The organism is Kineosporia sp. NBRC 101731, assembly GCF_030269305.1.
Taxonomy (GTDB): Bacteria; Actinomycetota; Actinomycetes; order Actinomycetales; family Kineosporiaceae; genus Kineosporia.
The window spans coordinates 661800-717079 of record NZ_BSTC01000001.1; the positions used below are offsets into that span (position 1 = coordinate 661800).

Here is a 55280-nt window from a genome sequence, read left to right on the forward strand (position 1 = left end):
CTGGGCCAGTGACGGCTTGAGCGTTCCGACCTGCAACACGGTCATTCTGAAACTCCTGATCGGGTCAACGGTCCAGCGCCGGTCGCTTCGGATCGAACGACCAGCCCGGGATCAGATACTGCATCGCCATCGTGTCGTCGCGCGCGCCGAGGCAGCCCCGCCGGTACAGCTCGTGGGCCTCCGCCAGCCGGTCCTCGTCCAGCTCCAGACCCAGTCCGGGTGCGGCGGGGACCTTGATCAGGCCGTTCTCGATCACCGGCGGCTGCCGGGTGAGACGCTGACCGTCCTGCCAGATCCAGTGCGTGTCGAGTGCAGTGATCTCACCGGGTGCCGCCGCCCCGACCTGGGTGAACATGGCCAGCGAGATGTCGAAGTGGTTGTTCGAGTGGGAGCCCCAGGTCAGCCCCCAGGCCTCGCACAGCTGGGCCACCCGCACCGAGCCGGCCATGGTCCAGAAGTGTGGATCGGCCAGCGGGATGTCGACGGCACCAGCGCTGATCGCGTGGCCGAGCTGGCGCCAGTCGGTGGCGATCATGTTCGTGGCGGTGGGAAGACCCGTGGCCCGGCGGAACTCGGCCATCACTTCGCGTCCGGAGTACTCCGCCTCGGCCCCGCACGGATCCTCGGCGTAGGCGATCACCCCGCGCATCCGGCGGCAGTACTCGATCGCGTCGCGCAGCGGCCAGGCCCCGTTCGGGTCGAGCGTGATGCGGGCGTCGGGAAACCGCTCGTGCAGGGCGATGACGGCGTCGACCTCGTCCGGTCCCGGCAGCACGCCGCCCTTGAGCTTGAAGTCGGTGAAGCCGTAACGCTGCTGGGCGGCCTCGGCCAGGGCCACCACGGCCTCGGGGGTCAGGGCCTCCCGGTCGCGCAGCCGTTCCCAGTCGTCACCCCGGTCCGCCTTCCGGTACGGCAGATCGGTCTTGTCGCTGTCGCCGACGAAGAACAGGTACCCGAGCATGCGCACGGTGTCGCGCTGCTGTCCCTCACCGAGCAGGTCGGCCACCGGCACCCCGAGGTGCTGGCCGAACAGGTCGAGCATCGCCGACTCCAGGGCCGTCAGCACGTGCACGGTGGTGCGCAGGTCGAACGTCTGCAGGCCCCGGCCGCCGGAGTCCCGGTCGGCGAACGCCGCGCGCACCTGCCGCAGCACCGCGTGGTACCGGCTGATCGGTTGCCCGACCACGAACGGGGCGCTGTCGGTGAGCGTGGCCCGGATCGCCTCACCACCCGGTACCTCCCCGAGCCCGGTGTTACCCGCCGAGTCGGTCAGGATCACCACGTTGCGCGTGAAATACGGCCCGTGCGCACCACTCAGGTTCAGCAACATACTGTCCCGCCCGGCCACCGGCACCACCCGAAGCCCGGTGACGACGGGAACCCCGGTGGCGGAACCCTTCCCGGAATGCCGGACGCCCTCGTCCTCACTCATCTCAACCCTTTTCGCCGATGCCAGAATCCGTCGATACGCCGATACCGCGCCCCTGCACTTCGTCCGTGATCATGCAAATCCCCCAGTCTTCGGCCGGGAGGTGCCCCCCGGAGTTCTAGAACTCTCTCGGCCACAGTTCTAGAACGCTGGGGAGGTTTTGCATGATCACGGCAAGGGGGTGTTCTTCAGTCGCGGCCGTACGTGCCGTCCAGCTGGCGGAAGATGCCCAGCTCGTTGGCGTCGTCCAGGCCCGCCGGGCGCAGGGGTTCCGGGAGGTCCTGGTAGGCCACCGGCCGCAGGAACCGCTCGATCGCCAGCGTGCCGACCGAGGTGCTGCGCCCGTCGGACGTGCTCGGGTAGGGGCCGCCGTGCACCATGGCCTGACCCACGTCCACACCCGTCGGCCAGCCGTTGAAGATGATCCGGCCGACCTTGAGCTCGAGCTCGGGCAGCAGTTGCCCGGCCAGGTGCAGGTCGGTCGCGCGCGCATGGATCGTGGCGGTGAGCTGTCCCTCCAGCGCCTCCACGATCAACGGGAGCTCAGATGCGTCCCCCATTCTGACCACCAGGGAAGCCGCCCCGAAAACTTCTTCGTGCAGGGACTTGTCGGCCAGGAAGGCCGAACCCGTGGTGGTGAAGAGATGGGTGACGCCCGCGGCGTCGATGTTCTCGTCGGGGGTGCCGGCGGCGACCTGCCGCACCGCGGGATGGGCGGCGTAGCGCTGCACGCCCTCCGAGAAGGCCGAGCAGATGCCGCGACTCAGCATCGGGGCCGCCGGTGCAGTGCTGACCGCAGCCGCGGCTGACTCCAGAAAGGTCTCCAGGGCCGGGGAATCGAACGCGAACACCAGACCGGGGTTGGTGCACAGCTGCCCGGTGCCGGTGGTCAGCGAGGTGACGAAGGCGGCGCCGAGCGCACCCGGATCGTCGGAGAGGGCACCCGGCAGAAGGAAGACCGGGTTGACGCTCGACATCTCCGCGTAGACGGGAATGGGCACCGGACGTGCCGCGGCGGTGGCGGCGAGGGCGAGGCCCCCGCCGCGGGAACCGGTGAAACCGACCGCCCGGATGCGAGGATCGGCCACCAGCGCGGTGCCCAGTTCCGGTCCGCTCCCGTAGAGGAGGGAGAAGACGCCCTCCGGCAGACCGGACTCGGCGACGGCGGCCCGGATGGCCCGGCCGACGATCTCCGAAGTGCCCGGGTGTGAGCTGTGAGCCTTGACGATGACCGGGCAGCCGGCGGCCAGGGCGGACGCGGTGTCGCCACCGGCCACCGAGAACGCCAGCGGGAAGTTCGAGGCCCCGAAGACGGCGACCGGGCCCAGCGGGATCTTGCGTTGACGCAGATCTGGACGGGGCAGCGGTTTGCGGTCGGGCAGCGGCGGCTCGATCCGGGCTCCGATCCAGCTGCCCTCCCGCAGGACCCGGCCGAACAACCGCAACTGGTTGACGGTGCGCGCCAGCTCGCCCCGCACCCGGGGTTCGGCGATGCCGGTCTCGGTGACCACCCGCGTCACCAGTTCCCCGGCCACGGCCTCGAGATTCGCCGCCATGCGATCGAGGAAGGCGGCCCGGGGCCCGCCGTCGGTCTGGCGGTAGGTACGGAAGGCGTCCCAGGCGAGCCCGGCCGCCTGCTCGACCTGAGCCTGGTCACCGAGACCGTAGACCGGCTTGAGATCTTCACCCGTGCGCGGGTCGCGGCCGGTGAAGGTGCCGGAGCTGCCGAAGACGCTCGAGGCGCCGATCAGCATCTCGCCGGTGAGTTCCACGGGGGACATCTCAGACCACCTTCTTGACCAGGTCGGTGAGGTCGGACAGTTCCTCGGCGGTGAGGTCGACCAACGGCGGACGAACCGAGCCGGCCGGGCGGCCGACGGCCTGCAGACCCGCCTTGACGATGGAAACCGCGTAACCCGCCTGGCGATTGCGGATCTCCAGGTAGGGGAAGACGAACTCGCGCAGTCGGCGGTACACGTCGTCGCGGTCGCGGGCCCGCACGGAGCGGTAGAACTCTCCCGCCCACTGCGGTGCGAAGTTGTAGATGGCCGAGGAGTACGTGGTGGCGCCCAGTTCGAGGTAGGGCAGCGCGTAGGTCTCGGCCGTGGGCAGCCCACCGACGTAGACCAGCCGTTCGCCGTGGGTGGCGTAGAGGTTGGCCATCAGGTCGATGTCGCCGATGCCGTCCTTGAAACCGATGAAGTTGGGGAACTGCGCGACCAGCCGGGTCACCGTGCTCGCGACGAACTTGGCGTTGGCGCGGTGGTAGACCACGACACCGAGGTCGGTCGCCGAGCAGACCCGGGCCACGTGCTGGTACAGCCCCTCCTGCGTCATCTCGGTCAGATAGGGCGGCAGCAGGAAGATGCCGTCGGCGCCGGAGCGGTCGGCCGCCTGCACCATCTCGACGGCGATGCCCGTGCCGTAGCCGGCGGGCCCGACCACCGGCACCTCGGTCACCTCCTCGGTGCTGATCTTCACCACCCGCTCGACCTCGGCCGGGGTGAGCGCGAAGAACTCACCCGTGCCGCCCGCCGCGAACAGACCCGTGGCGTCGTACTCCCGCAGGTAGCGCAGGTGTTCCCGCAGTCCCTTCTCGTCCAGGGCCAGGTCGGCGTCGGTGTGCGTGACCGGGAACGACAGCAGGCCCGACCCGAGGGCATCACGCAGTTCGGTGGGCGAATAACGAGACATCGACGGCTCCAGAAAGTCGTGGGTTCCGTCCACGCTAGGCAGCCTTCTCGATACCTGTCCAAGCCTCGTTCGGCATGGATCGATACCCGAAGGGCATCGCCGCTCAGTGGTTGACGTCACAAAGGAGCGCACCTACGGTACGTCTACGAATCCAGATCGTGTTCACATCCGTGGACGGCTGGGAAGGAACTCAATGTTGAGCCCACCATCTCCCCGAAAGCCCATGCTGATCGCCGCTGTTCTGGGGGCGGCCCTGATCGTCAGTGGCTGCACCGTCGCCAACTCCGAGTACGTCACCGGCGGGGGTGCGGGTGGCCTGCGGATCGTGCTGCCCGAGGAGCCCCCGACGCTGGAGGCCTGTCAGAGCTCGCTGACCTCGACCGGGATCGTGCTCCGGTCGAACATCACCGAGCCGCTCGTCGAGCGGGACGCCGATACCGGTGATCTGGGGCCGAAACTCGCCACCGCATGGGAGCAGACCACCGACGACACCTGGACGTTCACCCTGCGGCAGGGCGTCACGTTCACCGACGGAACTCCTTTCGATGCCGAGGCGGCCGCCTTCACGATCGATCGGGCGGTCAACTCCGACCTCGGATGCGAGGTCGAGGGTTATGTTTTCGGTGACACCGACCTCGATGTGAAGGCGGTGGACGACACCACGCTGACCGTCACCACTCCCGAGCCCGACCCGATCCTCCCGCTGCGTCTCTCGTTCGTCGAAATGGTTTCCACGAAGACCAGTACGACCGAGAAGGTGCGCGTCCCGATCGGGACCGGCCCCTACGAGGTGGCCGACTGGCAGAGCGGGCAGCGGCTTTCGCTGGAGGCCAACCCGAACTACTGGGGCGGCCAGCCGGGGTACCAGAGCGTCAACTACGTCTGGCGGGCCGAGGGCAGCGTGCGGGCGGCCATGGTGGCCAACGGCGAGGCGGACATCGCCACCAGCCTGGCGCCCGAGGACGGCGCCGGGGAACTGGCCGTGGCCTACCGCAACAACGAGACCACGGCGCTGCGCATCCAGGCCGACGAGCCACCGCTCGACGATATCCGGGTGCGCCAGGCGGTCAACTACGTCATCGACCGGAACACTTTGGTCAGGACGCTTTTCGAGAACCTGGCCACTCCGGCCGGGGAACTGATCCCGGAGGGCATCGTCGGGTACAACCCCGACGAGAAGGTCTGGCCGTACGACCCGGCCAGGGCACGACAATTGGTGGACGAGGCGAAGGCGGACGGGGTCCCGGTCGACAACCAGATCCGGCTGATCGCCCGCACCGGGCAGTTCCCGCGCATCGCGGAGACCATCGAGGTGATCCAGAGCGAGCTGGCCAAGGCCGGTCTCAACGTCAAGATCCAGATGATGGACACCAACACCCAGCTGACCTATCAGATCCGGCCCTTCCCCGAGGACACCGGGCCGTACCTGCTGATGATCATGCACGGTAACCAGGCCGGTGACGCGGCTTTCACGCTGGACCAGTACATGCTCCGGGAGGGTTACCAGAGTTCCTGGGGCACGGAGGAGTTCGACGCGTCGATCCGGGACGCCGAGGCGCTGAAGGGTGACGAACGGCAGGCGGCCTTCGAGAAACTCTGGCCGTACGAGCAGGAGAAGGTCGTCCAGTACGCCTACATCGCGCACATGAGCGCGATCCTGGCCAAGTCCGCGAGCGTCTCGTACCAGCCGGACTCGGCGACCGGTGACGAGATGCGGCTCGCAGAGATGAGTCCCGTGTCATGACCGGATTCCTGCGCCGCCGGGCGATCACTAGTCTGCTACCGCTCATCGCCGTTCTGCTCGGCGTGTTCTTCCTGGCCCGGCTGACCGGTGACCCGGCCAACCTCTACCTGCCGGTCTCCGCCACTCCTGAGCAACGTCAGCAGTTCATCGAGCAGAACGGCCTGGACGACTCGGTCTGGGCCCAGATGGGCGACTACCTCTGGGGCATCCTGCATCTGGACTTCGGCGAGTCGCTGCGCACCGGGGAGTCAGCGGCCACCATGGCCCTGCGGGCCTTCCCGGCCACGCTCCAGCTGGCGTTCTCGACCATGCTGATCGCGGTGGTCGGGGCCGTGATCATCGGCAGCTGGGCCGCCTACCGGCCGAACTCGATCGCCGACCGGATCTCCAGCTTCCTGTCCATGACCGCGGCCAGCGTGCCGGACTTCTGGTTCGCCATCATCGGCGTCTGGATCTTCGCCGTCGGGCTGGGCTGGCTGCCCACCTCGGGAGTGACCGGGGGAATGGCCTCGTGGGTGCTGCCGGTGGCGACACTGGTGATCCGTCCGCTGGGCGTGCTCACGCAGGTGGTGCGGGGCGCGATGGTGAGTGCGCTGTCGGCGCCCTACGTGCGATTGGCCCGCTCGAAGGGGGCCGGTGACCTGCGCGTCGTCACTCACCACGCCCTGCGCAACGCCGCGGCACCCGCCCTCACCGTGGCTGGTGACCTGATGGTGGGCCTCGTCAACGGTGCCGTGGTGGTCGAGACCATCTTCGGCTGGCCGGGTATCGGCAAGCTGATGATCGACTCGATCCTCGGTCGCGACTTCGCCGTGTTGCAGGCGTGCGTCCTGCTCACCGCGGTGTCCATCTTCGTTCTCAACATCCTCATCGACATCGGCTACGCACTGCTCGATGCCCGGGTCCGGGAGAAGGTGTCGGCATGACCGCTGTCCTGGAAACAACGTCCGAGCAGAAGGTTTCCCATCAGATCTCGCTCTGGCGGTTGTTGCTGCGGGACTGGGTGGCCACGGGCGCCGCGCTCGTCCTGGCCTTCATCGTGCTGGTGGCCGTCTTCGGCCCGATGCTCGTGGGGGACGAGGCGGCGCAGCAGAACCTGCTCGACGCCAACGCCGAACCGTTCCGCCTCTCCGACGGCTGGCTGAACGTGCTCGGCACCGACGCCCTCGGGCGCAGCGTGCTGGCCCGGTTGATCGTGGCCAGTCGCACCACACTCTCGGTGGCCGTGCCGGCGGTACTGCTGTCGCTGGTGATCGGCTCGCTGATCGGGATGTGGGCCGGGTATCACCGGGGCTGGCGGGAGACCGTGGTGATGCGGATCGCCGACATCATCCTGAGCTTCCCGTCGCTGCTCATGGCCGTCGTGGTGCTGTACATCTTCTCGCCCAGCTCCGCGAACCTGATTCTGGTGCTGGCCATCACCCGGATCCCGATCTATCTGCGCACCGCCCGGGCCGAGTCTGCCGAGCTGCAGAGCCGGCTCTTCGTGGACGCAGCCCGCACGTTCGGCACCCGCAGTTCCGCGATCATCTTCCGGCACGTGCTGCCGATCGTCCTGCCCACGCTGCTGACCGTGGCCACACTCGACTTCTGCTTCGTGATGCTGTCGGAGTCGTCGCTGAGCTTCCTCGGGATCGGCATCCAGCCGCCGTCGGTGAGCTGGGGCCTGATGGTGGCGCAGGGGCGTACCTATCTCCAGACCGCCTGGTGGCTCTCCTTCTTCCCGGGTCTGGCCATCGTGATCACCACCGTCTCGGCAACGATCCTGGCCTCCTGGGCCCGGCTGGCCACCGATCCGGCCCAGCGCTGGCGGCTGACCTTGCCCCGGGGCCGTCGTCATCGCCGGGCTGTCGAGAAGGCCCTCACCCCGGAGGTGCAGTGAGATGTCCACCGCTGTCATGAGCGTCAACGACCTGACCGTCGATATCGAGACTCCCAACGGCCGGCTGCGTGCCGTGGACGGGGTCGGCTTCGACGCCGTCCAGGGAGAGACCCTGGCGTTGCTGGGAGAGTCCGGCTGCGGGAAGTCGATGACGGCCCAGGCCATCGTCGGACTGCTCGATCCGGTCGCGTCGGTGAGCAGTGGCTCGGTGGTGCTCAACGGCACCGACCTGGTCACGGCCTCGCGTCGTCAGCGCCGGGCGATGGCGGGGCCCGAGCTGGCGATCGTGTTCCAGGACGCACTGACCGCCCTCAACCCGGTCTACACCGTGGGTACCCAGCTGGCCGAGCCGTTCCGGATTCATCGCCGGATGTCGTCGAAAGCGGCCCGGGCCGAGGCCATCGAGCTGATGCGCCGGGTCGGCATACCCCACCCCGAATCACGGGTGGACGCGTATCCGCACCAGTTCTCGGGGGGTATGCGGCAACGTCTGCTCATCGCCATGGCCGTGGCGCTCAACCCCACGGTGCTGCTGGCCGACGAACCCACCACCGCACTCGACGTCACCGTTCAGGCACAGATCATGGCTCTGCTCAAGGAACTGCGCAACGAGCGGGAGATGGCCGTGGTGCTCATCACCCACGACCTGGCCCTGGTCGCGGAGGAGGCAGACAAGGTGGTGGTGATGTACGCCGGGCACGTGCTCGAGACCGGCGCCGTCGCGGAAGTTTTCTCCGATCCGAAACATCCTTACACCAAGGGCCTTCTCGAATCGGTGCCGGTCCACGTCGCCCGAGGGTCGGAACTGGCCTCGATCGGGGGTACGCCGCCCGATCTGGCCTCGATCCCCTCCGGCTGTGTCTATCAGGCCCGGTGCCCGTTGGCGCAGGACCGGTGCGTCGCCGAACGGCCGGTGCTGCACCAGGTGGCGGTGGGCCGGGCCGCTGCCTGTCACTACTCCGAGGAGGTGTCCCGATGAGCAACCTGCTCGAGGTCAACGAACTGACCAAGACCTTCGACGTGAAGGACGGTGCCCGCCGGGGCCGGCTGAAGGCCCTGGACGGTATCTCGTTACAGCTCGGCAAGGGCGAGACCCTCGGGCTGGTGGGGGAGTCCGGCTGTGGCAAGTCGACTCTGGCCCGCACGCTGCTCATGCTGGAGAAGCCGGACGGCGGCACCGTGCGGTTCGACGGCACCGACCCATTCGGGCTGCGGGGCAAGGACCTGCTGGCCTGGCGACGCCGGGTGCAGATGGTGTTCCAAGACCCGTACGGCTCACTGAACTCCCGGATGACGGCCGGTCAGATCATCGCCGAGCCGTGGAAGACCCACCGGCACATGTACGCGAACGCCCGCGACCGGGCCGCCCGGGTGCGGGAGTTGCTGCACCTGGTGGGACTTCGCCCGTCCGACGCCGACCGGTACCCGCAGGAGTTCTCCGGCGGCCAGCGGCAGCGGCTCGGCATCGCCCGGGCCCTGGCCCTGCAGCCCGACGTGATCATCTGTGACGAGCCGGTCTCCGCGCTCGACCTGTCGGTGCAGGCCCAGGTGCTGAACCTGCTCAACGACCTGCAACGTCAGCTCGGTGTGGCGTACGTGTTCATCTCGCACGACCTCTCGGTGGTGCGGCACGTCGCCGACCGGGTGGCCGTGATGTACCTCGGGCGCATCGTCGAACAGGGCCCGACCGAGGCGGTGTTCGACCGGCCCCGCCACCCCTACACGGCTGCCCTGATGTCGGCCGCGCCGAAGCTGCACGAGGCCGACCGCGGGGAGCGGATCCTGCTCCAGGGCGAGATCCCCTCACCCCTGAACCCGCCGTCGGGTTGCCGGTTCCGCACCCGCTGCTGGAAGGCGACCGAGATCTGCGCCTCGACGGCTCCGCCCCTGGTCAAGGATCCGGAATCGGCCGATCACGGGGCCGAATGTCATCACCCGATGCAGACACCGCAGCAGTTAGCTCTTGCGTGAGAAGGGTGGACGACGACACTGGCGGTCTCGTTGTCGTCCACCCTTCTCAAGAGGCCTCGCTCCTGAGGCCTGGGTCCTCGACGATCAGGACACCACGGGCACGTCGCCGGTGCGGCAAGCGCTACGCGGTGACGATGTTCCGCAAGGGCTGCCCGGCCGCCAGTGCCTCGACGTTCGCCACCACGTCGAGCACCCGTCCACGGAAGGTCTCCTCGGTGTGCCCGGACTGGTGCGGGGTCAGCACCACGTTGTCGAAGCCGGTGAAATCCAGGTGAGAGGGCGGGGGAGCGTCCGGGTCGCGCGGATTGCGCCACCAGACGTCGATGGCCGCCCCGCCGATCGTGCCCTGGGAGAGTGCGTCGTGCAGGGCCTGCTCGTCCACCACCGCTCCTCGCGCGACATTGACGAGGATGGCGTCGGCCCTCATCTGCTTCAGGGCCTGCGCATCGATCAGACCGAGCGTGGCCTCGCCCAGGGGCACCGTCACCACGACGATGTCGGAAGAACCCAGCAACTCGGGCAACTGACCGGAGGTGCCCATCCAGTCGACGGCTGGTGACGGGCGTCCCGAATGTCGCACTGCCCTCACGTGCATACCCAGAGCCCGCGCGAGAACAGCCACCTGCGAGCCGATCTCGCCGAACCCGACGATACCCATGGTGCGACCGGCCAGAACGCCCCCGAAGGGCACCGCGGGATCGGTCATCACCGTGCGCCACCGGCCCTCGGCGAGTTCCCGGCCGGCCCTGGGCACGTGGCGCAGCAGCATCATCGAGACCATCACCACGTGTTCGGCGATCGAGCGACCGTGATGGAAGGTGTTGGCCAGCAGAACCTGTGGGGGTAGTGCAGCAACCTTGTCGACGCCGGCCCCGGTGACCTGGACCAGTCGCAGGCTCGGACCACAGGCCCGGATCAACTCGGCGGGTGCGGAGACGCCGACGAGTACGTCGGTCCCGGGGGCGGCCTCCAGAGCGTTCGGTAGGCCCTGGACGAACACCCACTCATGGGAACGATTCCGGGTCAGTACCTCACGGAACCGCTGCAGGATCGGCTCGGTCACCAGAACCCTCACCAGAGAGGTGCCTTCCACTGCGGGTTCACGCTGCGCATGTAGCCGGTGTCGTCGCGGTTGCGGATGCCGGAGTCCAGGTACTGCTGATGCATGCGGGCCAGTGCGTCACGGTCGAGTTCGATGCCCAGACCGGGTGTCGTCGGTACTTTCACCGCGCCGTCCGCGAAGCCCAGCACACCGGGGACGATCACGTCGTCCTCGGGGCGCTTCCACGGCCAGTGGGTGTCGCAGGTGTAGTCGAGATTCGGTGTGGCGGAGGCCAGATGCACCATCGCGGCCAGGCTGATGCCCAGGTGCGAGTTCGAGTGCATCGACAGACCGAGGTCGAAAGTGTCGCAGATGGCGGCGAGCGACTGCGACCGCCGCAGCCCGCCCCAGAAGTGGTGGTCCGAGAGCACCACACCCACGGCACCCTGCTGCACAGCCGGTTGCAGGTGGCCGAACGCCACCACGCACATGTTCGTGGCCAAGGGCATCGGCACCTCGCGGGCCACTTCGGCCATCCCGGGGATGCCCGCGGTCGGGTCTTCGAGGTACTCCAGAACACCCTCGAGGTCCTGCCCGACCTTGATCGAGGTGGGAACGGTCCAGACGGCATTCGGGTCCAGGCGCAGCGGAATGTCGGGAAAGGCCTTCCGCAGCTCCCTGATCGCGGCCACCTCCTGGTCCGGGGGGAACACCCCGCCCTTCAGCTTGATCGATGAGAAGCCGTACTCGTCGATCATTTTCCGGGCCTGCCGCACCAACCCGTCGGGGTCGAGTGCGGCTCCCCACGCGTCGTCGTCCTGGCCCGGGTGTCCGGCCCACTTGTAGAACAGATAACCCGTGAAACTCACCCGGTCGCGAACCGCGCCGCCGAGCAGATCGCTCACCGGGCGTCCCGTCATTTTGCCCTGAAGATCGAGTGCCGCGACCTCGAACGGCGACAGTACCCGGTCACTGGTGGACGACGTGGTCACCATGCCGGCCATGCCGTGCCCGCCGACCTGACGGTCGTCGGCCAGGGAAACGATCACGCGGCGCTGTATTTCGTGAAGGTCGAAGATGTCGGTGCCGACCAGCGCGGCGGCGGCCTTTTCGATGCGCCGCAGATGGGGCTCGTCACCGTAGGTCTCACCGAGCCCGTACTGCCCTCCCGCCGTGACCACCTCGACGATCGTGCGCAGGGCGAACGGCTCGTGCACGCCAACGCTGTTGAGCAGCGGAAGGTCCCGGAAGGCCACCGGCGTCACACGGACGGCACAGATCAGCTCGGACATGGCAACCCTTCATCGGGAGACGTCCCGAGCATCCTGGCACGGTTCACATGCGTGGACAAGGGTCACGCTGGTAGACGGTTCAGGGTCGGCCGAAGGGCAGGTTCTGGCTCTTCAGGTAAGCGCGCCAGCCGCCGGCGTCGCTGATGTCCACCACACCCGGCGCATCCAGGGCGGTTTCGCGCATCCGCATGGACAGCGAGCCGGTTCCGTCGGCCAGTTCGATGATGCCGAGCTCCAGCTCTTCCGGTTCCCGCGGCAGGAGGTCCCGGGCGAGCATCAGATAGGGCAGCTCGTAGAGCTCGCCGGGAACCGCCCGGCCACCCTCGGCGACCGGGTGCAGCCCGGGAAACACGTCACGGACCGAGAAGAACCGGTACTGCGGGGCGGTGTCGACCTCGCCCAGGAAGGTGGCGCCGGCAAAGGCGTCGTTGAACTCCCCGCCCTGCATGCCCTGCCCGTTCACGAACATTCTGACCAGGTTCATCGTTATCCCTACGCTCGGCTGAAAAGCCGAGCGTAGAGGTTCACACCCAGGCGTTGTTGACAGAGACCGGGGTGATGACGCGGCTGATCCGGTCACCGGCGTTGCGCAGGGCCTGGATCACCTCGGCCTCGCGCTGCGGGTTCAGCCGGGCGATCGGGACGGAGGCGCTGATGGCGTCCACCGCGGGTTCGGCATAGCGCAGGGGCACGGCGAAACACTTGAGCCCGAGGCTGTTCTCCTGGTTGTCCACGGCATAGCCGCGCTGCCTGGTCTCCTCGAGGTCTTTCTCCAGCGCCGAACGGTCGGTGATGGTGTGCGCCGTCAGGGCTTCCAGTGAGGCCGGAAGGTGCTCGTCCAGCTCGGAACCGGTGCGGGCACTCAGCAGCGACTTGCCCAGCGACGTGCTGTAGGCCGGGAGACGTCGTCCGACCCGGCTGTAGGGGCGCAGGTACTGACTGGATTCGCGGGTGGCCAGGTAGACCACGTCCGGCCCGTCCAGGCGCCCGAAATGAAAGGTCTCGTCGAGCTGTTCGCGCAGTTCGTCGAGCACCGGAAGCACCAGCGGCAGATAGGGATCGGTGTCGAGGTAACTGGTACCGGCCAGCAGCGCCCGGATGCCGATGCCGTACAGCGTCCCGGTCGGGTCCGCGCGGACCCACCCGTGCTTGGCCAGGGTTCGCAGCAGCGCGTGCAAACTGCTGCGCGGCACTCCGAGCGCCTCGCTGAGTTCCCGCAGCCGGGCGGGGCGATTCTGCCGCGCGGCCAGGTGCTCGAGCAGTTCGACGGTGCGCGCGGCCGACTTGACCTCGCGAACACCAGCGGGCTCGGACATCTCTTCAGGGCTTCCCGAGCTCGACAACGCTGTGGACACGGGCGCTCCTCTCGGTGAGAGGCGAAACGATAACAGAGCGCTGTCCACATACGTGGACGCAGATCCATGAGGCTGATGCGGTCAGAGTTCCGTGTAGTAGACCCAGATCCCGAGGTCCTGGGTGTGGTCGCCCTCATGAACGAATCCGGCTTCCGCGAAGAGGCGCTTACTGGCCGCGTTGCGGTGGTCGATGTGCGCCCGGACGAGCAGATGCTGGGCGTCACCCGTCCGGACTTCATCGATGATCACCTGCATGGCGACCTCGATGGCCTCTTTCGCCCAGCTGCGTCCGCGGCCTCGATACCGGGTTGCTATGCCGATCAGCTGGATCAGAGCCCGGCCTCGGTCGGTGTCGCGGGCCCAGGCAACAGCTGCTGCGATGCCTTGTCCGTCGAGGCCGAGCAGCATGTGCTCACCGCGAGCCGGACGAGGCTTGTGACTGCGAATCGCCGATTGGACCGAGTGCTCCCACGGGCGCGGGTGCGTTTTTCGCTGCCCGTCCCAGGTCTTGCTCTCAGGGTCCGTACAGACGAAGCAAGCCAGGGCGGGACGATCGGACTTCTCGAAAGGCCGCCAATGCAGCAGATCGGTCACGCCTCAGTGTTGCGCGACTCCTTGTTGGCGCGTGCCTTCATACGGGCCTCGAGAGCATCCCACTCGGTGCTCGAAGGCATGCGACCAGCGGTACTCATGTAGGCCCGGGCCATGCGTCTGCGTTCGCGGCGGGTCAGGCCGTCATCGCCCGTCGGGCCGCTGAACAGGGCCAAGCGGGGAAACCGAAGGAAGCGCAAGGGATGTGTGCTGGCCATATCGGTTAAAGCCTCCCCTCTCTCGTCTAACTACAGTTAGAAAGGTAGCCGCATCTATCCGTGACCGTCCAATGATCCGGGGTGCAGTACCGGGGCCGGGCGGCCCTTCTGATGCACCTAGGCAAAGGAAACTCCCCCGGCTCGGTCAGCGGGGGGAGTTCCGGCGTGGAGGTCAGGCGGCCCGGGTGGGCTCGTCCTTCATGTCGAACTGGTTCTCCGCGAGGGCGGCGTTACGGGCGTCGCGGCGGTTGGCCATCGTGCTGGTGACCGTGACGATCGCCAGCACGGCGACAATGAAGCCCAGCGACATCCAGGTCGGCACCACCGGTACCGCGTGGATCGGCTCGCCGCCGTTCAGGAACGGCAGGTTGTTGTCGTGGAACGCCTCCATCACGAGCTTCACGCCGATGAACGCCAGGATGATCGAGAGCCCCGTGTCCAGGTGCCGCAGGCGGTCGAGCAGGTCGCGCACCACGAAGAAGAGCTGGCGCAGGCCCATCAGGGCGAAGGCGTTGGCGGTGACGACGAGGAAGGGTTCCTTCGTCAGGCCGAAGATGGCCGGGATCGAGTCGAGGGCGAAGAGCACGTCGGTGACACCGATGGCGACCATCGTGACGAGCATCGGCGTGGCGATCCAGCGGTGGCTCTGCTTCACGAACGGGCGTCCGCCGTGCCAGACCGGTGTGCTGGGGATGACCCGGCCGATGAAACCGACCACCGCGGGCGGGGCTTCTTCCTCCACGTCGGAGTCCTCGCCCCCGTGACCGGAACGCAGCAGGTTCCAGGCGGTGTAGAGCAGGAATGCGGCGAAGATGAAGAAGACCCAGGAGAACTGGTGGATGGCGGCGGCGCCGACGGCGATCAGGCCGGCCCGCAGGACCAGGGCGATCAGGATGCCGATGGTCAGTACCCGCAGCTGCAGGTATTCGGGCACCGAGAACCTGGTCATGAGGACCAGGAAGACGAAGAGATTGTCAGCGCTCAGGCTGTACTCGGTGAGCCAGCCGGCGATGAACTGCCCGCCGTAGCCGGGGCCGAACCCGACGATGATCGCGCCGCCGAACCCGAGGGCTACGACGACGTAGAACAGCACCCACCGAACGGCGTGCTGAATGGTGATGTGCGTCTGACCCCGGTTGAGAAAGAGGTCGATGGCCGTGATCCCGAGGACCAGGGCGATGGTGGCGATCCACCAAGCAGCGCTGACGTGCATTAAAAGGCCTCCGGTCTCTTCCCATGCGAAAGAACCGGAGGTCTCCTCCGCCCGGCAGATCGTGAGTGCACACAGGGGTGTGCGTGATCTGGTAATCCGAGCCGATGACGCCGGGCATGATCGGTCTTCGCTGACCGACCTGGTATCGAGATGCCGTGCTGACGACGTCACCGTTCTAGGGAGTACTCCCCTCCACTGGTGCTCAGTGTGCTCTGCCCTACGGGCCGAGTCCACTTACGGTGAACTACGACACATGCAGTGAGGGAACCTTTACAATTCGCTGACTTCCATGCGTCATTTCTCCCCGTTTGAAGGGTTTTGTGACTGAACCGGCATGAGCACGAGATCCGTGCTCATGCCGGGTTCGATCGATCAACGGGCGGCGAGCGCCAGTTCTTCCGCCCGGGCAGCCGGAACCGGTGCCGGGGACTCGCCGAGCAGATACCCCAGAGCCTGCTGGGCGTCCCAGCCGTCCGGGTGGAGGGCCAGCAGCTGCTTGGCGGCGGTGAGGTCGGAGCCGAGGGTGAGCAGCGGGCCCTCCTCGACGCCGGAGCGCACCTGGGGCATGCCCACGGTGGCCATCAGGCCGTTGCACAGGCACTTACGGCCGACGGTGTTGCTCAGGTCGCCGCCCTTGCGCAGGTAGTCGTCCTCGGGCTCGGACGGGCAGCGGTAGCCCAGCTGGCCGGGCTTCTTCTCGTAGGCCGTACGCAGGTAGGCCAGGTCGCAGATGCGGGTGCGCTCGGCGTAGGCCTCTTCGGTACCCAGTGTGCCGGCCATCGGCACGACCTTGAACGGGAAGCCGGTCGGGGAGGCCAGGGCGTCGGTGCGGACCTCGAGGCGGTCGCCGGCCAGGGCATCGAGCAGCTGGCCGCGGATCTGCGAGGTCGTGCCGGAGTCGCTGCTCAGTGCGAAGATCGTGCCGACCTGGACACCGACGGCGCCGAGGGCCCTGGCCTCCTGCACCAGCTCAGGGGTGGCGTAGGCGCCGGCCAGCCAGAACGGCAGACCGAACTTGGCGATCTTGGCCACGTCGGCCTCGTCGCGGGCACCGTAGACCGGCTCGCCGTTCTCGATCGTCATGCGGCCACGCGGCGGGGCGTTGTGCCCACCGGCGATGTGCCCCTCGACGACGAAACCGTCGGGGGTGGTGGCCTCTTCCTTGGTCAGGTAGGCCGCCAGCGGGTGCGAGGCGATGATGGCGAGGAACTTGGGACGCTTCAGAGGGGGGAAGTCCTCGGGAACCACGTCGCGGGGGTTGAGTTCGGTGGCGTAGGTCTGGGTTCCGCCGTCGACGTGGATCTCCATCGCCGCAAGCTCGTGGCGGGCCAATTTGTCGAGCAGGCGCGGGATCTTCGAGGGGATACCCGCACCGACGAGCACGTAGTCGACGCCGGCCAGCATCGCGCCGTAGGCGGCGGGAACGATCGCCAGCTGGATCTTCTCCAGCAGGTTGATGCCGACGGGGCCGCAGTGGCCCTCCTTGGCCAGCCAGACCTCGACGAAGGCGCTGGCCACCATCAGGTCGCGGCTGCGGCTGACCGGCTTCAGGGTCAGGTTGGGGACCGGCAGGTAGGCCTGGCCCTCCTCGCGGCCCTCGGGCCGGAAGTAACGCTCCAGGATGCGGTCGGCCACGGCCGGCACCGGGAAGTGGGCCAGCGCGCGGCGCATGTGGCCGCCCGGGTCGCCGTCCTGAAGACGGCGGGCCACCACGGTGTCGAGCGCGGTGCCGGACACCACGCCCAGGTTGCCGGTCTGGGCGACCTGGTTGGCCAGGTTCCAGTCGGAGACCGCGGCCCCCATTCCACCCTGGATGACGACGGGCAGAGCCGGCTCACTGCCGGGCTGCGCCCGGTCGAGACCGGGCGCTGACTCTTCGTTCCTCACAGCAGCAGGCCTTCCCGTCGAAGATGATCAACTTACGATTTCGTAAGTTACGCCTACGGAAACGTAAGTTACGCCCTCGAAGGTTCCCGACGCCAGACGCCGTGCAGGTAAAAAACCTGAGGTCACGGCCGGGGCGCGCTCAACGGCCCAGGTCAGGGCGATGCGCGGAGCGGGGCCCCGGTGCCTAAGATTTTGTTGGTGATCATGCAAAACCTCCCCGGCGTTCTAGAACTGTGATGGCCAGAGTTCTAGAACCTCGGGGAGGTTTTGCATGATCACGGAAGGGTTTTCCTAGATGTAGCCCAGCTTGCTCGCCGCGTAGACGGCCTCCGCGCGCCGGGACACGTCGAGCTTGCGCATGAGGTTGCCGACATGGAACTTCACCGTGGTCTCGGAGATGTAGAGACGGTCGCCGATCACCCGGTTGGAACAGCCCTGGGCGAGCAGGCGCAGTACCTCCACCTCGCGCTCGGTCAGCCGGGGACGGCCCTGGTCGGCCCCCGGGCTGAGACTGCGCACCATGGCGGCCGCGCTGCGGGCGTCCAGGGCGCTGTCACCTCGCCCGACGGCCCGGACCGCGCGCATCAGTTCGGTGGTGTCCGCGTCCTTCACCACATAGCCCCGGGCGCCGTGCTGGATGGCGGCCAGCACCATCCGGTCGTCGAGGAGGGTGGTCAGCACGAGCACCCCGATCCCGGGAAAACGACGGGTCAGCGCCGCGCAGACCGCCAGGCCCTCGGTGTCGGAGGAGGCGGAGAGCTTGAGGTCCAGCAGCACCACGTCGGGTCGCGACTGCTCCACCACCGCGAGCACCCCGGCCGCCGAGGCCGACTCACCCACGACGTGGAGATCGTCCTCACGCTCGAGAACCGCACGCAGTCCCTGACGCACGGTCGCGTGGTCGTCGACCAGCACGATGCCGATCCCCCTCGTCCGCGGTGAGGGGGCGGTCATGGGCGCTGACGTCGTTGTCATCGATGTCCCTCCAGATGCTCGATCGGTGCCTTCGCCTGCGAGAGCACGCCGCTGCGACATGCCCTCCCGTGCGACGGTCGTCCTCGGCCCGCATCTCCCCAGGACGGTAAGCGGGCCGGGCCCCTACGTAAAGGGCTCGCCGCAGAGGGTGAGCGCCTGCTCGATCGGCCGGGTCCGGTGCTCTAGGGTCCGACCGTGACCTATTCCCCGGTCCCCGAGCTGAACGCGTTGTGGGACTTCCAGGCCGAGCACGGGTTCGAGTCCTTCGCGCAGGGATTCGGGCTCTACGACACCTTCGGCGCCCGTGACGATCTGGCGCCCGGCTGGTGCCACGACGACGCGTTCCACGCCCGGCTGGCATCGTTCGCCCAGGCCACGGCCGGTGGCTCGATCTACGCCCTCTGGCGGGCCGACGACGGCACGCAGCCGGTGGTGGTGTTCGGCGACGAGGGTGGCATCCAGGTCGTGGCCGCCGACGTGCGGGACTTCCTGAGGGTTCTCAGCTTCGACGGGGAGCCGAGCGTCGACTGGGACCGGGTCTACTACTTCAAGAGCGACGAGGACGAGCCCAGCCCGGCTCATGAGGAGTTCGTAGCCTGGCTGGGCCTGCGTGCCCTCGAGCCCGTGGCCGAGGCCGATCCACTCGTCGAGGTGGCTCAGGAACGGTACGGCCAGGAGTTCAGCACCTGGCTCGGGCAGTTCCAGCTCGGGGACTAGCAGTGACTGGCTCTGACTAGCGGTACAGCACCTTCATCGCCTGACGCCGCACGGCCTTCACCGGCCGGCCCAGACGACCCTCGGCCGCCAGTGCCGAGCGCGCCGCGATCCAGCCGCAGGCCCCGTGCACGCCACCACCGGGATGGGTCGCGGCGCTGGCCAGGTAGAGGCCGTCCACCACGGTCTCGGGGCGGCCCAGGCCGGTGGCCGGGCGGAACACCAGCTGCTGGTGCAGCTGGGCCGTTCCCCCGTTGATCGCACCGTGATGCAGGTTCCCGTCGGCTGCCTCCAGATCGGAGGGACGCTGGAGGGTGCGGTGCCGCACCCGGTCGCGGAACCCCGGCGCGGCGAGTTCCAGGGTGTCCTCCATGGCGTCGGCCACTCGCTCCGCGTGCGCGTTGTCGTGCTGATCACGCGGTAGATGGGTGTAGGCCCAGACGCTTTCGGTGCCGGAGGGGGAGCGCGTGGGGTCGGCGGTGGTCATCTGGCCGAGCAGGGCGAACACCTCGTCCGGCGCCCGGCCCGCCGCCAGGTCGGACGACCAGCGTGACAGTCCGGACATCCCGCTGCCGTAGTGCACGGTCCCGGCCGATCGAGCGGCCTCCGCCTTCCACGGAATGCCGCCTTCCACCAGCCAGTTCATCTTCACCGTGGGCAGGTCCCACTCGAACCGGCGCAGGTCGGCCCGAAGCTTGTCGGGAAGGTGCTCCAGACCGACGATGTCGGTGAAGAGGCGTGGCGCGTCGACGTCTGCGAGCACCGCCTTCCGGACCCGGACCTCCCGCCCGCTCGCGGTACGCACCGCCACCGCGCGTCCGTCATCGACCACGACCTGGGTGACGTTCTCGCCCGTGTCGATGCGCGCACCGGCCGCCCGCGCCCGCCGGGCCATGGCCTGGGAGAGCATGCCGGCGCCGCCCTGGGGCACCGGAAAACCCACGTCCTGGGCCAGCATCACCAGCAGCCAGCCGAAGAGGCCGCTGCCGGTCGCATCCATCGGGACGTCGGCGTGCATGGCATTACCGGCGACCAGCAGCCGGCCGTGCTCACCCCGGAACCATTCCTGGCCCAGGCGGGTCACCGGTGACGCGGCGATCCGGGCCAGCTCGAGCGTGTCGCGGGCTCCGGCTTTCCACAACAATTTTCCACCCGAACGCACCGGGGGGAAGGGCGTGAACAAGGCCTCCAGCAGCGGCTCGCGCAGGCGCTTCCACTGCTCGAACAGTTTCAGCCAGGCCTCGCCGTCACCGGGGGCGTCGCGGTCGAGCGCAGCGGCGGTGTGATCCGGGTCGCGGTGGATGACGGCGCACTCGGCCTCGTCCGGCCCTCCGACGTGGGCGATCACGTTCGGCGCCTGCACCCAGGTCAGGCCGTGTTGCTCCAGGCCCAGTCGCTGGATGACCGGGGAGGCCGCCGCGAGCGGGTAGAAGGCGCTGAACAGGTCGGACGTGGCCTCGGGGGTCTGTGGCCAGAGCGATGCCGAGCGCACGGCCCCACCGACGTCGTCCTGCGCCTCCAGCACCAGCACGTCCCAGCCGGCATCGGCCAGGGCGCAGGCCCCGACCAGCCCGTTCGGTCCTGCGCCGATGACCACGGCGTCGACGGTCTCCACCCTTACCCTCCGTTTCGCGGGCATGCGCCCGTCAGGCCCATCCCAGCAGCCGGGGCCCCGGATCGCCAGCTGGAGGGGCCACCACCGTCACTCATGGTGGACGCGGTCCCGCACGGGGGTGCGGGCGCTGCCGGGCGTCGTGGTTGCCCGGTTCTGACCGATCGCCGACTACGTCTTGCAGTCGGGCGTATCCGCAGGGAAAGCTTGGGGCACCCAACGACGGGCGAGCACGGAGGACCGATGGCCTATCGCCGGAGAGCCGGGCACCGACCCCTGGTCGGCCCAAGAGCCCCCAGAGCCCAGCACCAGTTCCAGCTTTCGCTCGTCCACCCGGGTAGACCGTTCGCCGCCGCCTGACGCGGCCTGACCCGTCCGAGCCGCCGGACGCAGTCGAAGAGTTCCCGACCAGGACCGATACCGTTCCGGATTCCGCGACAGTCGCCTGATCCGCACCGGCCGATCCTCGACCCGGAAGACCCGACCAGCTCTCAGCCGGCGAGGTACCCGCCAATACCCATGTCGTCCGCCACGATTCGTGCAGCCCTCAGAGCCTGCGGGTTCAGGTCCCGGATGGCCTCGTACTGGACCGTGGGAGCGACCAGCGTCTGCACCGGCCGCTTTCCCGGCGGCGTCTCGACCAGGGCCACCACGGCGTCACTGACCTGATCGGCCGGGCCGATGTTTCCGGCGTTCTCGGTGGTGCGCCGGGTCAGGTCACCGATGAAGCTCGTGAGCCTCTCGCCGTAGAGGCTCATCCGGGCCTGGTCCTGGGGCAAGGACGTGTTGGGGCCGATGTTCGTGGGGTAGGCCGCCGCATCGACGACCACGGATTCGATGCCGTAGGGCGCCAGTTCGTGCTGCCAGGCCTCGGTCAGGCTGCGCTGGGCGGCTTTGCTGGCGGCGTACAGGCCGTTGAACGGCGGGGTGAGCCAGCTCGACAGGGAGCCGATCTGGATCAGGGCGCCGTGCCCCTGCTCACGCATGGACGGGATGACGGCGTTGTTGACCCGCAGCGCGCCGAGCGTGTTCACGTCGAACTGCCGGTGGGCCTCCTGCGCGGTGTAGGCCTCGAGAGGTCCGGCGAAGTTCATGCCGGCGTTGTTCACCACCACGTCAATCCGTCCTGCCGTCTGCAGGACGGTGCTGACGGCCTGCTCGACCGAGGTCTCGTCGGTCACGTCGATCTCGACCACGTGCAGGCCGAGGCCTTCGGCGGTGGCGAGGGCGGTCAGTTCGGCGGCGGCCCGGGCGTTGCGGCCGGCCACGTCGCGCAGGCCGGCGAAGACCTGGTGCCCGCGCCGGGCCAGAGCCTCGACGGTCAGTCGGCCGAAGCCGCTGCTGGTGCCCGTGACCAGCACGATCCGGGGCTCGAAGACGGTCGTTGCGCTCATCGGTACTCTCCTCGGCCAATGAAGTGGGGTGAGCCCCCGCTTCTGTGGAGGACAATATGGAGGGCCACCCCACTTGTCAACGGCAAGTGGGGTGACGCCCCGTTTATGGCTCAGTACGATGGTCGGCAGACCAGGACGATGGAGGTGCCGTGCCCGAGGGTGCTACTGCGCAGGCCCGGTCCGGCCGTCCCCGCCGGGCCGATGCGCGCCGCAACTACGACCAGATCCTGCGGGCGGCCGAGGCCGAGATCGCCCGGGCCGGGGCGGATGCCTCGCTGGAAGAGATCGCCCGCCGGGCCGGAGTCGGATCAGCCACACTGCACCGGCACTTCCCGTCCCGGTATGCCTTGCTGGAAGCCGTCTTCCACGACCGGGTGGCGATTTTCTGCGACCAGGCCCGCGAACTCGCGCAGGCGAGCGACCCGGGGCCGGCGCTGATCGACTGGCTGCGCGCCGTCGCGGTCTTCAGTGCCAGTACCCGAGGGCTGGCGGCCTCTCTGCTGGCTGCGGCGCAGGAGCAGGAACAGATGATCGACCGATCCTGTGAGGGCATGCTGCTCGCGGCCGGTGACGATCTGCTGGCGGCAGCCCAGACCGCCGGAACGGTGCGGGCCGGGGTGGCCGCCGCCGACCTGCTCACCCTCGTCAACGCGGTGGCGCTGGCCACCGAGGGGGCCGCAGACCCGGCCGGGCAGGCCGACCGCCTGCTCTCCCTGGCTCTGGAGGGGATCAGGCCCTAGAGCATCCGGGCGACCAGGCGCAGCTGCTCCAGCACCGCCTCGACGGCCGGCACGCCATGACTGCTGGGGGCCAGTACGGCCGACACCGTTCGTGACGGATATCCCTCCAGCGGAAGCACCTTCACCGCCGGATTGAGGCTGGCCCGGAGCGTCATACCGGGCAGGGCAGCCACGGCGATCCCCGCCGCGACCAGCGCCTGCACCACCACGTAGTCGTCTGTGCTGTGCCGGATGTCCGGGGTGAAACCGCTCTTCACCGCCTCGCGCACCAGGTGCTTGCGACAGGAGACGCACCCGGCGATCCAGCGCTGACCGGCCAGATCTTTCAGCGTCACCGACTCGCGGTCGGCCAGGGGATGGTGGTGGCCCATCACCGCGCGCAGTGGATCACGCAGCAGTTTCACGGCCTCCAGCGGACCACGCTCGAAATCCTCACCCGGGTAGTCGAACACGATGGCCAGATCGCACTGACCCTCGGCCAGCAGCACCAGTGCCTCGGGCGGCTCCACCTGGGTCAGACGGACGTCCAGACCCGGATGCTCGGCGCTCAGGTTCATCAGCGCGGTCGCGACCAGGGTGGCGCTCGCCGAGGGGAAGGCCGCGATCCGGACCCGTCCGGTGCGGCGCCGGGCCAGGTCGGCGAGGGCCTCACCGGCGGCCTCGAGCCGGGCGTCGATGGCGTCGGCGTGGCGCAACAGCAACTGACCGGGGTCGGTCAGCGCGATGCCGCGCCCGACCCGGGTGATCAGGGCCAGGCCGAGATCCTTCTCCAGTTTGCGGATGTGCTGGCTGACGGCCGGCTGCGTCCAGCCCAGCGTGCGGGCGGCGGCGGCCATCGAACCGGAATGGGCAACCTCGCGGAACACCAGCAGGCGCCGTGGGTCGAGGCGGGTGGTCGCGGAGCTCTCGGCCAGCACCGGCCGGTCAGGGTCGCTCAGGCTCTCGGAAACGGGAACGTTACGAACGGTTCCGCCGGCGTCCGGGATCCGGCTCGTCACCGAAGGTGAGGTCGTCTCCTGGGCCGCGGCCACGGTGGGCACAGCGTGACCGGTGTGGCGTCGCACCTGGTCCGGCGGGTCGAGGACCTCCTCCGCCTGCAGGTCCGGCACGGCGTGGGTGTGGACTACGGGCTGTTCGTCGTCGCCGATCGGTGCCATGGATCTATTCACCCACACAATCCAGCGAAACCAAAGCAGAGCTTGGGGATCACTCAGACCAAGTCGTTCTTGTGGCACCTTCCAACGTTGCGGGACGGTGAAAGCGGTAGGACGGACAGCTGGAAGAGGGAGACGAACATGCTGACGATCGGTTTGCTCGGCGGAATGAGCTGGCAGTCCACGGCGGAGTACTACCGGATCGCGAACGAGATGGTCGCGATGCGCCTCGGCGGCCTGCACTCGGCGCGGGTCGTGATGGCCTCGGTCGACTTCGCGGAGATCGGCAAACTGCAGCGGGCCGGGCAGTGGGACGAAGCCGGCCGGGTGCTGGCGCGAGAGGCCCGCGGACTCCAGGCCGCCGGTGCCGACATGGTGCTGATCTGTACGAACACCATGCACAAGGTCGCCGACGAGGTCGCGGCCGCGATCACCGTGCCGCTGGTGCATCTGGCCGACACCTCCGCCGAGGCGGTGAAGGCGGCCGGCGTGCGTCGGGTCGCCCTGCTCGGCACCGCCTTCACCATGGAGCAGGACTTCTACCGCGACCGTCTGGCCTCGCACGGCCTGGAGGTGCTCGTGCCGACCGAACCGGAACGTGCTCTCGTGCACCGGGTGATCTTCGAGGAGCTGTGCGTCGGGATCATTCGGGAGGAGTCCCGCCAGGCCTACCGCGACATCATCGCCGGGCTGGTGGCCCGGGGGGCCGAAGGCGTGATCCTCGGCTGCACCGAGATCGAGCTGCTGATTTCCCAGGCGGACAGCACGGTTCCGGTCTTCCCGACCACCCGCCTGCACATCGAGGCCGCGGTGAACCGGGCGATGGGGACCGAACTGGCGGCTGTCTGAGACGCGCACGGTTCGCTGTCGGGCGAACCGTGCCCGCGTTACCGTCGACGACATGCAGATCGCCGATGTGGACGTGGCGGCGGCCGCCCGACTGCTGGCCGACCCGTCGCGCTCGGCGATGCTCACGATGCTGCTCGACGGCCGGGCCCATCCGGCCGGGGCGCTGGCCCAGGCCGCGGCCATCGGGCGCCCGGCGGCCAGCGCGCACCTGAAGCAGCTGGTCGGGGCCGGCTATCTCGACGTGGTGCAGCAGGGACGCCACCGCTACTACCGCATCGCCCGGCCGGAGGTCGCGACCGCGCTGGAGTCGCTGGCCGCGATCGCGCCCTCCCTTCCGGTGCGCAGCTTGCGGCAGAGCTCGGCCGCTCGTCGCCTGGCTGCGGCCCGCACCTGCTACGACCATCTCGCCGGGCAGGCCGGGGTGCTCCTGCACGACGCCCTGCGTGATCATGGGCAGGTGGCCGAGGATGCCGTGACCTATCCCGGTGTTTCGGCTTTCGGCGGTCTGGGCATCGACGTGGAACTGCTGCGCCGGGGTCGTCGTCCACTGCTCAAAACCTGTCTGGACTGGACCGAGCGCCGCCCCCACCTCGCCGGGGCCCTCCCGGCCGCGTTGCTCGTCGCCTTCACCGACCGGGGCTGGATGGTGCGGCGCACGGGACGTCAGGTCGAGATCGCCCCGGCCGGATGGGAGCAACTGCGCGACTGGCTGGGCTGTTCTGCGGGCTGCCACGTGCGATAGGGCCGTCGGCGTCTCTGCTCCAGTCAAAGGTCACGCCACAAATGGGTATTTCGATGTCAAGATCGCTCACCCCCTCGTTCGCCGGACGCTGCCCCGGTATCTTGAGATTCTCGATGTAGAGCGCACGGAAGGCGGCCTCGGTGAGAATCAGCCAGCTGAGCGAAAAAACCGGAGTCAGCGCGCGCTCCTTGCGTTATTACGAGCAGCAGGGCCTGATTTCCGCCGTGCGTCGCCCGAACGGATATCGGGACTACGACGACGAGGCGGTGACGACCGTCCTGATGATCCGCTCGCTGATCGATCGCGGTTGCCCGACCGAACTGATCCGCAGTCTGCTGCCCAGCAATACGATCACCCACCTCGACCAGGCCGTCGGGCAGAGCGTGATCGAGTGCGTCACCAGCGTTCGCGACGAGGTGGCCGAGAAGGTCACGCACCTCTCGCGGACCCGGGACTCCCTGACGCACTTCCTGGAGCAGACACACCGCCTCGAGGCGCGATCACTCGTGGCTCAGTAGAAGTTCCGAGACCAGATCGGCCACCCGGATGTCCCGGTTGGTCTTCCCGAGGATGCCCGGTGCCCGTTTCGGCCCGGGAACGGTGTGCCCGCCACCGTGAATCGTGAAGAGCACTACCGGTGGACGTTCTCCGTCCCGGAAGTCGGTGCGCTCGACGGACGATGTGCTCTCGTTCGCGGGGAGCGTCGTGGTCGTGGGTGGTTGCGTGATGCCGTTGCGTGCCGCGTAGTACCCGGCCGAGCGCGGCATCGACAACGCCTGCCCACCCACCTTGAATACCTTGCGGGCCCACCATTTCAGGCCGCCACCGTGATAGGCCACGATCGGGTCCTGGGTACCGGCGATCAGCACCACCGGCATCGGGACCGGTGCCGGGGCCGGGTCGGGCACCAGGAAGCTCTCCGGTGTGGGCATGGTCGCACCGATCACCACCGCGCCCGAGATCAGGTCAGGGGCTTCGTGGATCAGGCGCATCACCATCTGCCCACCGTTGGAGTAGCCCACCGCGAAGACCTTCTTCGCGCCGAGTCGGCCCGCCACTGCCCGGGCGAAGGCGACGTCGTCGATGTTCTCCGTGCGGGCCGGGAAGAAGCTCTCGCGCCGGGCATCGTTCCAATTGCCCCGATATCCGTCCAGGTAGGCCACTGTGGCGCCCTGGGCCGTCAGGGTGTCGTACTGCCGGCCGGTGAATTCGCGGTGTTTCGGGCCGGTCTGCTTCGATCCGTGAAAGACCAGTACCAGCACGGACGAGGGTTGTTCCGGGAGCACCACCGTGAAGGTACGCGTGCGGCCGTTCACTTCGACGTTGTCCAGCATGAGGCCGACGCTAAACTCTGACATCGTGTCAAGGTCAAGCATGGGCGGTGGCAGACGTGAAGATCAGTGATCTCAGCACGAAGACCGGTGTGAGCGCCCGCTCGCTGCGGTACTACGAGCAGCAAGGCCTGATCACGGCCGTGCGTCGGCCGAACGGCTACCGCGACTACGACGACGAGGCCGTGGCGACGGTGCTGACCATTCGCTCGCTGCTCGACCTGGGTTTCCCCAGTGAGCTGATCCGCACGGTCATGCCCTGCACGAAGGGTGACACCGATCAGGCCGTCTGTGAGGGCGTGGTCGAGCGGGTCACCGCCATCCGCGACGAGATGGCGCAGCGGGTGGTGCAGATGGAACAGACCCGCGACACCCTGACTCGGTACCTGACGGAGCAATCTGCCGGTCTGCCGCCTGTCGTACCCGCAAAATGATGAAGCCGGAGGTCACGGCCTCCGGCTTCTGAGCGGTGTGCGATGTGGGGTCAGTCGTCATGACGGTCCACCCTCCGGCGCGCGGCGCGGCGGCTGTCCTCGGCCCGGCGGTTGCGGCGCGAACCGTCGCCGTTCGTGGCCGAGGCGATCTGGTTGAGCATCAGCCGGTGCTGGAGCTCGGTGGGGCTGAGGGCGCGCCGGGCGACGAGTTGCTCGTCCGTCCAGGTCTTCAGGAGTTTCATGGTTCTACTGAATACGGGTTGGAGGCGCCCGGTGTCACCTGGTTTTCTCAGTCTGCGTGGATCGGGACCTGCCAGGCCATGACCGTGCCGCTCGCGCCGCCGACCCGGGGCTTGAGGGTGCAGGTGCCCTCGTGCCGCTCGGCGCGGGTGCGCATGGTCGTGGTGCCGGTCCCGATCTTGGCATCCGCGGAGATGCCGCTGCCGTTGTCCTCGACCTCGAGCATCACCTGACCGTCGCCGACGCCGAGCCGCACCTCGACGTGGGTGGCGTGGGCGTGGCGGGCGGCGTTGGAGAGGGCCTCGCGGAGCACGGCGAGCAGATCGCTGTAGACCGACGTCGGAACCAGGGTGTCGACCGGCCCGCGGAAGGTGAGGACCGGCTCGAAACCCAATGTGCCGGTGGATTCCGAGACCACGCTGAGGGCTTCTGAGCGCAGGCTGGTGGGCTCGTCGTCGGGTTGCTGCAGGCTGAAGATCGACGTGCGGATGGCGTGGATCGTCGTGTCCAGGTCGTCGATCAGGCCGGACAGCTTGCCGGTCTGGACCTGGTTCCCGATGTTCATGCTGATGCTCTGCAGCCCCAGGCCGACGGCGAAGATCCGCTGGATCACCAGGTCGTGCAGGTCGCGGGCGATGCGGTCACGGTCTTCGAGCACGGCGAGCCGCTGTCGGTCGGAGGCCTGGCGGCTGAACTGCACGGCGAGAGCGGCCTGACCGGCGAAGCTTTCGAGCATGTGCATGTCGGCCTCGGAGTACGGCTCGTCGCCGGGGCCACGAGCGACCGACAGCACCCCGATCACGCTGTCACCCACCACGAGCGGCACGAGCACAGCCGGGCCGCTGTAGCACTCGGAGATACCCGGCCCGGTCACGAATCCCTCGGCCAGGAACGCATGGGGTTCCGAAAGGCGGCTGTCGGAAAGGTTGTAGCGGGTTCCGAGGGTTTCGTCGGTGTTCTCGCCGTAGGCGGCGCGCACGCTGAGGCCACCGTCGGAGTCGTTCAGCAGCAGGAAGCTCGCCCCGCCACCGGCCACGGTGGAGGCCCGCTCCACCACGAGCCGCATGGTCTCCTCGGTCTCGGCGCCGGCCAACAGCGACTTGGTCACGTCGCCGGCCGCGGTCAGCCAGGCTTCCCGGCGGCGGGTGACGTCGAACAGGCGGGAGTTCTCGATCGCGATACCCGCGGCCGCGGCCAGGGCCACGATGAGCTGCTCGTCACGCTCGGTGAAGGCTCCATCACCGCGCTTCTCGGTCAGATAGAGGTTCCCGAAAACCTCACCCCGCACCCGCAGGGGTACCCCGAGGAAGCTGCCCATCGGAGGGTGGTTCGGCGGGAAGCCGGTGGACGCGGGATGGTCGGCCAGGTTGTCCAGGCGCAGTGGCACCGGTAGGTCGATGAGGACACCGAGAATGCCCTTGCCACGAGGCGGTTCGCCGATCTTCAGGCGCTCGTGGGTGGGGATGCCGACCGTGATGAAGTCGATCAGGTCGACGCCGTCGGGGCCGAGCAGACCCAGGGCGGCGTACTTGGCCTCGGCCAGGTCGGCCGCGAGCTCGGTGATACGCCGCAGGGTGTCGGGCAGGCTCAGGTCACTGGCCACGGCGATCACCGCGTCGAGCAGCCGGTGGAGCTGCTGCTCGGTGTCGATGATCTCCTGGGAGCGTCCGATGAGCTCCTGCAGAAGTCGCTCCAGCCCCAATTTGGGCAGGGGTGGGGGTTGCCCGGCGCTCCAGTACCGGTGGGCCTCGATGGCATCCCGGTTGTGGCCGTAGCGTTCGTTGTCGTCGTTCTCGGTGTTCACTTCTGCTGGATCCTCGCCGCCGCCGTTGAGTGCCCGGCGGGAATCATTTCACGACGGGCTCTAGGCAACGTCCTGTCACCCGCTCCAGGGCCACCGCGAGGGTACGGTCATGGCGACCGGGCATCCAGGCCCGGGGCCGGTTCACCTGGCGTCCGGCCAGGGAGTCGCCCTCCTGGAGCTCGAAGGAACGACCCACCACATTGACGCTCCATCCCAGGTGGGTGGCCTCGTCGATCTTGTCGACGTGGAAGGCGACCACGGTGTTGCGGGCGGCGCGCTCGATGATGGAGCCGTTGGCGAAGGGGATCAGAAGCACGTCGTCGGCCAGGGAGACATTGACCGGAAGAACGTCGGGCATGGCTCGGTAGGTGAACACGAGCTGCCCGATCTGTGCGGTGGCCAGGAGTGCCAGGCATTCCGCGCGGTCGAGAACGCGCACGTTCAGCTCCGGGAGCCCCTCGTCGTCACCGGACGTCGAGGGCACGGCGACGTCGGGTTGCTGGTCGGTGCTGGGCACGGGGGGACTGGGCCTTCCAGGTTCCGGCGGACATGCAGATCTCGTGAGTCTGCGACGCCCGGCCAGGTGGTCGGCAGGGTCGAAGGTCCTGAGGCTGGACACCGGTGGGTCCTCCTGGGTGGTCGGTGTGGCGGTGCCCCACCGTCGAGGAGGAGGTGGGCTGTTCTCCCGGGAACAGGCACCGAGGCCAGGGAGGGAGACCCTGGCCTCGGGAGGGTGGAGCGAGATTTCGTGGAGTCAGCCGGCGATGAGGGTTTCCTCCTTCCCGTCGGGGACCGGGGGAATCGTGTCGCCGTGGACGACCAGGACGGGGCAGGAGGCGTACTCGGCGACCTTGGCGCTGATCGAGCCGAGCAGCACTCCGGCGACTCCGCCGTGGCCACGGCTTCCGACGACGACCATGGTGGCGAACCGGGATTCTTCGATCAGGATCTTCGCCGCGTTGCCCTCGCGGACCACCAGCTCGATCTCGACCGGTGCTTGGAAGGTTTCGGCGATGGTCTCGGTGAGCAGGCGGCGCGAGTCCCGCGGCGGGTCCCAGTCGCTGGGCCAGGTGGCCCATCCGTAGGTGGCGGGGAACTCCCAGGCGGTGACGGCGCGGAGGGTGGCTCCGGTGGTCGTCGCGAGCCGGGAGGCCCATCGCAGGGCTTGCCGGGACTGGATCGAGCCGTCCACCCCTACGATGATTCGGTTGGTGGTCATGGCCAGATCTCCTTCCCTTTCAGAATGTTTCGGTCATGGGTGGGGCCGGGTCGCCCGCGGGTGGGGGATGCTGGTGACCCGGCGGCTCTCAGCTGATCAGTGCATCCACTTCTGGTCCTTGACGATCGGGAGCTTCTCCCAGACGTTGCCCAGACCCCAGGTCTTGCCGGCGGCAACAGCGACCAGGGCGAACAGCACCAGTGCGTAGATGATGTGGTAGTCGATCAGGGGGTTGGTGCTACCGGTGGGCTCGCCGGCTCCGTTGGTCTGGGCCAGCGGCCACTCGGCCAGCCACATCATGGCCATGATGATCGCGCCACTGACGGCCGAGATCTTCATCGCCACACCGGCGATCACTGCGACACCGACCGCGAACATGCCCAGGATGAAGAGCACGTCCACCACCACATTGCCGGCCATGTTGTTGAACATCGAGGCGAACGGGCCCTGGTCGATGCTCCCCAGGAATCCTTTGGCGGGGGAACCGCCGTTGACCCAGGCCTTCTCGCTCACGGTCGAATAGTGAAGGCCGAACGTCTTGTCGATTGCCGCCCAGAGGAAGATGAAGCCGGTCACCACCCGAAGGACTGCGAACAGCTTTGCGGCGCCGCTCTTTACGACGATCGGTGAGGCTTCCACGTCGCTGGTGGTGACGTTTTCGGTGAGGCCGCTTGCCGACGAATCGATCGACATGACCAGTTCCTCTCTGGGGTTTCTTTCATCTTCGGTTGATGACGTCAGTCTGCTCCGGCGTATACGTAGCGGGAGCGGCCAAAAGCACGTCGTCATCGCGTCAAAGGTCCCGCCAAAGGTCCTGTGCTCCAGGAATGGCGATCAAGGTCGGCCATCAGGGCTCTGACCTGGCCATTCGCATTTTTGCGCGGCTTGTTGCAAGCTTGCGCGCACCCAAGGGCGGCGAGGCTTCGATCGGCGTCCTTCGAATGCGGATGCTGATCGGTGTGAGGTGCGCTCGTGCTGCACAATTTCGACCTCGTTGCCCTGGCTGTGACACTGCCCGAGTACGACCTGCTCCCGGGTGCCCTGGGAACGGTCCTCGAGGTCTACACAGAGCCGAGAATCACGTACAACGTGGAATTCGGTGCTTCTGACGGCGGCATCATGCCGCTGGTGACGCTGGATCCCGAGCAGGTACAGAAGCTCGGGCGATGACTTCTTGCGGGTCAGGCCGGTAGGGGCCCTGACCAGGGCCCCTACCGGGTACGTCAGAGGATGCTGTCGAGCTTCTTCACCTCGTCGTCGGTCAAGGTGAGATCGACGGCCTGGGCCGAGGCCGTAGCCGTCTCGGGCCGTGAGGATCCCGGGATCGGGATGACGACCGAGGACGTCTGGAGCATCCAGGCCAGGCAGATCTGCTGAGGGCTCACGCCCCGGGCGTCGGCCACCTCCTGGAAGGGCGTGTGTCCCGACCCCAGGCCGCTCGCGTTCTTGATCCCGCCCAGCGGGCTCCAGGGCAGGAAGGCGATGCCCAGCTCGGAGCAGAGGTCGAGTTCGGGCCGGGAGGACAGGTAGGCCGGGGAGTACTGGTTCTGCACGCTGGCCAGTCGTCCGCCGAGCACCTCCTGCGCCTCACGGATCTGGGCCGGGTTCGCGTTCGAGATCCCGGCCATCCGGATCTTGCCCTCGTCGAGCAGTTCGCCCAGCGTGCCCACGGACTCCGCGTAGGGCACGCCGTGGGGGTCGGGGCGGTGCAGTTGGTACAACCCGATGGCGTCGACGCCCAGGCGGCTCAGTGAGCCCTCGACGGCCTCCCGGAGGTGGGCGGGGCTGCTGTCGATGGTCCAGGAACCGTCGCCAGGACGCAGGTGCCCTCCCTTGGTGGCGACGAGGACGTCATCGGTGTTCTGCCCGTAACTGCTGAGGGCCTCCGCGATCAGCGACTCGTTGTGGCCGACCTCGTCGGCGTGCAGGTGATAGGCGTCCGCCGTGTCGATCAGGGTGACGCCCGCGTCCAGGGACGCGTGGATGGTCGCGATCGACCGGGCCCGGTCGGGCCGGCCCTCGATCGACATCGGCATACCGCCGAGGCCGATGGCCGAGACCTGGACGCTGCCGATGGTGCGCTGCTGCATGTGGCTCCTTCGTCTTCGTCGGTGCGGGGAGCTGGCCGATACGGCGATCCTCTCCCCGCTCCCGGCGCAGCGCCCGTCGGTCGGGCTCCTCGTGTGTCATGGGTCTCCTCAAACGCTCATTGAGGACGCTTCCCCACCTGCGCGCCGCGGCCCCGGTTTCCGGGGTGGTTGGCGTCGGTGCAGGTCAGGAGCGGTTTGGCGGGATACTGGGACGCCTGGCGGTAAGTCGCTTTGGAGATTCGGCCGCAACCCCCTAAGCTTCTACATGTCCGCAACGGAGACAAAGAAAGTCCGTCGTGAGTCTTAAGGCCCCCATCGTCTAGTGGCCTAGGACGCTGCCCTTTCAAGGCGGTAGCACGGGTTCGAATCCCGTTGGGGGTACGCTTCACCAGCAGTACGGTAGGTTGGGAAAACAGCAAGGCCCTGTAGCGCAGTTGGTTAGCGCGCCGCCCTGTCAAGGCGGAGGTCGCGGGTTCAAGTCCCGTCAGGGTCGCTCTCCCTGGGTCAGCAAGTCCGACCCAGGTTCGGGCCAGGTAGCTCAGTTGGTACGAGCGTCCGACTGAAAATCGGAAGGTCGACGGTTCGACCCCGTCCCTGGCCACCATCGTAATCGACCTCTAACCTTGGTTGGGGGTCGATTTGCGTATAGCAGGCCGGGCTTCTCGATGCGCTGAGCACCGTGAACTCGACACTTACTGCGCATCTGGGTGTTGAGTGCGCAGGAGAATTTTTGACATGAGCTCTGTGCACGTGGATCACGCGACGGAAACTCTTGCCGTGCTCCGGCGGATCGGTTGTTCATAGTCCGGAAGCGACGTCGCCAATCAGGTTCCTGGGCAATCAAACTGTGCGGGGTTCCATCCCGGAGATGGTTGAGACCGTCTTGTCCGTACTTCGCCGAAACCTCGCGGTCCGGGCGGTCATCAGCGATAGGGGCGCCCGGGTCGACGAGGTGGAGTATCCGCTCGAAGCTGTCCGCGAAGCGGTCGTCAACGCCCTGATGCATCGTGACTACAGCCCGGTGACTCGGGGAGTTCAGGTGCAGATCGAGCTCTACCCCGATGAGTTCAGGTGCAGATCGAGCTCTACCCCGATCAACTCGTTGTCCGTAGTCCTGGCGGCAGGTGGCCGTCCCGTCAGGCCCGGCCAGCGCCATGTTGATCGCCTGCGGGTCGGTGTCGGCCCAGCACGAACTACGCAGCACGGTCTCGGGTCGAAGCGGCTTTCGGCCATGTCCGGGGCCAGGTGCACCAGGTCCATCCAGCTTCGTCGCTCGTGAATCGCGCGCAAGAACGACTACTACCGGCTGCTGCGAGCGGTCACCGCCGAGGAGGCGTGGATCGATTGGATCCTGCACGTGCTCGAGGTGGTCCGGGAGTCGGCGACCTCGACGACGCGGAAGATCGCAGCCATTCGTACGTGCCAGGAGGACATCGCGGAGAGGGCCCGTACGGCCACTCCGGGCGGGTGTGACGCCCATTTCCGGGCCGTGCTTTTCGAGCAGCCTTACTGCCGCATCAGTGCCGTGGCGGAGAGATGTGCCGGCTCGCGCCCAACCGCCTTGTCCTGGCTGCATGCCCTGGTCGCGGCGGGGCTACTCAGTGATGTCAAGGTCGGCCGTGAAGTTCTCTTCGTCAACCATGAGTTCCTCGACGTGCTGATCCGCCCTGAGTGAGCTCCCAGGTGGGGTCACGCCGGTTCCCGAGCCCCGTTGACGCGGTAACGCGTCAACGGGGGGCAGGGATTTACAGCGCTCCGAGTGCCTTACCGGCTTCCCGGGCGGTCTCGAGGGCCTGGGTGTGCATGGCCGTGGCCATGTCCGCGAACCGGTCGAACTCCGGCAGCGTGCCGACGAGGGTGAACTCGCGCTCGATCACGGTCAGGTCGGCGCCCCAGACATCGGCGAGGATCCGCCGCATGAACGGGGTGGCGTGGTCCCAGCCGGCGCGCGGGGTGCCTTCGCCGTAGGCCCCGCCGCGGGCCGTCACCAGCACGGCCTTCTTGCCCTCGAGGAACCGCTGCCCATGGGCGCGCGGGTCGGTCCAGACCAGGTCGCCGTAGGTCTTGAAGTGCTGTGAGACGCCGTAGTTGTACAGCGGCACGGCAAACAGCAGGGCATCGGCGGCGAGCAGTTCGTCGACCAGGGTCGCCGCCAGCGCGCGGGCCTGCCGATGGGCCGGGGTGTGCTCGGACTCCGGCGACAGGTTGGCGTCGACGGCCAGGCCCCAGGCATCGGCCGGGAGCACGTCGACCCCGACGTGACGTCGCTCGATCCGGTCGTCCGGGTGGGCGGCGAGCCACTCCTGCTCGACGATGTCGCCGATCTCCCGGGTGGCCGAACCCTGCGGGCGGATGCTGGCGTCGAGGCGGAACAGAGTCATGATCGTCCTTTCTGGTTTCAAGATTGAAATGAAGCTAGCAGCTATAGTTCAATCTTGAAATGACGGGCCGGTCACGTCACCGGTGGGGCGGACGGATCCCCGCCGTACGCTGAAGGTCATGGGCGAACCGCGGTGGCTGGATCATGACGAGGAAGAGGCCTGGCTGGCTCTGGTCCGGCTGATGTTCAAGTTGCCGGCTGCCCTCGATGCCCAGCTGCTGCGCGACGCCGGGCTGAACCTGTTCGAGTACCTCGTGCTCAGCATGCTGTCGATGGAGGCGAACCGGACGCTGGGGCTCAGCGAGCTCGCCACCCTCGTCAGTGGTTCCCCGTCGCGGCTGTCGAACGTGATCAAGCGGCTCGAGAAGCGTGGCCTGGTCAACCGTGAACCGGACCCGGCCAACGCCCGTTACGCCCACGCAGTGCTGACCGACGCCGGTTACGAACTCGTCGTCGGTGCCGCACCCGGTCATGTTGCTGCCGTGCGGCGGTTCGTGATCGACGGACTGAACGGTGACCAGGTCAGGGCCCTGCGGGAGGTCGGCTACCAGGTGGCGGACAACGTCGACGCCCCCGACCGGAAGGCCTGACAGCGATGCGGTCCTCGAACGGCGGTGCGCCGGGAATGCCCTATCGTCGCGGTCGTGGATGAGGATGACGCCGTCACTCAGTGGACACCCGCGGCTCGGGACCGGTACGTGGCTGCCACGGCAGCGCTCCTGGAGACATTGAACGCGCACACCGGCCTGGTGGCGGCCCGGGTCGGGCGGCAGGCGGAGATGCCGGCGTACATCGACTCGGCGCAGCGGCTTCAGCAGGCCCTGGATGCGTTGACCGAGGCGGAGTTCGATGTCTGCGGTTCGTTCCCGTTCGCCCTCCGGGACGAGGACGATGACGATTTCGAGCCAGAGGACGACGAGGCTCCCGGCGCGCTCCTGAGGGTCGAACACCGGGCCGAGTTCGAGATTCTCGACGAGGCTGCGCTGGTCGAGGCCGGGCGTGCGGCCTACCTGACCTCCTGGCCCGACGATGTGGAGGAGGACGCCCGTCTGGCGGTCAGCGGTGCTGCCCAGGCTGTCGGCCAGCTCATCCACACCCATGGCTGGCAGTTCTTCGAGAACGGCACCGATGCGCTGGCTCCCCGCAGCAGCGAGACCGTGATCGAGCAGGATGCCGCCGAGCCCGAACGCGACGGAACTCGATGACCCGGTAAGACACGCCTTCGGGACCAATCCGCCGGCACCGTTCGCGCCGAACCTCCGCTGATTCCAATCAGCGGCAGGAGGCGACAGACCATGACGGCGATCGGTACGTCGCGAAAGAGCGGTCTGGTGCAGGGTGCGGTGTCCGGTCTGGTGGCGGCCGGGCTCGCACTCGGGGTCGCCGAACTGGTCGCGGGAGTGATCGGCCGGGCCGTAGCACCCGCCATCGTTGTCGGCGGTGCCGCGATCGACCGAACTCCTCGATGGCTCAAGGAGTTCGCCATCGAACAGTTCGGGGAGAACGACAAGAAGGTGCTGCTGACAGGCATCTTCGTCACCGTGGCCCTGCTTGCGGCAGTTGTCGGAGCTCTGGCGACGCGTTTTCGGCGGATCGGTCTAGCGGGTGCCGCCCTGCTCGGGCTCGTCGCGGCGGCGGCTGCTCTCACCCGACCGCAGGCGCGGCCGATCGACGTCGTGCCCTCGCTGGTGGCGGCCCTCGTCGCCGTCGCCGGGCTGGCACTTCTGCTGAAGAACCCGTCGGAGAGACCGGATCGGTCTCGACGGGCCGTTCTGGTCACGGCGGTTCTGGCGGCCGCGGCCGTGGCCTCCGGGGTGGCCGGCCGGTCTCTGCAGAATCTTCGCACCAACGTCGCGGCCTCTCGCAAGGCCCTGAAACTCCCGGTTCCCGGCCGCCCGGCCGAGGCACTCCCGGACGGGGCGATGCTGAAGGTCGAGGGCGTGAGCAGCTTCTACACCGCGCCCGCCGACTTCTACCGGGTCGACACCGCACTGTCGGTGCCGCGGCTGACCACTGATGACTGGCAGCTCAAGATCCACGGAATGGTCGGCCAGGAGATTACTCTCGACTTCGACGACCTGCTCGCGCGGCCGATCGTGGAGCACGACATCACGATGACCTGCGTGTCCAACGAGGTCGGGGGCAGTCTGCTCGGCACCGCTCGCTGGCTCGGCGTCGAACTGGCCCCGCTGCTGCGGGAGGCGGGCGTGGATCCGGCCTCCGACCAGCTGGTGGGCACATCGGTGGACGGGATGACCATCGGGACCCCGGTCTCGGCCGTCATGGACGGCCGGGCGGCCCTGCTGGCCATCGCGATGAACGGTGAGCCGCTGCTGCCGGAACACGGATTTCCGTGCCGGATGGTCGTCCCCGGCCTGTACGGCTACGTCAGCGCCACCAAATGGCTCGTTGATCTTGAGCTCTCGCGGTTCGACGCGTTCGATCCGTACTGGGTCCGGCGGGGCTGGGACCAGCAGGCGCCGATCAAGACCAGTTCGCGCATCGACACGCCGCGTCCGCTGGCCCGGGTCAAGCCCGGCACGGTGGCCGTTGCCGGGGTGGCCTGGGCTCAGCAGCGGGGTATTTCGCAGGTCGAGGTGCGTGTCGACGGCGGTTCCTGGCAGAAGGCCAGGCTTTCCACGGCCGTGAACGACGACCTGTGGCGCCAGTGGGTCTGGGAGTGGGACGCGACGTCCGGCTCACACACGCTTCAGGTGCGGGCCGTGGACGGCGAGGGGGAGATCCAGGTCGAGGACCGGGCCGAGCCCTTCCCCAACGGTTCGTCGGGCTGGCAGTCGATTGTGGTCACCGTCGCCTGATCCGCGAAAAAGACTTTCAGAAAAACCAATCCACCCGCGGTAGGGCCCCGAACCACCAGCAGACAGTTGAACATCCTCCGAGGAAAGGCAACTACCATGAACGTTTCGATGCGCAAGTTCTTCATCGCCGGTATCGCTCTCACCGCCACCGCGGGCCTGGCCGCCTGTGGCAGCGACAGTGACGGCAGCACCGACGCCGCGTCGGGCGGGTCGACCGGCATGAGCACGACGAGCGCCGCGAGCCCGTCGATGACCACCGGTTCGGCCATGGACACCGAGATGGTCGGCTCCGGCTGCGCGGCCTACGCCGAGCAGGTTCCGGACGGTGCCGGTTCCGTGTCCGGGATGGCAGCGGACCCGGTGGCCACGGCCGCCGGAAACAACCCGCTGCTCAAGACTCTGACCGCAGCGGTCTCGGGTCAGCTGAACCCGGATGTCGACCTGGTGGACACCCTCAATGGTGGCGAGTTCACGGTGTTCGCACCGGTTGACGATGCCTTCGCCAAGGTTCCGGCCAAGACGCTGGACTCTTTGAAGACCGACAGCAAGACCCTGACCGACATTCTGACGTACCACGTGGTGGCGGGACAGCTCTCGCCCAGCGACGTGGTGGGTGAGCAGAAGACCGTCGAGGGTAAGAACGTCGACGTCACCGGATCTGGCGACGACCTCAAGGTGAACGGTGCCAGCGTGATCTGCGGCGGTGTGAAGACCGCCAACGCCACCGTCTACCTGATCGACGAGGTGCTCAGCCCGGCCGACGCCAAGTAACACCATCCGACCGGGGCCCCGAGCAGCACGCTGCTCGGGGCCCCGGTCGTGGGCGGACGATCAGGAACAGGTCCAGGTGGCCGGCGCCGGGTCGTAACCGATGTCGTCCACGGAGGACTGGCTGTACCCGATCACCGTGCCGTTCTCGGTCACGTCGCTGACGCTGCTGTAGCCGCCCTCGATGTAGTTCGGCAGCCGGGTGACGGTTCCGGCGCTCCACACCGCGGCCTGCCCGAGGTAACCGCCCGTGGGGGAGCCCGCCACCAGCCCGCTGTCATTGACCACGTGCCCACTGAAGGTGGCCGGCAGAACAGTGCTGGATGCGTCTTTCAGCAGCACCGTGACCTGATCGGTCGCACCCGACGGGGTGCCCCCGGCCAGGATGTACGGGCCGGCGGCGCTCCGGGCGGAGGAGTCCTGGAACGCCTTCATCCCGTCGACCGGTGAAAGGCCCCCCTTGATGGTGCCCTTCACCGCACGGGGGACCCCGTACTCCGGGTCGTCGGTCGTGGTGCCGATGAGTGTGCCCGACTCGGTGATGTCGGTCAGGACCAGGCTGCCGTCACCGGCGCCGAGGTCGTGGTACTTCTTCGGGGAGTCGGCCGACCAGACGATGCCGTGGTTGTACCCGTCGAACTCGGCATAGCCCGCGACGACGCCCTGGTCGTTGATCGACCGCGCGGTGGCGGAGGACGCCCCCTTCGGAAGAGCCAGCTCGACGACCTTGCCCTTCACCACGAGGTACGGACGATTGTCGGTGAGGTCGTTGGCGAGGATCACGCCGTCAGCATTGACATCTACGCTCTGGGAGCGCTTTCCGCTCGGTGAGTCGAGAACGGTGACCTTGTCGTCCTGCCAGAGCAGGGCGCGGGTGCCGTGGCCGCTGTCGCCGGAGCCGACGAAGACATCGTCGTTCCCCGCGCTCGGCCAGACATCGGTGAAGCCCTTCGGGGTCTCATGGATCTTGATGGTCCAGGTGCAGCCGGCCGAGGGACGGGCGGCTTCGGGAGTGGTCGCGAAGGCGGATGCGGTGGCGGAAGCGGCGATCAGGCCGGCCGCCGCCAAAACGACTGCAATACGGGTGGGAACGCGAGAGAAGGCAAAACGCATGGTGATCCCCAGGGAAGTGCTGGAAGCAAGTGCCCGACCGGGCATTGCCTACCTTAACCGGGTGGTTCGCGACTTTCCCGGATTTTGCCGTTCCGTGACCTGTCGGCGTGTCACCGAAGACATCTAGTGGGAAGGCGGTTTCGAGCTCACCGGAACTGCCGGTCGCCGGTCAGCAGGGGCGGCCGGCGACGATCGCGGGGATGGGCGACCGGTCGGCCACCCAGGCCGAGCAGGCCGGGGAGATCCAGGAGGTCACCCGCACCGCGGCGTCGTGGTCGTCCATGAGGTTCCGGCGGTGGATCGGCTCATGGTGGGCAGCTCGATTGCGCAGGTACTGCAGTTTCTGTAAGGAACGATCAACTTCGATCCGCCGGTTGGTCAGGTTGCTGGGACTGAGCGGAAAAGCATGGCCGATGGCGGGTGTCCACAGAGCTGTCAGATAGCGCGAAGCGGTGAGATAACGCCAGAAGCCGAGGGTGAGCTCGGCGATCACCTTGCCGTGAAGTTCGCGGTCTCGGTAGTGGCGGGTGGCGCGCTCCCTCGCCTGGACGAGATCGCGCCGGCCCTGTTGGTCCAGTGGCGCAACGTCGAACCAGGATTGTCCGCGATGCCTCTGATCGGCCCACCTTCGCAATTGCTGGTCCATTGCATTCCGCACGATGACCTCTACCATCGCGGCGGTCGTCATTGCGGCTGCAGAGGCTCGGATGTTCCACTCATAGAGGGCAAAGGCAAGTTCCGGATTGCCTTGAGCCGCCAGCTCGTAGGACTCCAGGCGCTCGGTGGTCAGGTGCTGGCGAATAATGCGGTGGTCCCACCGTGCTGCCGCCGTATCGATTGACATCGTCACGCCCTTCTGCGACTCTTTTAGAGAAGACCCCGGAACGATCACTGGCCTCGGCTACATCGCCGGGGTTACGCCTTTTGCGAGTTCTTTCGGGCATCGGCCCGGTAGAACCATCGCGTACGGTCAGACACATCCATGACCATGGTGTGGGGTCCCCAAGATCCGGACCGAGCCGGCCTCGGTCATCCCACCTTCAGCCTGAACAGGCGATTCGCGTCCTATGGGAGAGCGCTTCATCCCGGCGCGTCAGTGAGGTCGATGCACTCTCGGTGCAGTCGTTCGGGGAGGGCGGTCCTGCGCCTGCCGCAGGAGGTCGAGGGCTCCTGCGGCAGTTCGGGAATCAGCCGGCCGTGACCGCGGAGGTGCGCGTGGCGGTGGTCGAGGTGCCGCCGAACACCGCACGCCACTGGCGCTTGGCGCTCTTCTTCGTCAGCTTGAACGTGCCGTTCTTCGCCGTCGTGACGGTGCCGGCGCTGACCCACTGACCGGTGGTCGTCTTGTACTCGATGCGGACCTTCTGGCCCGAGACGGCCGAGTAGGTGCCGTAGCCGAAGTTGACGCGCTTCAGCGTGCCGGTCACGGTGCGCTTGCCGTTGCCGATGTTCGTCGCCTTGGCACTGAGCACCGAGCCCCGCAGCAGTCGGAAACTGGTGCTGCACTCGCCGGTTCCGCGGGTCACCTTGACGGCGTGCAAGCCGGCGTCGGAGTTCAGGTAGAACTTGGGGCTCATCTGAACGATCGCCGCGCTGTAATCAGGGTCCTTGACGGCGAAGACGAAGAGGTCGCTGATCTCGATCATCCACTCGGTGCTACCCGCGACGCCGAACTTCACGTTCTTGGCCTTGGTGTACAGCGTGGCCGACGTCGGGGTGATGGTGCAGGAGGAGGCCGCCTGGGCCGGGGCGATCGGACCCAGCAGGGCCAGGGCGGCGCCGGCGACGACAGTGCCGGCAAGAAGACGAAGGCTTTTCACAGAAAGCAGCGTATGGACCGGTAGTTCAAGTTTCAGGCTTCTTGTCGCGAACGTGATCTTGAACCGCGAAAGCTTAGGGATAAGTGCGGTTTAGTCCTGGGGCTCGTCTTCTTCCTCGAGCGCCGTCTCCAGCACCTGGAGCACCTCGTCGAGGTAGTCGGTCCAGTCCTTGTCATCGGGCAGGAAGGCGGACAGCAGCCAGCCGCCCAGGGCGAAGCCGGTGATGGCCACATCGCCGGGGGTCATCACGTCGAGAACGGCCTGCTCGCCCAGCGCGGCGCTCATGTAGGTGCGCACCAGCTCGGCGGAGACCAGTGACCAGTCCTCCTGGGTCTGCGCGAAGTCGTCGGCGAGGTCGTCGATCTGCTTCGGCTCGGGCACGTCACCGTCGTGCATGTCCTGCAGGATCACGGCGGTGACATTGATGGCGAGCTGGAACGCGCCGATGGTGAAGTCGTCCCCGCGATCCAGGATGGCCTCGATCGCCGCGTCGAAGTCGTCCGGCTCTTCCGCCACCGAGGCCGCGAAACCCTCGCGGACGGCGGCTTCCAGGGTGCTGTCGATCGTCACGGACCGTCTCCTGCGTTTGTCTGGACTACCTGAGCGCCGCCCACGTTAGTCCCCGGCCCGGCTCAGGGCACGGGGGAGGTGGCGGAGAGTCTCGCGACCGTTCGGGCGTGCCGGCCCCACCGCACCTCGATGTCCGTGGACGCGTCCGGCCGGGGGAGTTGTGTCAGGCCCCCGTAGGTCTTCTGCCCGGCGTCGAAGGCGCTCGCCCCGACCTCGCGGTAGAGGCTCGCGCTGTAGAACCGCCAGGTCGCGTCCGGGTGGCCACCCAGGCAGTACCCGTCGGTGAGGATGGTCCGGGTCGTCGGGTCCTGGCAGACGGCGACGAAGGCCAGGCTGAGCGTCGCCGCCGGGTCGGGCTGTGTTCCCTGGGCGGTCGCGCAGCCGAACAGCACGATGGTGGACGCGGTGGCCAGCAGCGCGTACAGGCCGCGTCGAGCGGCGGTCATGGAAATCCTCCGGGCCCTGCCGGGCGGTCCCTGTGTCCCGGTCCGGACAACGTTCGCACAGGGACATTAGGTACGTCTCGGGCCGGGAGTGAATTATCGGACCGGGTGGGTGGCGTCAGTCACAGGCCGGCTCCGGTCGATGCGCCCAGTTCGGCCAGCACCGCCTGGATCGCCGGGCTGGCGTTCGCACTGCGCCGCCAGGCCGCGTAGACCTCGCGCTTGGGAACACGTTTCAGCGGCAGGGCGACCAGGTCCGCGCGCAGCGGCGGCCGGGCCAGCCGCGGGATCAGCGCGATCACCGAACCGGACGCCACCAGGGACAGCTGGGTGCTGAAGTCGTCGATCAGGTGCCGCACGTCGGGATCCCCGTCGGCCCCGGCGAACAGCCGCCGGAACCACTGGTGGCACACCGTCCCGGGCGGGCTCGTGACCCAGGCGTGCCCGGCCAGGTCGGCAACGGTCAGCGGACGGTCGAGGGCGACGAGCGGATGGGACCGATGAAGGACGACGTCCCCGACATCGGTGTGGATGTGCCGTTGGATCACGGACGGGGGAAGCGCGACCGGGAGCCCGTCGGCGTCATGGGTCAGCGCCAGGTCGGCAGTGCCGGCCTCCACGCTGTGCAGGGCCTGGTCCGGGTCTTGCTCGCTGATGTGCAGGAAGAGCTCGGGGCAGCGAACGGCCAGGTCCGACACTGCGGGTGCGAGCAGACCGCGCACGCCCGTCGAGAAGGCGACCACCCGCAGGGTGCCCTGCGGGGCGCCGTCGGCCACTGACCGGGCCGCCTCGGCGCAGTGCTCCAGCGCCTGGAAGACCTCGGGGGCCGAATCGACCACCGCCTGACCGGCCGGAGTGAGCACGACACCGCGCCCCGCCGGGGCCAGCACCGGCACGCCGACCTCCCGCTCCAGGCGCTTGATCTGCTGTGACACTGCCGAGGCGGTGAAACCCAGCTCCTCCGCGGCCCGCGCCAGGGTTCCCAGCGCAGCCACCGAACGCAACGCCCGCAGGGAGCTCACATCGATCATCAAGTCAGATTACGCAATAGTGCCAAGAAACCTTCGCTGGACCACAGGCATGATCGGGGCGAGGATCAATCCCATGGCCACCGACCGCGTTCCCGCTGATCTGCTCTTCGGCTCCAACATCGTCGCCATGGTGACCCCCATGACGCCGGACGGCTCCATCGACGACGCCGCGGTCGCGAACCTGGTCGACCACCTGCTCAGCGCCGGCTGCGACGGCATCGTGGTCGGCGGCACCACCGGCGAGGCCCCCACCCTGAGCGACCACGAGGCCAACGAGCTCGTGCGCCGGGTGAAGTCCCTGGTGCAGGGGCAGGCTCCGGTCATCGCCGGCGTCGGCACCTACGACACCGCCGCCACCGTGCGCCGCGCCCAGGAGGCCGAGGCCGCCGGGGCCGACGCCCTGCTGCTGGTGACGCCCTACTACAACCGTCCCACCCAGGCCGGCGTGGTGGCCCACAGCACGAAGGTGGCCGACGCCACCCCCCTCCCGGTGATGCTCTACGACATTCCCGGGCGCACCGGCCTGGCTCTCACCTCGTCCACCATTGTCGAACTGGCCGCCCACCCGCGGATCCAGGCGATCAAGGACGCGAAGGGCGACCTCTTCGAGGCGATGACGATCATGACGCGGACCGGGCTGGCCTATTACTGCGGCATCGACGAACTGAACCTGCCCTACCTCGCCAGCGGCGCCACCGGAGTGGTCAGCGTCGTCGGCAACGTGGCGGCCGACCGCAACGCCGAACTGATCCGCGCCGTGCGCAAGAGTGACCTCGACCGGGCCCAGGACGTCATGCGCGACCTGATCCCCCTGACCGATGCCCTGATGCGCACCTCGTCGGGGGCCATCATGGCCAAGGCCGCGCTCGCCGAACTGGGCGTGATCCCCCATGCCACCGTGCGTCTCCCGCTGATGGAGTCACCGGCCGAAGATCTGACGAAGCTGCGCAACGCCCTGCGCACGGTGGCCGTGCCGGTCGCCTGATCGTCGTGTGATCAGGCTGCCGGCGTTCGGAAGGACGATCAGCCCAGCACGTAGGTGGCGATCAGCTGGCTGATCGCGCGGATGTCGACGCGGCCCTTGAACTCGAACCGGATGTTGCCGACCGTGCTGAACCACAGGTCGAGCTCGGCGTCGAGGTCGAAAGTGCCGGCGGTCTCGATCGAGAACACCTGAATCTTGTTGTAGGGCAGCGTGGTGAAGTCTTTCTTCTTGCCGGTCATGCCCTGCACGTTCACCGCGATGATGCGCTTGTCGGTGAACGCGACGAAGTCACGCACGGTCTTGAAGGTCCACAGCAACTGCTCGCCCGGGACCAGGATGGGCCCGACGTGCTTCTCCACGTCACCGGGCGAGCACTCGCTGAGCCGGAACACCGAATCTGTCGCAAAGTCGATCATTCAGGCAGTTTAGGGCCGTTTCACATACAGGCGGTCGCCGGTGTACTCCAGCTTCACCACGCCGGACACCGCCGCGTCGTCCACCCGGGACGTGTTCGAGTAGTACCCGCCGGCCGGGTTCAGGAAGAACGTGCCCCACAGCTGGCCGGTGTGGTCGGTGAAGAAGTTGTTGTGCCCGATGCCCACGCCGGCGGTGTAGCGCTCGGAGTACGGGCCCTCGAGCTTGTCCGCGACGGCCACCACCGTGTCGTACTGGTACTGCTTGCGGCCGCCCTGGTCCGGCTCGTAGGAGTATCGAGGGCTGCCGTCGGCGTCGAGCGAGGTCCAGTCCCAGGCGGCCAGTAGCAGGTGGTACTTCTTGCCGTACTTGAAGACGTAGGCGCCCTCCAGGTAAGGCTCCACGCCCCAGGGGGTTTCCTTGAACTCCGCGAGGGTCTCGATGGTCTCCAGGTCGTCCGAGTAGCGCGCGTAGAGATGGTTGTGCAGGATCAGCCAGGCCTTCTTGCCTTCGGTGAACATGCCACCGTCGATGTGGAAGTAGACGGTCGGGTCGATCCAGTCCGGGCCACCGACGGTCTCGCCGTAGGGCTTCTCCAGATTGCCCTTGGCCACCCGGTACGGGCCCTCGACGCCACCCTCGCTGATGAGGGTGAACGTGCCGACCTTCTTCGAGTGGTCGCCCATGCATGCCACGATGTACCACTTACCCTGGAAATAATGTATTTCCGGGGCCCAGACGTTGCCACGCTTACCGAATTGGCCGTCGTCCTCCCACCACTCCTGCCAGGGGGCGACCACCGTTCGGCCGGCGGTGTTCTCGGTGACGAACTCCGGCGACCAGACCTTGCCCTTGTCTGCACCGGGTCGAATCTTGCTGGTGTCGGCCAGCTTCCAAGGACCCTTCAGTGATCGGGCGGTCCAGACGAAGATGCCGTCGTTGTAAGGGCCCGGCCCGGGCAGGCCTTCGGCGTTCGTGGTGCCGGTGGCGACGTAGAGCGGCCGGCCGTCGACGACGAAGCAGTTGACGTAGGTGTCCCGCATCCAGACCCGGCCGAGTTCCTCGTCGCGGGGCCGGAGTTCGAGATCGAGGACGAAGGAGTTGTCTTCTCGGGGCCACAGCTGAGGTCTCGGGTCGGCCCGGCCGTAGGGCTGCGGGTCGGGCCAGTTCGCGGGGCCTCGCGCCGACGTGGCGGGGGTCGCTGCCGAAGCGGTTGCTGATGCCGAAGTCACTGGTAAAGCAGCAATTCCCAGGGCTCCGGTGGCTCCGGCGAGAAGGGAGCGCCGCCCCAGGGGCAGCTGGTCACCGAGTCGGGTCATAGGTCCACGGCCTCCTTCATGAGTGCCGACGACGTTGCCGGGCACGGTGAAGACGCTATGTCAGACCAAAGCGTTTTGCAACGATGGAAACGAAATGTGACGGTCCGCTCGGATCGAGCGGACCGTCGTCCTCAATGACCCGTCAGGCCATCTGGACCGAACGGATCGAGTTCCCCATCACCATTCTGCCGAAGGCACTTTCAATGCTCTGGCCAGGGTCTGAGGCTGCGCCGAGGGTGAGCAGGAGGGGTACGAAGTGGTCGGCTGTGGGGTGGGCCACCCGAACACCAGGGGCTTTGGTCCGGTAATCCACCAGCGAGTCCACGTCACCGCGGGCCATCGCGTCGACCGCCCACTCGTCGAAGGCCTGAGTGTGCCCGACCAGCCCGGGATCCCGGAACACCGCGAAGCTGTGGGTCATGAAGCCCGAGCCGATGACCAGGTAGCCCTCCTCGCGCAGGGAGCGCAGCCGCACGCCCAGGTCCAGCAGGGCCGAGGGGTCGAGACTCGGCATGCTGAGCTGGATCACGGGAACGTCGGCGGCCGGGTACATGGCCATCATCGGGATGAACGCGCCGTGGTCGAGGCCGCGGTCGACGAACTGGTGCAGCGGCGTGGTGTCGGCCAGGGTGCCCGCGACCTGGTGGGCGAGGGCGGTGGCGTCGGGCGAGCGGTACTTCAGCGTGTAGTAGCGCGGGTGGAATCCGCCGAAGTCGTAGTAGAGCTCAGTGCCCTCGGCCGATCCGGAGATGGCCAGCGGGGCGTTCTCCCAGTGGGCCGACACGATCACGATGCCGCGCGGCTTGGGCATCTTCTGGCCCCAGTCGAACAGGTCGCGCAGCCAGGCCGGGTCGTCAAGGGTGGGCGGTGCCCCGTGGCTGACGAACAGGGAGGGCAGGGGGCCGTCGGAGGGCTGCCAGGTGCGCTGGGCCCGGGCCTGCGGGAGCACATCGGCCAGGAGCTGGTCATAAGCGCCGGCCGGGACGGAGGGGTGGAACGGATCGGACACGGCGGCAACTCCAGCGACGCGGTGGCAGGGACCCGTCCAGCATAACTTGAATCTTCAACTATATGCGATGGGCTGGACGGCTCCTACGTATCGTGATCTTCGGTCACGCCTCCGGACCCGTGCACCCCTGCCTCCGGGCAGCATTCAGCTCACTGCTCTACGCTTTCCGGGCATGAGCGAGTCGTCACCGAGCACAGAGCAGATCGAGCAGGCCATGGAGGTCCTGGCGGCCGCGAAGCCGGAGGACCTGCCGTTCGACTTCGTGTACCGCCTGCGAGCGTGGCACGAACAAGAGGTGCTGAGACTCGACGTCAAACAGGATCCCGCCAAGGGCTACGACTGGTTCGCCGGGATGAACACGCCTTAGAAGCGCACATCCTCGGGTACCAGTGGGACGGCGATGGGCCAGTAGCCGTCCCAGTCCCAGTTCCGGTGCCTGCACCTCCAGTCGTATTCGAGCCGTCGCGGCCAGAGGTACTCCGCACAGATCGCGAAGCCACAGATCGCGAAGGTGCCTGTCGCCAGGAGAACGCACGTCAGAAATGCTGCCGCCACGGTGTCCGCTCCCTTCGGAAAGCGGTGGAGGCGGACATGAAAACAGCGGGCCGGGCATCCTCGGGGGATGTCCGGCCCGCTGCGTGTCACCCGAACTGCGGGCTTAAGGCAGGACTCGTCCGGGTGCCGGTCGGGCAAAAGAGGCTCGCCCCGGCTCCGACCAGCCGGGGCGAGCGAACAGGGCGGTCCCGCCATGGGAGGGGGCACGGCGGGACCGGCTGCTCAGGGCGTCGTCATGGAGGTAGCGACACCCTGAGCAGGAAGCGACGCGGCTTCGTGGCCGACGGAACCGCATCTCCTCAGGGCCTCAGTCGTTCCGGCCCGGCCAAAGGTTGCCCGCAATCTTGAGAAAGATTTTGCGGACGACGAGGAGGCCGCCGGATCAGCTCGAGGAAGCTGTTGCTGCGAGGAGGTGCACCGGTCCACGCCCGCTGGACAGGTTGATCGTCGTCTCACCGGAGTGCGACGGGATCGTGATGTTGACGACGTACCCGGCGTCCGAGCCCAGCTCGACGCGCTGCTGCTTGAGATCCTGCCCGGTCACCGCCACGTTCATCAGGTTGCCGGTGTACAGCGTCACCGTGCGGGCCGCCTCGGAGGCGTTCACCGTCACCACGGCACCGTCGGTCTGCAGCCAGCGGGTGGTGCCGTCCCGATCCTGCTCGGGCGCACCGCCGGTCCAGGACAGCTTGAACGGCCCGTCCACGCTGGTGGCCGAGGCCGGCGCGGTGAAGTTCAGCAGTGGGCTGGACGCCGCGGACTTCTTCCGGACCGTCCGCAGGTCGTTGCGGGTGCCGATGGCCAGCCAGTCCTCGTCGGCGGCGCTCAGCATCAGCTGCTGCCCGTTCGCCATCGTGGTGACCTCGATCGTCGCCTGGGTCAGGCCCGAGGCGTTGCCGCTGGTGCCGCCCGTCGAGGAGCCGGTCGACGAACGGGGCGAACTGGAGGACGGGGTGCCCGGGTCGGTCTTGCCGCCCGCGTCCGGGGTGCTGGTGTCCTTCGAGGTCGAGACGCCGTCCGGCGTCTGCTCCTTCTCGGACTCCTGCGTCACGGTCGGGTTCGGGGCCGACGACGTCGCCGGGTCGCTCGGTGACTGGAAGGTCGGCACGTTCACCGGAATGGTGGACGGGGTCTGGTTGGAGGCCGGTGCCATCTGCGAGACCGCAGCGGTCACACCCCCGCCGACCAGCAGTGCGGCCGCCGCGGAGAGCAGCACGGGCCGCTTGCGGGGAACTTCCTCCACACGTCGACGCAGTGGCACGACCTTGGGACGGCTGTCTTCCATCCGCCGGCGGATCGCCACCACGTCCGGCTCGTGATCCGCGCCTAGTCCCCTGAGAGCTTTGAGCAGTTCATCCTCGGGCACGGATCACGCCTCCTTCCTGGTAGTCCTGGCCGAGGCCGCCGAGGCGGCCACTCGACCTGGATCCAACTGACTACGCAGCTGGGCAAGGCCTTTGGATGTCTGACTCTTGACCGTACCCAGACTGATACCGAGTGTTCGGGCGACCTCTTCCTCCGGCAGGTCGAGTACGTGGCGCATCACTACGCACGCTCGCCGCCCCGGGGGCAGCGCGAGCACGGCAGCCTGCAGATCTACCGCTCCACCGATGTCCGGCGGGTGGTAGAACCACTTCGTGAGCGGGGTCATCAGGCGATGTCGCTGACGATCCCGCACAGCCGTGCGCACACGTTCCACGGACAGGTTCACCACGATCTTGCGCACGTAGGCGAGCGGACTGTCCGCCCCCTGCACGCGATCCCAGTGTTCCCAGGCCGAAGCCAGGGCCTCCCCGACCACGTCGTCCGACTCAGCCCGGTTGCCGGTCATGCTGTAGGCCAGCCGGGCCAGCTCACGGTGATGACGACGGAAGAAGTCCTCGAACTCTGCCTTGGCGCTGGCGTTACCAGCCACGTTGCCGAGTCGGGACGGACTTCCTGCCGCCCAGGGTTTGCTCATCCGTGGAGCCGTCTCCTTGTCCTGGTCAGAGCCGTGCGAGAGGCTCCCGAATGCCCGCGGGCGCCTCTCGTACGTGCTGTCAGTCGGGCTGGGGCAAGCAAAGGTTGCCCTGTCTGCAGCGAAATTATGTTTTGCCGGTGATAAGCCCGTGTGACGGGGGTGCCCGGAGGAGGGAACGGCCCCGCCCGGAGGGAGCAGCTCTGGCAGGATCGGGCCCGTGGGGGATTCGGGGGCGATGACACCGGGTGACGGGTTCACAGAGGTATTCGTGCTGGCCCGGCAGACGGCGCGGGAACAGGCGGGCAGTGAGCCGGTCGATGCCTTCCTCGGGGTGCTCTCCTATCTCCATCCCGTCGGTCTGGGCCCGGAGCTGCTCGCCCACCTCCCGGATCTGGGCGCGGCGGCGGAGGCTCTGATCGCCTCCGGCGCGCTGCTGCGGGACGAGACCACGGGCGCGGTGCGTATCCCCCCGTCGCCGGCCCGGGTGCTGCGGGATATGGACCTGATGGGGAACACCGCCCGGAGACGTCTCGACGGGCTCGCCGGGGTGATCTCCACCCTGGTGGCGAGGGCACCGGGCGATCCCACGACGGCGCTGGAACTGACCCGGCACGCGCTGGCTCTGTGGAAGCGGTCACTGGAGGCCGTCGCCGCCGGGCACGACGGTGCGGTGGACGCCATGGAGAGGGTCGGCCGGGCCACCACCGAGGCCGTCACCCACCTGCAGTCGGCCGGCGAACCGGCGCGGGCCGTCGAGGCCGGCCGCGAGGTGCTCACCGGGTGCCGGTCGCTGCTGGGCGACGACCATCCGGTCACCCTGGCCGCCGCCAGTCGTCTCGGCAGTCTGTTGCTGTCTACGGGGGACGCGGGTCAGGCCGCCGATCTTCTGGCTCCCGTGCTGGCGGCGCGGCCCGACTCCCAGGACATCGCCCAGCCCGAGCTCATCACCATGACCCACAACCTGGCCTTCGCCCGGGGTGCGGCCGGGCGCACGGACGAGGCCATACCGCTGTACGAGAAGGCGTTCGCCGCGAGCAGCGCGGTGTACGGCGGCGAGCATCCGATCAGCCTGACCATTCTCGGGAACCTGGCCGAGAGCTACCGGGCGATCGGTGACTACGGCCGGGCGATCCCGCTGCTGCGGCAGGTGCTGGAAGAACGGCAGGCGGCGCTCGGCGGGGACCACCCGGACACTCTCACCGCGGCGAACAACCTGGTCGGGGCCTACAGCGACCTGGACGGGACGGCCGTACCGGTCAGCGTGTTCCGGAAGATCTACACCGACCGGGCCCGGGTGCTCGGAGAAGAGCACCCGAACACGCTGATCTCCCAGAGCAACCTGGCCAGTGCCCATCAGCGGGCGGGTGACCTGCCCACGGCGATCACGCTGATGAAGCAGGTGCTCCGGATCCGCCGCACGAAACTCGGCCCGGGCCATCCGGACACGCTCACGGTGATGAGTAACCTCAGCGCTGCCTACGCCGACACCGGGAAGGTCTTCCGCGGGTACCGGCTCTGCCGCCGGGTGGTGGCCGGGCGCAGCGCCGCGCTGGGCGAGAAACATCCGGACACCCTGCTCGCCATGAACAATCTGGCCCAGGCCCACCTCGCCGTGGGCCGGACGAAGGCCGCGCTCAACCTGCACGCCCGCGTGCTCAGCGACCGGCACGCCCTGCTCGGTGGCGACCACCTCGACACCCTGGCCTCGATGAACAATCTGGCCTCGGCCCTGAACCGGGCCGGTCACCCGGCCGACGCGCGTCCCCTGCACGAACGCGCCCTGAAGGGCCGGCGGCGCGTTCTCGGCCCCACCCACGTGGACACCCTGGCGTCGCTGAACAACCTGGCGTTCTCTCACCAGGGTCTGGGCGAGATGCCACGGGCGCTGGAACTTTTTGAGGAGGCGCTGGACGGGGCCCGGCGGACGCTGGGTGATCGGCACCCGGTGACGCAGAAGTTCGAGACGAATCTGCGCCGGGCCCGGGACACGTCCTGAGCCGGTCCGGACGGACGGCGGAAGAGAGACTTTCCGCCGTCCGCCGGTGCGGGAGGTCAGCGGGTTACGGTGACCTTGGCCGAGTTCGAGGTGCTCGGCGAGCTCTTGTCGTCGCCGGGGTAGGAGAAGCGGAAGCTGCCCGAGCGCTTGGCGTTGATCGTGACGGAGATCTGGTCCTGGCCCGGGGCAATGGTGCGCACCGTGCGGAACCTCGTCTCGTTCTTCGCCTTGAACTGGAGTTTGACCGTGGGTCGGTAGGTTTCGAACGTGCCGGTGTCCCAGTCGGCCCGGCTCAGATCGCCGGTCAGGGTGAGTTCTCCACCCTGCTCGACCGTGGCCCCGGAGGCCTTGAAGGTCGAGTTCCAGCCGGTCTCGCGCAGCAGGGCGAAGCCGGTGGTGACATTGTCGCGGCCGCTCGATGTCGACGTGCAGTTACCGTCGTCGTCGCAGTCGAACGACGTGTCGTCGTCGCGGTCGTTGCCGTTGGCGTCGTCGAACGCATACACGTAGGCGTTCTGCGTGCCGGCCATCTGGTTGCCCCGGAACTGCTCGGTGCCGACCAGATCGAACGTGGTCGAGCCGTCGGGGCAGGTGAGTGAGGCCGGCCCGGTGTATTTGTAGGTGCAGGCGCCGAACCAGCCCACGTGACTGCCCCGGTACAACTCCCCGGTGACGGCCCACTTCATGGCGTGTTCGGAGTCGTCGCAGTCGGTGGCGACGTCGAACTGCACGGTCACCGGTTTCACGCCGGCCGTCACCGCGGTCGGGGCGACGTCGGTGATCGAGCAGTCATCCCCGTCCGCGACCGCTTTGTTCATCGATTTAGCGATTTTTTCCAAGGGTTTCGGCGATCTCGACGTCTGTTCCGCCGGTGCGGCCTGAGCCGTGGCCGGCGTGATCAGGCCGATCGTGAGCGCTGTGGCGGCGCCGAGCATGATGCGTAACGAACGAGTCTGCATGCGTAGTCCCAGTCGGAAGACGACGTCTGGCTGGCCCATCATGGCTCACATCGACTGCACGATGCTCGCACGCGGCGTGTTCGATGCCGGCGTGATGAAACTTAAGTTTCCTTTGGGGAATTGGTTAACTGTTGAGGTCGTCGATCTGGCCGACATGAATCGCTGTAAAACCGGTGGGGACGCCGCTGAGCTGCGGCCGACAGCGGCGTCCTCCATTTTCGGTCAGCCGACCAGGGCCTCACCGATGTACTCACCCTCGGTGCAGCCCGGGGGCACCACGAACGCGGCCGAGCCCACGTGCGTGATCCAGATGTTCATCGCGTCGGACTCGGCCAGCCGCTCCTGGACCGGTACGAACGAAGCTGCCGCATCTTTCTGATACGCGGCAAAAAGCAGACCGCAGTCCGGCTTTCCGTCCGATCCCGGACCGTCGTCGTAACTGAACCCGCGCCGCAGCATGCGCTCGGTGGGGGTGCGGGCCGTGGCCCGCACCACGTGGGCCTCGGCCGCGACGACGGGAAATCCCTGGCCGTCGACGGCGGCGGTGTCCGGATCGTCTTTCTCCGCACCGCCGGTCACCGGGCTACCATCGGAAAGCCTCCGGGCGGTGGCCATTTCCTTGGCCGGCCGACCGAGATCGTCCCAGGTGTCGACATCCATGCGGATGCGCCGGAACACCAGCATGCTGCCGCCCTTCAGCCAGCCCGGGCCGTCCGACCACACCGTGGACCCGAAATCCTCGGTGCCGGAAGCAGGATTGGCCGTACCGTCGCGCTGCCCCATCAGGTTCCGGGGCGTGGTACCGGCCGGTTCGCTGTCCCGCGCGGGGTTGAAGCCCGTCTGGCACCAGCGCACCGAGGCCAGATCGCGGGAATCGCGCACCAGACGGCGCAGGGCGTACGACAGGGGAACCGCGTCGTCACTGCACACCTGGAGCAGCACGTCGCCGCCCGACCAGCGGTCCTCGAGCCGGTCGGTGGCGAACGCCGGCAGATGGCGGATGACCTCGGGGCAGTCGTCGCCCCGCCCGATCGCGTCGAACAGCCCAGGGCCGAAACCGAACGTCACGGTCAGCCGGGACGGCAGGGCCGGGATCTCCGGGTCGTTCCCGGCCAGGGGCGCCCGTCCCGCCGTCAGTCTCGCGGCGTCGTCGGTGAGAAGCCGCAGCAGGCGCTGCACGTGCGAACGGTCGGCTCCGGGTTTCAGGTCCAGCGCCAGGAATCGTGCATGGGCCTGCGCCCCGGTGGCGATCCCGGCCTGATGAGCTCCGTAAAAGGGGACGACCTGTGCACCTTTGGCTTCCGCCGTCACCACCGGTTCGGTGTCGGTCCCGGACAGGGCCAGGGTGGCCGCGGCGCCGGCCAGACCTCCGCCCGCCAGCGTGGCGCCGCCCCCGAGCAGGAGGCGGCGCCGGCTCAGAGGAGGCTGGATCACTCCATGCCGTCCATGTCGTCGTACTTCTCCTCGCCGGCCGAGGTGGTCTTGGCCAGCGCGGTGAAGTCCTCGGTCGAGCCGTCGTCGAGGGTCAGGCGCACCGTGACCTGGTCACCGGCCTCGATCGACTTCGCCAGATCGAGCACCATCACGTGGTCGCCACCGGGCGCGAGCTCGTGCTTCGACCCGGCCTTCACCACGAAACCACCCTCCTTCTTCTGCATCACCATCGAGCCGTCGACCATGGCCATCTCGTGCAGTTCGGCGGTGCTGGAGGCCGAGGTCTTCGCCGACTGCACCGTGACGTCGGTGGTGCCGGTGTTCTCGAGCGTGCCGAAGACCGCGGTCATCCCGGCCTTGGTGTCGGCCGTCTTCACCCACGGGTCGACGACGGTCAGGCTGTCGGCGCCGGTGCTGGTGATCTCACCACCGACGGCCTTCACCCCGGCGGTGGCGGCGGCGGACGATCCACCGGCGCAGGCGGACAGGGTGGTCACCACAGACAGGGCGGCCAGGGTGGTGGCTGCGAGGGCGAGGCGCTTGCTCTGGTACTGGGGCATGACGAAGTAACTCCTCGGGCGCTGAAGGAACGCCGATGCCGCACCATGGCCGCGAAAGGGTCAGGGGCACCGGCGAAGGGTGAACGTTCCGGCTGTGGGCAGCCAGACCTGCGAATCAGGCGAAAATCGCCGGAGAACGCGGTGGGCCACGGCGCCCGACGGCACCGGTGAGGGGTTCGGGCCGGAGCGGGGCAGTGCGGCGCGAGGCGGTACGGCGTAGCCGGGCCCGCACCGGCAAGGGCCGGAAGCGGGCGGGAAGCTTCGGGAAGATCCACGAAAGCATGCGCCACAGAGCGGTTTCGCCCTTGCTCAGGAGAAGGCCGAGCAGGGCGGCGGCGCTCAGGTGGGCGAGGACCATCAGAGGCGAACTGCCGGCCATGGTCATCGCCGGGTTGTCCTGGCAGACCAGAGATCCCGGGTGGGCCATACCGGGATGGCTCAGGTGGGAAGACATCTGCGCGCAGTCGGCCGCCGGGCCGAACTGCCCGAACAACCAGTGCAGTGCGGTCTGGACCGCGACCATCGCGGT

Annotated in this window: 58 protein-coding genes and 3 tRNA genes (2 of these 61 cut by a window edge); 23 read left to right on the plus strand and 38 right to left on the minus strand. The window is 67.9% G+C overall.

Features of this window, described 5'->3' with window-relative positions; translation table 11 throughout:
* From QSK05_RS02860 to kdgD, 4 genes are all read right to left on the minus strand, one after another.
* Positions 1-45, minus strand: partial view of a 2-hydroxyacid dehydrogenase gene (locus tag QSK05_RS02860; RefSeq protein ID WP_285593577.1) — the start only. Its footprint begins 888 nt before the window's first position; only the first 45 of its 933 coding nucleotides appear in the window; it begins with the start codon at positions 43-45; its stop codon lies off the left edge, out of view.
* 19 nt (positions 46-64) lie between these two features.
* Positions 65-1432: an enolase C-terminal domain-like protein gene (locus QSK05_RS02865; protein WP_285593579.1), complete on the minus strand. Its 1368-nt coding sequence runs from the start codon at positions 1430-1432 to the stop codon at positions 65-67.
* Between the two features lie 185 nt (positions 1433-1617).
* Positions 1618-3210, minus strand: coding sequence for an aldehyde dehydrogenase (NADP(+)) (locus tag QSK05_RS02870; protein WP_285593581.1), 1593 nt, complete (start codon positions 3208-3210; stop codon positions 1618-1620).
* 1 nt (position 3211) lies between these two features.
* Positions 3212-4123, minus strand: a complete 912-nt coding sequence (kdgD, locus tag QSK05_RS02875) for a 5-dehydro-4-deoxyglucarate dehydratase (RefSeq protein ID WP_285593583.1) — start codon at positions 4121-4123, stop codon at positions 3212-3214.
* A 223-nt stretch (positions 4124-4346) separates the two neighbouring features.
* Here kdgD and QSK05_RS02880 point away from each other — a divergent pair, with 223 nt between their 5' ends.
* From QSK05_RS02880 to QSK05_RS02900, 5 genes are read left to right on the plus strand one after another with little or no spacing between them, the layout of a single operon-like run.
* Positions 4347-5867, plus strand: a complete 1521-nt coding sequence (locus tag QSK05_RS02880; RefSeq protein WP_285593585.1) for an ABC transporter substrate-binding protein — start codon at positions 4347-4349, stop codon at positions 5865-5867.
* On the plus strand, positions 5864-6793 hold the full coding sequence (locus QSK05_RS02885) for an ABC transporter permease (protein ID WP_285593587.1): 930 nt from the start codon (positions 5864-5866) through the stop codon (positions 6791-6793). The genes QSK05_RS02880 and QSK05_RS02885 overlap by 4 nt, the downstream gene beginning before the upstream one ends.
* Positions 6790-7749, plus strand: coding sequence for an ABC transporter permease (locus tag QSK05_RS02890; protein WP_285593589.1), 960 nt, complete (start codon positions 6790-6792; stop codon positions 7747-7749). The genes QSK05_RS02885 and QSK05_RS02890 overlap by 4 nt, the downstream gene beginning before the upstream one ends.
* A 1-nt stretch (position 7750) precedes the next feature.
* Positions 7751-8728 carry an ABC transporter ATP-binding protein gene (locus tag QSK05_RS02895; protein ID WP_285593590.1) on the plus strand — a complete coding sequence of 326 codons (978 nt, stop codon included), beginning with the start codon at positions 7751-7753 and terminating at the stop codon, positions 8726-8728.
* Entirely contained in the window at positions 8725-9720 is a 996-nt protein-coding gene (locus tag QSK05_RS02900) for an ABC transporter ATP-binding protein (protein ID WP_285593592.1), read from the plus strand. The genes QSK05_RS02895 and QSK05_RS02900 overlap by 4 nt, the downstream gene beginning before the upstream one ends.
* Positions 9721-9841: 121 nt before the next feature.
* On the opposite strand, the gene QSK05_RS02905 is transcribed toward QSK05_RS02900, so the two are convergent.
* The 8 genes from QSK05_RS02905 to QSK05_RS02940 all read right to left on the minus strand — a co-directional run bounded on the left by QSK05_RS02905 (position 9842) and on the right by QSK05_RS02940 (position 18293).
* A complete protein-coding gene (locus QSK05_RS02905) occupies positions 9842-10783 on the minus strand; it encodes a 2-hydroxyacid dehydrogenase (RefSeq protein WP_285593597.1) in 942 nt (313 codons plus the stop codon).
* Between the two features lie 8 nt (positions 10784-10791).
* Positions 10792-12054, minus strand: a complete 1263-nt coding sequence (locus tag QSK05_RS02910; protein WP_285593599.1) for a glucarate dehydratase family protein — start codon at positions 12052-12054, stop codon at positions 10792-10794.
* A 79-nt stretch (positions 12055-12133) separates the two neighbouring features.
* A complete protein-coding gene (locus QSK05_RS02915; RefSeq protein ID WP_285593601.1) occupies positions 12134-12538 on the minus strand; it encodes an allophanate hydrolase-related protein in 405 nt (134 codons plus the stop codon).
* A 40-nt stretch (positions 12539-12578) separates the two neighbouring features.
* Entirely contained in the window at positions 12579-13370 is a 792-nt protein-coding gene (locus tag QSK05_RS02920; protein ID WP_352300223.1) for an IclR family transcriptional regulator, read from the minus strand.
* Positions 13371-13490: 120 nt separating this feature from the next.
* Positions 13491-14003, minus strand: coding sequence for a GNAT family N-acetyltransferase (locus QSK05_RS02925; RefSeq protein WP_285593605.1), 513 nt, complete (start codon positions 14001-14003; stop codon positions 13491-13493).
* A 387-nt stretch (positions 14004-14390) separates the two neighbouring features.
* Positions 14391-15431, minus strand: a complete 1041-nt coding sequence (locus tag QSK05_RS02930; protein WP_285593607.1) for a TerC/Alx family metal homeostasis membrane protein — start codon at positions 15429-15431, stop codon at positions 14391-14393.
* A 372-nt stretch (positions 15432-15803) separates the two neighbouring features.
* Positions 15804-17318: a nitronate monooxygenase gene (locus QSK05_RS02935; protein ID WP_285593609.1), complete on the minus strand. Its 1515-nt coding sequence runs from the start codon at positions 17316-17318 to the stop codon at positions 15804-15806.
* 291 nt (positions 17319-17609) lie between these two features.
* Positions 17610-18293, minus strand: coding sequence for a MadR family response regulator transcription factor (locus QSK05_RS02940; protein ID WP_285593611.1), 684 nt, complete (start codon positions 18291-18293; stop codon positions 17610-17612).
* Positions 18294-18488: 195 nt separating this feature from the next.
* On the opposite strand from QSK05_RS02940, the gene QSK05_RS02945 reads away from it, so the two are divergent.
* Positions 18489-19010 carry a hypothetical protein gene (locus QSK05_RS02945; RefSeq protein WP_285593614.1) on the plus strand — a complete coding sequence of 174 codons (522 nt, stop codon included), beginning with the start codon at positions 18489-18491 and terminating at the stop codon, positions 19008-19010.
* Positions 19011-19026: 16 nt separating this feature from the next.
* Here QSK05_RS02945 and QSK05_RS02950 read toward each other — a convergent pair whose 3' ends face one another.
* Both QSK05_RS02950 and QSK05_RS02955 read right to left on the minus strand, forming a co-directional pair.
* Positions 19027-20646, minus strand: coding sequence for a phytoene desaturase family protein (locus tag QSK05_RS02950; protein ID WP_502879706.1), 1620 nt, complete (start codon positions 20644-20646; stop codon positions 19027-19029).
* A 464-nt stretch (positions 20647-21110) separates the two neighbouring features.
* Complete coding sequence (locus QSK05_RS02955) at positions 21111-22013, minus strand: SDR family oxidoreductase (RefSeq protein ID WP_285593618.1); 903 nt, start codon at positions 22011-22013, stop codon at positions 21111-21113.
* A gap of 149 nt (positions 22014-22162) precedes the next feature.
* On the opposite strand from QSK05_RS02955, the gene QSK05_RS02960 reads away from it, so the two are divergent.
* Positions 22163-22753 (plus strand): TetR/AcrR family transcriptional regulator, encoded by a 591-nt coding sequence (locus tag QSK05_RS02960; protein WP_285593620.1) that lies wholly within the window; start codon positions 22163-22165, stop codon positions 22751-22753.
* On the opposite strand, the gene QSK05_RS02965 is transcribed toward QSK05_RS02960, so the two are convergent.
* The gene (locus tag QSK05_RS02965; protein ID WP_285593622.1) at positions 22750-23910 is read right to left on the minus strand and encodes a LysR family transcriptional regulator; all 1161 of its coding nucleotides are present in this window, start codon (positions 23908-23910) and stop codon (positions 22750-22752) included. The genes QSK05_RS02960 and QSK05_RS02965 overlap by 4 nt on opposite strands.
* Positions 23911-24048: 138 nt before the next feature.
* Between QSK05_RS02965 and QSK05_RS02970 the strand changes: the two genes are divergently transcribed.
* The 3 genes from QSK05_RS02970 (at position 24049) to QSK05_RS02980 (ending at position 26016) form a co-directional block, all read left to right on the plus strand.
* Positions 24049-24756 (plus strand): aspartate/glutamate racemase family protein, encoded by a 708-nt coding sequence (locus tag QSK05_RS02970; protein ID WP_285593624.1) that lies wholly within the window; start codon positions 24049-24051, stop codon positions 24754-24756.
* Positions 24757-24808: 52 nt separating this feature from the next.
* Entirely contained in the window at positions 24809-25498 is a 690-nt protein-coding gene (locus QSK05_RS02975; RefSeq protein ID WP_285593626.1) for an ArsR/SmtB family transcription factor, read from the plus strand.
* A 140-nt stretch (positions 25499-25638) separates the two neighbouring features.
* Positions 25639-26016 (plus strand): MerR family transcriptional regulator, encoded by a 378-nt coding sequence (locus tag QSK05_RS02980; RefSeq protein ID WP_285593628.1) that lies wholly within the window; start codon positions 25639-25641, stop codon positions 26014-26016.
* Here QSK05_RS02980 and QSK05_RS02985 read toward each other — a convergent pair.
* The gene (locus tag QSK05_RS02985; RefSeq protein WP_285593630.1) at positions 25999-26832 is read right to left on the minus strand and encodes a CE1 family esterase; all 834 of its coding nucleotides are present in this window, start codon (positions 26830-26832) and stop codon (positions 25999-26001) included. The two genes, QSK05_RS02980 and QSK05_RS02985, sit on opposite strands and share 18 nt — an antisense overlap.
* Before the next feature lie 47 nt (positions 26833-26879).
* Here QSK05_RS02985 and QSK05_RS02990 point away from each other — a divergent pair, with 47 nt between their 5' ends.
* On the plus strand, positions 26880-27263 hold the full coding sequence (locus tag QSK05_RS02990; RefSeq protein ID WP_285593632.1) for a MerR family transcriptional regulator: 384 nt from the start codon (positions 26880-26882) through the stop codon (positions 27261-27263).
* 50 nt (positions 27264-27313) lie between these two features.
* Here the strand turns inward: QSK05_RS02990 and QSK05_RS02995 are convergent, their stop codons facing one another.
* The 5 genes from QSK05_RS02995 to QSK05_RS03015 all read right to left on the minus strand — a co-directional run bounded on the left by QSK05_RS02995 (position 27314) and on the right by QSK05_RS03015 (position 31219).
* Complete coding sequence (locus tag QSK05_RS02995; RefSeq protein ID WP_285593634.1) at positions 27314-27505, minus strand: hypothetical protein; 192 nt, start codon at positions 27503-27505, stop codon at positions 27314-27316.
* Positions 27506-27552: 47 nt separating this feature from the next.
* A complete protein-coding gene (locus QSK05_RS03000) occupies positions 27553-29307 on the minus strand; it encodes a GAF domain-containing sensor histidine kinase (RefSeq protein WP_285593636.1) in 1755 nt (584 codons plus the stop codon).
* Positions 29308-29350: 43 nt separating this feature from the next.
* On the minus strand, positions 29351-29824 hold the full coding sequence (locus QSK05_RS03005; protein ID WP_285593638.1) for a pyridoxamine 5'-phosphate oxidase family protein: 474 nt from the start codon (positions 29822-29824) through the stop codon (positions 29351-29353).
* Between the two features lie 237 nt (positions 29825-30061).
* Positions 30062-30526 (minus strand): universal stress protein, encoded by a 465-nt coding sequence (locus tag QSK05_RS03010; protein WP_285593639.1) that lies wholly within the window; start codon positions 30524-30526, stop codon positions 30062-30064.
* A 96-nt stretch (positions 30527-30622) separates the two neighbouring features.
* Complete coding sequence (locus QSK05_RS03015; protein ID WP_285593641.1) at positions 30623-31219, minus strand: hypothetical protein; 597 nt, start codon at positions 31217-31219, stop codon at positions 30623-30625.
* A gap of 279 nt (positions 31220-31498) precedes the next feature.
* Here QSK05_RS03015 and QSK05_RS03020 point away from each other — a divergent pair, with 279 nt between their 5' ends.
* On the plus strand, positions 31499-31696 hold the full coding sequence (locus QSK05_RS03020; RefSeq protein ID WP_285593642.1) for a DUF4926 domain-containing protein: 198 nt from the start codon (positions 31499-31501) through the stop codon (positions 31694-31696).
* A 53-nt stretch (positions 31697-31749) separates the two neighbouring features.
* Here QSK05_RS03020 and QSK05_RS03025 read toward each other — a convergent pair whose 3' ends face one another.
* On the minus strand, positions 31750-32616 hold the full coding sequence (locus tag QSK05_RS03025) for an aldo/keto reductase (RefSeq protein ID WP_285593643.1): 867 nt from the start codon (positions 32614-32616) through the stop codon (positions 31750-31752).
* A gap of 308 nt (positions 32617-32924) precedes the next feature.
* Here QSK05_RS03025 and QSK05_RS03030 point away from each other — a divergent pair.
* From QSK05_RS03030 to QSK05_RS03045, 4 genes are all read left to right on the plus strand, one after another.
* Positions 32925-32997, plus strand: a tRNA-Glu gene (locus QSK05_RS03030).
* Positions 32998-33035: 38 nt separating this feature from the next.
* Positions 33036-33109 (plus strand) — tRNA-Asp (locus tag QSK05_RS03035).
* Positions 33110-33143: 34 nt separating this feature from the next.
* Positions 33144-33220: transfer RNA gene (locus tag QSK05_RS03040), tRNA-Phe, on the plus strand.
* Between the two features lie 753 nt (positions 33221-33973).
* On the plus strand, positions 33974-34291 hold the full coding sequence (locus tag QSK05_RS03045; protein WP_285593645.1) for a Fic family protein: 318 nt from the start codon (positions 33974-33976) through the stop codon (positions 34289-34291).
* A 70-nt stretch (positions 34292-34361) separates the two neighbouring features.
* On the opposite strand, the gene QSK05_RS03050 is transcribed toward QSK05_RS03045, so the two are convergent.
* Entirely contained in the window at positions 34362-34997 is a 636-nt protein-coding gene (locus QSK05_RS03050) for an FMN-dependent NADH-azoreductase (RefSeq protein ID WP_285593647.1), read from the minus strand.
* Positions 34998-35115: 118 nt separating this feature from the next.
* Here QSK05_RS03050 and QSK05_RS03055 point away from each other — a divergent pair, with 118 nt between their 5' ends.
* The 4 genes from QSK05_RS03055 (at position 35116) to QSK05_RS03070 (ending at position 38586) form a co-directional block, all read left to right on the plus strand.
* On the plus strand, positions 35116-35586 hold the full coding sequence (locus QSK05_RS03055; protein ID WP_285593649.1) for a MarR family winged helix-turn-helix transcriptional regulator: 471 nt from the start codon (positions 35116-35118) through the stop codon (positions 35584-35586).
* A gap of 54 nt (positions 35587-35640) precedes the next feature.
* Positions 35641-36201: a hypothetical protein gene (locus QSK05_RS03060; RefSeq protein WP_285593650.1), complete on the plus strand. Its 561-nt coding sequence runs from the start codon at positions 35641-35643 to the stop codon at positions 36199-36201.
* A 90-nt stretch (positions 36202-36291) separates the two neighbouring features.
* The gene (locus tag QSK05_RS03065; RefSeq protein WP_285593652.1) at positions 36292-37815 is read left to right on the plus strand and encodes a molybdopterin-dependent oxidoreductase; all 1524 of its coding nucleotides are present in this window, start codon (positions 36292-36294) and stop codon (positions 37813-37815) included.
* Positions 37816-37911: 96 nt separating this feature from the next.
* Positions 37912-38586: a fasciclin domain-containing protein gene (locus tag QSK05_RS03070; protein WP_285593654.1), complete on the plus strand. Its 675-nt coding sequence runs from the start codon at positions 37912-37914 to the stop codon at positions 38584-38586.
* A 60-nt stretch (positions 38587-38646) separates the two neighbouring features.
* On the opposite strand, the gene QSK05_RS03075 is transcribed toward QSK05_RS03070, so the two are convergent.
* The 6 genes from QSK05_RS03075 to QSK05_RS03100 form a co-directional block, all read right to left on the minus strand.
* Entirely contained in the window at positions 38647-39651 is a 1005-nt protein-coding gene (locus tag QSK05_RS03075; protein ID WP_285593656.1) for a hypothetical protein, read from the minus strand.
* A 214-nt stretch (positions 39652-39865) separates the two neighbouring features.
* Positions 39866-40540: a hypothetical protein gene (locus QSK05_RS03080; protein WP_285593658.1), complete on the minus strand. Its 675-nt coding sequence runs from the start codon at positions 40538-40540 to the stop codon at positions 39866-39868.
* A gap of 343 nt (positions 40541-40883) precedes the next feature.
* Positions 40884-41516 (minus strand): hypothetical protein, encoded by a 633-nt coding sequence (locus QSK05_RS03085; protein ID WP_285593660.1) that lies wholly within the window; start codon positions 41514-41516, stop codon positions 40884-40886.
* A 90-nt stretch (positions 41517-41606) separates the two neighbouring features.
* Positions 41607-42086, minus strand: a complete 480-nt coding sequence (locus QSK05_RS03090; protein WP_285593662.1) for a hypothetical protein — start codon at positions 42084-42086, stop codon at positions 41607-41609.
* A gap of 62 nt (positions 42087-42148) precedes the next feature.
* On the minus strand, positions 42149-42532 hold the full coding sequence (locus tag QSK05_RS03095) for a hypothetical protein (RefSeq protein WP_285593664.1): 384 nt from the start codon (positions 42530-42532) through the stop codon (positions 42149-42151).
* A 119-nt stretch (positions 42533-42651) separates the two neighbouring features.
* Positions 42652-43560 (minus strand): LysR family transcriptional regulator, encoded by a 909-nt coding sequence (locus tag QSK05_RS03100; protein WP_285593666.1) that lies wholly within the window; start codon positions 43558-43560, stop codon positions 42652-42654.
* 73 nt (positions 43561-43633) lie between these two features.
* Between QSK05_RS03100 and dapA the strand changes: the two genes are divergently transcribed.
* Positions 43634-44545, plus strand: coding sequence for a 4-hydroxy-tetrahydrodipicolinate synthase (gene dapA / locus QSK05_RS03105; RefSeq protein WP_285593672.1), 912 nt, complete (start codon positions 43634-43636; stop codon positions 44543-44545).
* 38 nt (positions 44546-44583) lie between these two features.
* Here dapA and QSK05_RS03110 read toward each other — a convergent pair whose 3' ends face one another.
* The 3 genes from QSK05_RS03110 to QSK05_RS03120 all read right to left on the minus strand — a co-directional run bounded on the left by QSK05_RS03110 (position 44584) and on the right by QSK05_RS03120 (position 47287).
* Positions 44584-44961 (minus strand): PH domain-containing protein, encoded by a 378-nt coding sequence (locus QSK05_RS03110; protein WP_285593674.1) that lies wholly within the window; start codon positions 44959-44961, stop codon positions 44584-44586.
* 9 nt (positions 44962-44970) lie between these two features.
* The gene (locus QSK05_RS03115) at positions 44971-46278 is read right to left on the minus strand and encodes a family 43 glycosylhydrolase (RefSeq protein WP_285593676.1); all 1308 of its coding nucleotides are present in this window, start codon (positions 46276-46278) and stop codon (positions 44971-44973) included.
* A gap of 142 nt (positions 46279-46420) precedes the next feature.
* Positions 46421-47287, minus strand: coding sequence for a DODA-type extradiol aromatic ring-opening family dioxygenase (locus tag QSK05_RS03120; protein WP_285593678.1), 867 nt, complete (start codon positions 47285-47287; stop codon positions 46421-46423).
* Between the two features lie 172 nt (positions 47288-47459).
* Here QSK05_RS03120 and QSK05_RS03125 point away from each other — a divergent pair, with 172 nt between their 5' ends.
* Complete coding sequence (locus tag QSK05_RS03125) at positions 47460-47654, plus strand: hypothetical protein (protein ID WP_285593680.1); 195 nt, start codon at positions 47460-47462, stop codon at positions 47652-47654.
* A 570-nt stretch (positions 47655-48224) separates the two neighbouring features.
* Here the strand turns inward: QSK05_RS03125 and QSK05_RS03130 are convergent.
* Positions 48225-49208: a hypothetical protein gene (locus QSK05_RS03130; RefSeq protein ID WP_285593682.1), complete on the minus strand. Its 984-nt coding sequence runs from the start codon at positions 49206-49208 to the stop codon at positions 48225-48227.
* Between the two features lie 3 nt (positions 49209-49211).
* The gene (locus QSK05_RS03135) at positions 49212-49802 is read right to left on the minus strand and encodes a SigE family RNA polymerase sigma factor (RefSeq protein WP_285593684.1); all 591 of its coding nucleotides are present in this window, start codon (positions 49800-49802) and stop codon (positions 49212-49214) included.
* 217 nt (positions 49803-50019) lie between these two features.
* Here QSK05_RS03135 and QSK05_RS03140 point away from each other — a divergent pair, with 217 nt between their 5' ends.
* Complete coding sequence (locus tag QSK05_RS03140) at positions 50020-51798, plus strand: tetratricopeptide repeat protein (RefSeq protein ID WP_285593686.1); 1779 nt, start codon at positions 50020-50022, stop codon at positions 51796-51798.
* Between the two features lie 56 nt (positions 51799-51854).
* Here QSK05_RS03140 and QSK05_RS03145 read toward each other — a convergent pair whose 3' ends face one another.
* From QSK05_RS03145 to QSK05_RS03160, 4 genes are all read right to left on the minus strand, one after another.
* Positions 51855-52757: a hypothetical protein gene (locus QSK05_RS03145; protein WP_285593688.1), complete on the minus strand. Its 903-nt coding sequence runs from the start codon at positions 52755-52757 to the stop codon at positions 51855-51857.
* Between the two features lie 222 nt (positions 52758-52979).
* Positions 52980-54191 carry a Dyp-type peroxidase gene (locus tag QSK05_RS03150; RefSeq protein WP_285593690.1) on the minus strand — a complete coding sequence of 404 codons (1212 nt, stop codon included), beginning with the start codon at positions 54189-54191 and terminating at the stop codon, positions 52980-52982.
* Positions 54188-54751, minus strand: a complete 564-nt coding sequence (locus QSK05_RS03155; protein WP_285593692.1) for a copper chaperone PCu(A)C — start codon at positions 54749-54751, stop codon at positions 54188-54190. Before QSK05_RS03155 ends, QSK05_RS03150 begins: the two co-directional genes overlap by 4 nt.
* Positions 54752-54866: 115 nt before the next feature.
* Positions 54867-55280, minus strand: partial view of a hypothetical protein gene (locus QSK05_RS03160; RefSeq protein WP_285593693.1) — the 3' portion only. 219 nt of this gene lie beyond the right edge of the window; 414 of the gene's 633 nt are visible here — the last part of the coding sequence; its start codon lies beyond the right edge, outside the window — the gene reads right to left on this strand; it ends in the stop codon at positions 54867-54869.

Coding starts and splice junctions, on each gene's coding strand:
- QSK05_RS03080 (WP_285593658.1), bottom strand. CDS start 40,540: ATGTCAATCGATACGGCGGCAGCACGGTGGGACCACCGCATTATTCGC.
- QSK05_RS02920 (WP_352300223.1), bottom strand. CDS start 13,370: ATGTCCGAGCCCGCTGGTGTTCGCGAGGTCAAGTCGGCCGCGCGCACC.
- QSK05_RS02870 (WP_285593581.1), bottom strand. CDS start 3,210: ATGTCCCCCGTGGAACTCACCGGCGAGATGCTGATCGGCGCCTCGAGC.
- QSK05_RS02970 (WP_285593624.1), top strand. CDS start 24,049: ATGCTGACGATCGGTTTGCTCGGCGGAATGAGCTGGCAGTCCACGGCG.
- QSK05_RS03015 (WP_285593641.1), bottom strand. CDS start 31,219: ATGTCGATCGATTCGTCGGCAAGCGGCCTCACCGAAAACGTCACCACC.
- QSK05_RS03065 (WP_285593652.1), top strand. CDS start 36,292: ATGACGGCGATCGGTACGTCGCGAAAGAGCGGTCTGGTGCAGGGTGCG.
- QSK05_RS02955 (WP_285593618.1), bottom strand. CDS start 22,013: ATGAGCGCAACGACCGTCTTCGAGCCCCGGATCGTGCTGGTCACGGGC.
- QSK05_RS03025 (WP_285593643.1), bottom strand. CDS start 32,616: ATGCAGCAGCGCACCATCGGCAGCGTCCAGGTCTCGGCCATCGGCCTC.
- QSK05_RS03110 (WP_285593674.1), bottom strand. CDS start 44,961: ATGATCGACTTTGCGACAGATTCGGTGTTCCGGCTCAGCGAGTGCTCG.
- QSK05_RS02890 (WP_285593589.1), top strand. CDS start 6,790: ATGACCGCTGTCCTGGAAACAACGTCCGAGCAGAAGGTTTCCCATCAG.
- QSK05_RS02950 (WP_502879706.1), bottom strand. CDS start 20,646: ATGCCCGCGAAACGGAGGGTAAGGGTGGAGACCGTCGACGCCGTGGTC.
- QSK05_RS02940 (WP_285593611.1), bottom strand. CDS start 18,293: ATGACAACGACGTCAGCGCCCATGACCGCCCCCTCACCGCGGACGAGG.
- QSK05_RS02995 (WP_285593634.1), bottom strand. CDS start 27,505: ATGAAACTCCTGAAGACCTGGACGGACGAGCAACTCGTCGCCCGGCGC.
- QSK05_RS03125 (WP_285593680.1), top strand. CDS start 47,460: ATGAGCGAGTCGTCACCGAGCACAGAGCAGATCGAGCAGGCCATGGAG.
- QSK05_RS02930 (WP_285593607.1), bottom strand. CDS start 15,431: ATGCACGTCAGCGCTGCTTGGTGGATCGCCACCATCGCCCTGGTCCTC.
- QSK05_RS02975 (WP_285593626.1), top strand. CDS start 24,809: ATGCAGATCGCCGATGTGGACGTGGCGGCGGCCGCCCGACTGCTGGCC.
- QSK05_RS03010 (WP_285593639.1), bottom strand. CDS start 30,526: ATGACCACCAACCGAATCATCGTAGGGGTGGACGGCTCGATCCAGTCC.
- QSK05_RS03070 (WP_285593654.1), top strand. CDS start 37,912: ATGAACGTTTCGATGCGCAAGTTCTTCATCGCCGGTATCGCTCTCACC.
- QSK05_RS03155 (WP_285593692.1), bottom strand. CDS start 54,751: ATGCCCCAGTACCAGAGCAAGCGCCTCGCCCTCGCAGCCACCACCCTG.
- QSK05_RS02880 (WP_285593585.1), top strand. CDS start 4,347: ATGCTGATCGCCGCTGTTCTGGGGGCGGCCCTGATCGTCAGTGGCTGC.
- QSK05_RS02985 (WP_285593630.1), bottom strand. CDS start 26,832: ATGCTGGACAACGTCGAAGTGAACGGCCGCACGCGTACCTTCACGGTG.
- QSK05_RS03095 (WP_285593664.1), bottom strand. CDS start 42,532: ATGACCGCCGCTCGACGCGGCCTGTACGCGCTGCTGGCCACCGCGTCC.
- QSK05_RS02965 (WP_285593622.1), bottom strand. CDS start 23,910: ATGGCACCGATCGGCGACGACGAACAGCCCGTAGTCCACACCCACGCC.
- QSK05_RS03100 (WP_285593666.1), bottom strand. CDS start 43,560: ATGATCGATGTGAGCTCCCTGCGGGCGTTGCGTTCGGTGGCTGCGCTG.
- dapA (WP_285593672.1), top strand. CDS start 43,634: ATGGCCACCGACCGCGTTCCCGCTGATCTGCTCTTCGGCTCCAACATC.
- QSK05_RS02895 (WP_285593590.1), top strand. CDS start 7,751: ATGTCCACCGCTGTCATGAGCGTCAACGACCTGACCGTCGATATCGAG.
- QSK05_RS03055 (WP_285593649.1), top strand. CDS start 35,116: ATGGGCGAACCGCGGTGGCTGGATCATGACGAGGAAGAGGCCTGGCTG.
- kdgD (WP_285593583.1), bottom strand. CDS start 4,123: ATGTCTCGTTATTCGCCCACCGAACTGCGTGATGCCCTCGGGTCGGGC.
- QSK05_RS02865 (WP_285593579.1), bottom strand. CDS start 1,432: ATGAGTGAGGACGAGGGCGTCCGGCATTCCGGGAAGGGTTCCGCCACC.
- QSK05_RS02900 (WP_285593592.1), top strand. CDS start 8,725: ATGAGCAACCTGCTCGAGGTCAACGAACTGACCAAGACCTTCGACGTG.
- QSK05_RS02910 (WP_285593599.1), bottom strand. CDS start 12,054: ATGTCCGAGCTGATCTGTGCCGTCCGTGTGACGCCGGTGGCCTTCCGG.
- QSK05_RS03135 (WP_285593684.1), bottom strand. CDS start 49,802: ATGAGCAAACCCTGGGCGGCAGGAAGTCCGTCCCGACTCGGCAACGTG.
- QSK05_RS03145 (WP_285593688.1), bottom strand. CDS start 52,757: ATGCAGACTCGTTCGTTACGCATCATGCTCGGCGCCGCCACAGCGCTC.
- QSK05_RS03050 (WP_285593647.1), bottom strand. CDS start 34,997: ATGACTCTGTTCCGCCTCGACGCCAGCATCCGCCCGCAGGGTTCGGCC.
- QSK05_RS03115 (WP_285593676.1), bottom strand. CDS start 46,278: ATGACCCGACTCGGTGACCAGCTGCCCCTGGGGCGGCGCTCCCTTCTC.
- QSK05_RS02915 (WP_285593601.1), bottom strand. CDS start 12,538: ATGAACCTGGTCAGAATGTTCGTGAACGGGCAGGGCATGCAGGGCGGG.
- QSK05_RS02885 (WP_285593587.1), top strand. CDS start 5,864: ATGACCGGATTCCTGCGCCGCCGGGCGATCACTAGTCTGCTACCGCTC.